At 47.9% G+C, this 57,671-nt stretch carries 44 protein-coding genes, 1 tRNA gene and 1 rRNA gene (2 of these 46 running past the window's edge); 26 read left to right on the top strand and 20 right to left on the bottom strand.

The window, feature by feature from the left end; all coding sequences use genetic code 11:
- From galT to EL633_RS06020, 3 genes are all read right to left on the bottom strand, one after another.
- A protein-coding gene (gene galT / locus EL633_RS06030) for a galactose-1-phosphate uridylyltransferase (protein ID WP_126626321.1) crosses the window boundary here: on the bottom strand, positions 1 to 1,030 show its 5' portion. 23 nt of this gene lie to the left of the window's left edge; only the first 1,030 of its 1,053 coding nucleotides appear in the window; the start codon lies at positions 1,028 to 1,030; its stop codon lies beyond the left edge, outside the window.
- Positions 1,030 to 2,019, bottom strand: a complete 990-nt coding sequence (galE, locus tag EL633_RS06025; protein ID WP_126626320.1) for a UDP-glucose 4-epimerase GalE — start codon at positions 2,017 to 2,019, stop codon at positions 1,030 to 1,032. Before galE ends, galT begins: the two co-directional genes overlap by 1 nt.
- A 255-nt stretch (positions 2,020 to 2,274) precedes the next feature.
- Complete coding sequence (locus EL633_RS06020) at positions 2,275 to 3,060, bottom strand: DeoR/GlpR family DNA-binding transcription regulator (protein WP_126626319.1); 786 nt, start codon at positions 3,058 to 3,060, stop codon at positions 2,275 to 2,277.
- Positions 3,061 to 3,801: 741 nt separating this feature from the next.
- Here EL633_RS06020 and EL633_RS06015 point away from each other — a divergent pair.
- The gene (locus EL633_RS06015) at positions 3,802 to 4,992 is read left to right on the top strand and encodes a ribonuclease D (RefSeq protein WP_126626318.1); all 1,191 of its coding nucleotides are present in this window, start codon (positions 3,802 to 3,804) and stop codon (positions 4,990 to 4,992) included.
- Between the two features lie 79 nt (positions 4,993 to 5,071).
- Here EL633_RS06015 and EL633_RS06010 read toward each other — a convergent pair whose 3' ends face one another.
- Positions 5,072 to 5,788, bottom strand: a complete 717-nt coding sequence (locus EL633_RS06010; RefSeq protein ID WP_126626317.1) for an SRPBCC family protein — start codon at positions 5,786 to 5,788, stop codon at positions 5,072 to 5,074.
- Between the two features lie 313 nt (positions 5,789 to 6,101).
- Here EL633_RS06010 and rplI point away from each other — a divergent pair, with 313 nt between their 5' ends.
- Positions 6,102 to 6,569 (top strand): 50S ribosomal protein L9, encoded by a 468-nt coding sequence (gene rplI, locus EL633_RS06005; RefSeq protein WP_126626316.1) that lies wholly within the window; start codon positions 6,102 to 6,104, stop codon positions 6,567 to 6,569.
- Positions 6,570 to 6,737: 168 nt separating this feature from the next.
- On the opposite strand, the gene EL633_RS06000 is transcribed toward rplI, so the two are convergent.
- The gene (locus EL633_RS06000) at positions 6,738 to 8,294 is read right to left on the bottom strand and encodes an NAD(P)H-hydrate dehydratase (protein WP_126626315.1); all 1,557 of its coding nucleotides are present in this window, start codon (positions 8,292 to 8,294) and stop codon (positions 6,738 to 6,740) included.
- Between the two features lie 147 nt (positions 8,295 to 8,441).
- On the opposite strand from EL633_RS06000, the gene EL633_RS05995 reads away from it, so the two are divergent.
- Both EL633_RS05995 and pgsA read left to right on the top strand, forming a co-directional pair.
- Positions 8,442 to 9,446, top strand: coding sequence for a TRM11 family SAM-dependent methyltransferase (locus EL633_RS05995; protein WP_126626314.1), 1,005 nt, complete (start codon positions 8,442 to 8,444; stop codon positions 9,444 to 9,446).
- Positions 9,447 to 9,557: 111 nt separating this feature from the next.
- Positions 9,558 to 10,175 (top strand): CDP-diacylglycerol--glycerol-3-phosphate 3-phosphatidyltransferase, encoded by a 618-nt coding sequence (gene pgsA, locus EL633_RS05990; protein WP_126626313.1) that lies wholly within the window; start codon positions 9,558 to 9,560, stop codon positions 10,173 to 10,175.
- A 44-nt stretch (positions 10,176 to 10,219) separates the two neighbouring features.
- Here the strand turns inward: pgsA and plsY are convergent, their stop codons facing one another.
- Entirely contained in the window at positions 10,220 to 10,903 is a 684-nt protein-coding gene (plsY, locus tag EL633_RS05985) for a glycerol-3-phosphate 1-O-acyltransferase PlsY (protein ID WP_161981982.1), read from the bottom strand.
- A 418-nt stretch (positions 10,904 to 11,321) separates the two neighbouring features.
- Between plsY and EL633_RS37445 the strand changes: the two genes are divergently transcribed.
- The 3 genes from EL633_RS37445 to EL633_RS05970 all read left to right on the top strand — a co-directional run bounded on the left by EL633_RS37445 (position 11,322) and on the right by EL633_RS05970 (position 14,272).
- Positions 11,322 to 11,897 carry a DUF5679 domain-containing protein gene (locus EL633_RS37445; protein WP_246039089.1) on the top strand — a complete coding sequence of 192 codons (576 nt, stop codon included), beginning with the start codon at positions 11,322 to 11,324 and terminating at the stop codon, positions 11,895 to 11,897.
- Between the two features lie 761 nt (positions 11,898 to 12,658).
- Positions 12,659 to 13,171, top strand: coding sequence for a transcription elongation factor GreA (gene greA, locus EL633_RS05975; protein ID WP_126626311.1), 513 nt, complete (start codon positions 12,659 to 12,661; stop codon positions 13,169 to 13,171).
- A gap of 366 nt (positions 13,172 to 13,537) precedes the next feature.
- A complete protein-coding gene (locus EL633_RS05970) occupies positions 13,538 to 14,272 on the top strand; it encodes a hypothetical protein (protein ID WP_126626310.1) in 735 nt (244 codons plus the stop codon).
- Positions 14,273 to 14,391: 119 nt separating this feature from the next.
- On the opposite strand, the gene EL633_RS05965 is transcribed toward EL633_RS05970, so the two are convergent.
- The 3 genes from EL633_RS05965 to EL633_RS05955 are packed head-to-tail and all read right to left on the bottom strand — an operon-like array spanning position 14,392 to position 18,080.
- Positions 14,392 to 15,696: a magnesium transporter gene (locus EL633_RS05965; protein WP_126626309.1), complete on the bottom strand. Its 1,305-nt coding sequence runs from the start codon at positions 15,694 to 15,696 to the stop codon at positions 14,392 to 14,394.
- A 3-nt stretch (positions 15,697 to 15,699) separates the two neighbouring features.
- Entirely contained in the window at positions 15,700 to 17,370 is a 1,671-nt protein-coding gene (gene pyrG, locus EL633_RS05960; protein WP_126626308.1) for a CTP synthase, read from the bottom strand.
- Positions 17,371 to 17,429: 59 nt separating this feature from the next.
- The gene (locus tag EL633_RS05955; protein WP_126626307.1) at positions 17,430 to 18,080 is read right to left on the bottom strand and encodes an MBL fold metallo-hydrolase; all 651 of its coding nucleotides are present in this window, start codon (positions 18,078 to 18,080) and stop codon (positions 17,430 to 17,432) included.
- Between the two features lie 274 nt (positions 18,081 to 18,354).
- On the opposite strand from EL633_RS05955, the gene EL633_RS05950 reads away from it, so the two are divergent.
- The 5 genes from EL633_RS05950 (at position 18,355) to EL633_RS05930 (ending at position 28,557) form a co-directional block, all read left to right on the top strand.
- Positions 18,355 to 19,110 carry a glycosyltransferase family 2 protein gene (locus EL633_RS05950; protein WP_126626306.1) on the top strand — a complete coding sequence of 252 codons (756 nt, stop codon included), beginning with the start codon at positions 18,355 to 18,357 and terminating at the stop codon, positions 19,108 to 19,110.
- Positions 19,111 to 19,429: 319 nt separating this feature from the next.
- Complete coding sequence (gene secG / locus EL633_RS05945; RefSeq protein WP_218027421.1) at positions 19,430 to 19,678, top strand: preprotein translocase subunit SecG; 249 nt, start codon at positions 19,430 to 19,432, stop codon at positions 19,676 to 19,678.
- Positions 19,679 to 19,774: 96 nt separating this feature from the next.
- Positions 19,775 to 20,563, top strand: coding sequence for an SGNH/GDSL hydrolase family protein (locus EL633_RS05940; RefSeq protein WP_126626305.1), 789 nt, complete (start codon positions 19,775 to 19,777; stop codon positions 20,561 to 20,563).
- Between the two features lie 3 nt (positions 20,564 to 20,566).
- Positions 20,567 to 23,830 (top strand): ABC transporter permease, encoded by a 3,264-nt coding sequence (locus EL633_RS05935; protein ID WP_126626304.1) that lies wholly within the window; start codon positions 20,567 to 20,569, stop codon positions 23,828 to 23,830.
- 509 nt (positions 23,831 to 24,339) lie between these two features.
- Positions 24,340 to 28,557 (top strand): MBL fold metallo-hydrolase, encoded by a 4,218-nt coding sequence (locus EL633_RS05930; protein WP_126626303.1) that lies wholly within the window; start codon positions 24,340 to 24,342, stop codon positions 28,555 to 28,557.
- A gap of 76 nt (positions 28,558 to 28,633) precedes the next feature.
- Here EL633_RS05930 and EL633_RS05925 read toward each other — a convergent pair whose 3' ends face one another.
- Positions 28,634 to 29,809 carry a glycosyltransferase family 4 protein gene (locus tag EL633_RS05925; RefSeq protein ID WP_126626302.1) on the bottom strand — a complete coding sequence of 392 codons (1,176 nt, stop codon included), beginning with the start codon at positions 29,807 to 29,809 and terminating at the stop codon, positions 28,634 to 28,636.
- Positions 29,810 to 30,109: 300 nt separating this feature from the next.
- Here EL633_RS05925 and EL633_RS05920 point away from each other — a divergent pair, with 300 nt between their 5' ends.
- Positions 30,110 to 30,958 (top strand): LLM class flavin-dependent oxidoreductase, encoded by an 849-nt coding sequence (locus EL633_RS05920; protein WP_126626301.1) that lies wholly within the window; start codon positions 30,110 to 30,112, stop codon positions 30,956 to 30,958.
- 478 nt (positions 30,959 to 31,436) lie between these two features.
- Here EL633_RS05920 and EL633_RS05915 read toward each other — a convergent pair whose 3' ends face one another.
- Complete coding sequence (locus EL633_RS05915) at positions 31,437 to 32,657, bottom strand: Gmad2 immunoglobulin-like domain-containing protein (RefSeq protein ID WP_161981981.1); 1,221 nt, start codon at positions 32,655 to 32,657, stop codon at positions 31,437 to 31,439.
- Between the two features lie 245 nt (positions 32,658 to 32,902).
- Here EL633_RS05915 and EL633_RS05910 point away from each other — a divergent pair.
- From EL633_RS05910 to EL633_RS05900, 3 genes are all read left to right on the top strand, one after another.
- Positions 32,903 to 32,973: transfer RNA gene (locus EL633_RS05910), tRNA-Gln, on the top strand.
- Between the two features lie 24 nt (positions 32,974 to 32,997).
- On the top strand, positions 32,998 to 33,969 hold the full coding sequence (locus EL633_RS05905; protein ID WP_126626299.1) for a DUF6585 family protein: 972 nt from the start codon (positions 32,998 to 33,000) through the stop codon (positions 33,967 to 33,969).
- Positions 33,970 to 34,236: 267 nt separating this feature from the next.
- On the top strand, positions 34,237 to 34,683 hold the full coding sequence (locus EL633_RS05900; RefSeq protein ID WP_126626298.1) for a hypothetical protein: 447 nt from the start codon (positions 34,237 to 34,239) through the stop codon (positions 34,681 to 34,683).
- A 62-nt stretch (positions 34,684 to 34,745) separates the two neighbouring features.
- Here EL633_RS05900 and EL633_RS05895 read toward each other — a convergent pair whose 3' ends face one another.
- Together EL633_RS05895 and EL633_RS05890 are read right to left on the bottom strand one after the other, a co-directional pair.
- Complete coding sequence (locus EL633_RS05895) at positions 34,746 to 35,813, bottom strand: M42 family metallopeptidase (RefSeq protein WP_126626297.1); 1,068 nt, start codon at positions 35,811 to 35,813, stop codon at positions 34,746 to 34,748.
- A 160-nt stretch (positions 35,814 to 35,973) separates the two neighbouring features.
- Complete coding sequence (locus EL633_RS05890) at positions 35,974 to 37,332, bottom strand: NYN domain-containing protein (protein ID WP_126626296.1); 1,359 nt, start codon at positions 37,330 to 37,332, stop codon at positions 35,974 to 35,976.
- 205 nt (positions 37,333 to 37,537) lie between these two features.
- Between EL633_RS05890 and EL633_RS05885 the strand changes: the two genes are divergently transcribed.
- Positions 37,538 to 37,873, top strand: coding sequence for a winged helix-turn-helix transcriptional regulator (locus tag EL633_RS05885; RefSeq protein ID WP_126626295.1), 336 nt, complete (start codon positions 37,538 to 37,540; stop codon positions 37,871 to 37,873).
- A gap of 114 nt (positions 37,874 to 37,987) precedes the next feature.
- Here the strand turns inward: EL633_RS05885 and EL633_RS05880 are convergent, their stop codons facing one another.
- Entirely contained in the window at positions 37,988 to 38,278 is a 291-nt protein-coding gene (locus EL633_RS05880; RefSeq protein WP_126626294.1) for a hypothetical protein, read from the bottom strand.
- A 579-nt stretch (positions 38,279 to 38,857) separates the two neighbouring features.
- Between EL633_RS05880 and EL633_RS05875 the strand changes: the two genes are divergently transcribed.
- Positions 38,858 to 41,818 (top strand): 23S ribosomal RNA (locus EL633_RS05875).
- Positions 41,819 to 42,053: 235 nt separating this feature from the next.
- Here the strand turns inward: EL633_RS05875 and EL633_RS05870 are convergent.
- From EL633_RS05870 to EL633_RS05855, 4 genes are read right to left on the bottom strand one after another with little or no spacing between them, the layout of a single operon-like run.
- On the bottom strand, positions 42,054 to 42,488 hold the full coding sequence (locus EL633_RS05870; protein WP_126626293.1) for a hypothetical protein: 435 nt from the start codon (positions 42,486 to 42,488) through the stop codon (positions 42,054 to 42,056).
- Positions 42,469 to 43,722 carry a tRNA epoxyqueuosine(34) reductase QueG gene (gene queG, locus EL633_RS05865; protein ID WP_126626292.1) on the bottom strand — a complete coding sequence of 418 codons (1,254 nt, stop codon included), beginning with the start codon at positions 43,720 to 43,722 and terminating at the stop codon, positions 42,469 to 42,471. The genes EL633_RS05870 and queG overlap by 20 nt, the downstream gene beginning before the upstream one ends.
- 30 nt (positions 43,723 to 43,752) lie before the next feature.
- On the bottom strand, positions 43,753 to 44,661 hold the full coding sequence (locus EL633_RS05860) for an ABC transporter permease (RefSeq protein ID WP_126626291.1): 909 nt from the start codon (positions 44,659 to 44,661) through the stop codon (positions 43,753 to 43,755).
- Positions 44,658 to 45,776 (bottom strand): ABC transporter ATP-binding protein, encoded by a 1,119-nt coding sequence (locus EL633_RS05855; RefSeq protein WP_246039088.1) that lies wholly within the window; start codon positions 45,774 to 45,776, stop codon positions 44,658 to 44,660. Before EL633_RS05855 ends, EL633_RS05860 begins: the two co-directional genes overlap by 4 nt.
- Before the next feature lie 663 nt (positions 45,777 to 46,439).
- Here EL633_RS05855 and EL633_RS05850 point away from each other — a divergent pair.
- The 5 genes from EL633_RS05850 to EL633_RS05830 all read left to right on the top strand — a co-directional run bounded on the left by EL633_RS05850 (position 46,440) and on the right by EL633_RS05830 (position 52,210).
- Positions 46,440 to 48,248 (top strand): FAD-dependent oxidoreductase, encoded by a 1,809-nt coding sequence (locus EL633_RS05850; RefSeq protein ID WP_126626290.1) that lies wholly within the window; start codon positions 46,440 to 46,442, stop codon positions 48,246 to 48,248.
- A gap of 115 nt (positions 48,249 to 48,363) precedes the next feature.
- Positions 48,364 to 48,915: an RNA 2'-phosphotransferase gene (locus tag EL633_RS05845; RefSeq protein WP_126626289.1), complete on the top strand. Its 552-nt coding sequence runs from the start codon at positions 48,364 to 48,366 to the stop codon at positions 48,913 to 48,915.
- A gap of 643 nt (positions 48,916 to 49,558) precedes the next feature.
- Positions 49,559 to 50,227, top strand: a complete 669-nt coding sequence (locus tag EL633_RS05840) for a sigma-70 family RNA polymerase sigma factor (RefSeq protein WP_126626288.1) — start codon at positions 49,559 to 49,561, stop codon at positions 50,225 to 50,227.
- Entirely contained in the window at positions 50,208 to 51,428 is a 1,221-nt protein-coding gene (locus tag EL633_RS05835) for a hypothetical protein (protein WP_136624403.1), read from the top strand. The genes EL633_RS05840 and EL633_RS05835 overlap by 20 nt, the downstream gene beginning before the upstream one ends.
- 557 nt (positions 51,429 to 51,985) lie before the next feature.
- Positions 51,986 to 52,210 carry a helix-turn-helix domain-containing protein gene (locus EL633_RS05830; protein WP_126626286.1) on the top strand — a complete coding sequence of 75 codons (225 nt, stop codon included), beginning with the start codon at positions 51,986 to 51,988 and terminating at the stop codon, positions 52,208 to 52,210.
- 112 nt (positions 52,211 to 52,322) lie between these two features.
- Here EL633_RS05830 and EL633_RS05825 read toward each other — a convergent pair whose 3' ends face one another.
- Positions 52,323 to 52,778, bottom strand: coding sequence for an SRPBCC family protein (locus tag EL633_RS05825; protein WP_126626285.1), 456 nt, complete (start codon positions 52,776 to 52,778; stop codon positions 52,323 to 52,325).
- Positions 52,779 to 53,060: 282 nt separating this feature from the next.
- Here EL633_RS05825 and EL633_RS05820 point away from each other — a divergent pair, with 282 nt between their 5' ends.
- The 3 genes from EL633_RS05820 (at position 53,061) to EL633_RS05810 (ending at position 56,980) form a co-directional block, all read left to right on the top strand.
- Entirely contained in the window at positions 53,061 to 54,164 is a 1,104-nt protein-coding gene (locus EL633_RS05820) for a Gfo/Idh/MocA family protein (protein ID WP_126626284.1), read from the top strand.
- A 33-nt stretch (positions 54,165 to 54,197) separates the two neighbouring features.
- On the top strand, positions 54,198 to 54,977 hold the full coding sequence (locus tag EL633_RS05815) for an SDR family oxidoreductase (RefSeq protein ID WP_126626283.1): 780 nt from the start codon (positions 54,198 to 54,200) through the stop codon (positions 54,975 to 54,977).
- Between the two features lie 482 nt (positions 54,978 to 55,459).
- A complete protein-coding gene (locus EL633_RS05810) occupies positions 55,460 to 56,980 on the top strand; it encodes a catalase (RefSeq protein WP_126626282.1) in 1,521 nt (506 codons plus the stop codon).
- 55 nt (positions 56,981 to 57,035) lie between these two features.
- Here the strand turns inward: EL633_RS05810 and EL633_RS05805 are convergent, their stop codons facing one another.
- On the bottom strand, positions 57,036 to 57,671 hold the 3' portion of the coding sequence (locus tag EL633_RS05805) for a hypothetical protein (protein WP_126626281.1). Its footprint extends 567 nt past the window's final position; the window shows 636 of its 1,203 coding nt (coding positions 568–1,203); its start codon lies off the right edge, out of view; the stop codon is at positions 57,036 to 57,038.

The following is a 57,671-nucleotide window of genomic DNA, read 5'->3' as shown; positions in this document are numbered from 1 at the left end:
CAGTAGCTTGTTTTAAGAGTTCAGCAGCTTTTTCTTCAGGAAGTGTATCACTAATAAAATTACCTCCGCCAATTTCAGGTCCCGCCAGATACTTGAGCCGACTGGGTTGACGGAGAGGAGGATGGAAGGCAATAAAGAAATGATAATCCGGGTATTCTGCGTCGGTAGGAGCCTGGTGCAAGGCCATCACATAGGGGAAAGACATCTGCCATAAATTATCAAAGCGCACCGTGACATTTTTAAGGGCACGCGCCAGTGAGCTCACCTCCTGCTCATTGAGATCCGCTACATACGAGACGCGGCGTTTAGGAGCAACATAAACCTCATAAGCATAGCGTGCAAAGTATGGTACAAAAGCGATGCAATACTCATCTTCATAAAGAATACGCCGCCCATCTTGCTGCTCCGCACGTATGATTGTACTAAAGAGCGGTTGTCCGGTTTCTTTATGGTGGCGTTGAGAAGCTAATAATTCGGTTTCAATCGTCTTGAACACGAAATTGGTGGCATAGATCTGGCCATGAGGATGGGGATTAGAGACACCAACGACCTCGCCATGATTTTCAAAGAAAAGCAGATGCTTGATGCCTGATAGTTGCCGCAGTTCGAAGGTCTGTGATTGCCAGGCAACGACCACCTCTTCGATCGTAGCTGGTGACATCTCAGCCAGCGTGAGATTGTGATAGGGACTATAGCAGATCACACGGGCCAGTCCCTGGGCGTTACGTGAGCGATACGGATAAGGTGGAGCTGGCACTTGCAGGGGGGCGTCCAATCCTACGCAAGGATGGTCATTATCGAAAACATAGACGCCTTTGTAATCAGGATTACTGGCACCCGAGACCCGACTATTACCCGGACATAGATAGCAATCAGCTTGATAGGGTGGTATCTCTTGATCCGCAATGGTGACCGTTTCACCGATCCACGGACGATCTTGACGATGGGCCGCAATGACCACCCACTCCTCGCGGAGTGGGTGCCAGCGCTCTTCCCATCTGATTGTTTGGGGAAAAGTTGTCTCGCTCATTACTGCTCCTCGGCATAGCCATTGGGATGAGTGCTATGCCATTTCCAGGCTGTACGCACAATATCCTCCAGGTTGTACTGGGTTTTCCAGTCTAGCTCGGTTTGCGCTTTGGTGCTATCCGCCCAGATTGCCACAGGATCTCCTGGGCGCCTTGGTTCCAGATCAACCCGGAAATCAACGCCACTGACGCGCTTGGCCGTATCGACAACTTCTTTGACGCTACTGCCAACGCCGGTGCCCAGATTGTAGGAAGTACTCTTGTTTGTCTTTACCAGCGACTCCACAGCTTTCACATGGGCTACCGCCAGATCGACCACATGGATATAGTCACGAATCGCGGTTCCATCAGGAGTAGGATAATCGCTACCAAAGACTTTGACAGACTCGGTTTTGCCAACCGCTGCCTTCATTACCAGCGGAATCAGATTCGCGGTAATGCGCCAGTCCTCGCCGATCTTATTGTCTAGTGAAGCACCTGAAGCATTAAAGTAGCGCAGACTGGTTGAACGCAGATTGGTCGTTTTATCGTACCAGCGCAACATCGTCTCCACCATCAACTTGGTCTCACCATAGACACTTTCAGGTCCAAAAGGAGCATCCTCGGTAACTGGAAGCGTCTTTGGGGTACCAAAGACTGAACAACTCGAAGAGAAAATAATATAGTGGCAATCGTGGCGTAGCATAGCTTCTAACAGAGTTAGCGTGCCACTCACATTATTGCGAAAGTATTTACCTGGATGGGTCATCGACTCGCTGGGAGCCTTATAAGCCGCGAAATGGATAACGGCGTCAGGCTTTTCTTCTGTAAAGACTTTGTCCAGGAATGCCGCATCGTCAATATTGCCTTGAACTAGCGGGGCTCCCAGCAGCGAAGCTTTATTGCCATTTTCCAGTGTATCTAACACAATGACTTCATGTTTACGGGCGAGTAGTTCTCTTACGGTATGTGAACCAATGTAACCAGCCCCACCGGGCACAAGTACTTTCACGTTACTGTCCTCCAGTAAATCTTTTTCTGTTCATTTATCATCTCTACATACAGTATACTGCGCAAAACGCGCATAGTCAATGCGCGTTCGTGCAAATTTTTAGCGCAAAGCGTGCCATAAAAAACATGCATGCGCCCCGCAGCATCATCCACAAAGTATGGATTATCTGGATAATATCACAGAAAAGCCCTTAAAGAAGAGAGCTCAATGGTAGGGGTTGCCGGTGAAATAGGAAGGAGGAGACGTTGATTGCCATTATGCTGTAATAATTTCAATACCGATATTGCCAAGTTCAGTCAGAATGCTGGTTGGGGCCTCGGTATCTGTTATCAATGTGTGAATAGTTGAAGCGGGGGCAATCGAGTGGAGAGCAACTTTGCCGATTTTGGTATGATCTGCCAGCACGATTATTTGTTGAGATCGTTCAATCGTCATGCGGTGGGTCAGAGCCTCAAGCTGGTTAGGTCCAGTTAAGCCATAAGTCGGACTCAAGCCGGTGATACCAAGAAAAGCCCTGGTCACATACATCTGACTCAGACTCTGTTCTGCCATTGGTCCAACCAGAGCAAAAAAATCTGACAGCAGAAAGCCACCTGTAAGGGTTAGGCTCAGGCCAGGTACCTGAGCCAGTTCCATCGCGATATTGACCGCGTTCGTCACCACAGTAAGATTAGCAATCTGGGCGCGCCGAATATGGCGTGCCAGGTGGGTTGTCGTTGTACCTGGTGAGAGGGCCAGAGTATCCCCAGGCTGAATATATTGTAGGGCGGCCAGCGCAATGCGATTCTTCTCATCTACCAGTTTTCCCATATTCTTCTGGAATGTAAGTTCATCGGCATATGTACTGTAAGAAAGAGGATCCAGTGGAACCGCCCCACCATGGACGCGTCGCAACAACTGCTGGCGTTCCAGTTTTTCAAGATCGCGCCGTATCGTAGAAGAATTAACCTGGAGGCGCTGGCTCAAGTCTTCGGCCAGGACTCGTCCATGTGTCATTAGTTCATGTAAGATGAAATCTGTACGTTTTGTTGTGTCTGGCATGTATTTTTCCCACTCTGGCGATGTGGCGCAATTATATAGGCTAGCTCAGGCTATGTCAAGCCGGAGTTGCATTCTCTGACACCTCGCGCCTGTGGCGCCCGCATTAATTATAAGTGTTGGGTGGCAGATGGGCGACCGCGGTCGCCCATCTGCCACCCAACACTTATAATTAAGAAACCCAGAAAGAAGGAGCAACAAAACGGGAGGTGCAGGAGGGCCATCGTAGTTGTGATCAAGCAGGTATGGCACTTGTTAGCCGAATGTGTAACAATGCGAGAGGTGCAGGAGGGCTGGCGAGGCCCTTCTGCCGGGGTTCGGGGTGTCCCCGAACGTCTCTCCTCTCTTTCCTCCTCTTTGTGTCAAGCGGGAGGTGCAGGAGGGCCGGCGAGGCCCTTCTGCCGGGGTTCGGGGGTGTCCCCGAACGTCTCTCCTCTTTCCTCCTCTCTGTGTCAAGCGGGAGGTGCAGGAGGGCTGGCGAGGCCCTTCTGCCGGGGTTCGGGGTGTCCCCGAACGTCTCTCCTCTCCCCTCTGTCCCGCCGGAGGCGGGGATAGATAAAAACCCACAAGAATGTATAAGAGCAAATAAAAATAAATTTTTAACTATATATGAATTATTTAAGATGATTTATTGCTACTTCAGTGTAATTGGCGCGTGGTAGCTGGACTAACGGTGTAAAATATGGTATAGTGTAGAGTACACACCATGTCTATCAAGCTTTTAGAAGTCAGAATGGCAATTCATTGAGTGATAATTCACCATTAACAGATTTAGAGAACCTGGAAAATTTACATGGATATCTGGGACCTACCCCACCACAGGGTAGGTTACCGCAGCGCGGAGAGCGCTTTTGGGTTGATCGACCAGCGCAACTGGTTAACGCAGTCAACTTATTGAAGCAGTCTGGTGTGGTAGCGGTGGATGCTGAATTTACCCAGGTACGGGCTCGAACACAGAGCGAGGTTGTATCAAATATCCCTCGCCTGGCCCTCTTGCAACTCGCTATTGAGAATCATTGCTTTGTTGTTGATGCTCTACGTGTGCAAGATCTTTCACCATTAATAGAGGTCCTGGGCAATCCCGCCATCGCTGTCCTTTTGCATGGCGCGGGCGCGGACATGCGCGTGATGGCCGAACGTGGATTACAGGTGGCCCACTATTATGATTTAGAGGCGACCTGCCGTTCTATTTTTGGTCAACATGAATCTTCATTGGCTGCAATGCTTCAGAGGGCCTTTGGCTATCATCTAGATAAAAGTCTCCAACGCACTGATTGGACACGGCGTCCTCTTCCTCCTGCGATGGTTGCTTATGCTGCCCGGGACGCGGAAGTTACGCTGGCCCTCTACCATTGGTTGGATACGAATTATCATGCGATTCTGCAACTGCACGAGGCGAACGGTAAGTCTGATGCGGTTGCGTCCTGGATTGAGCCGTTTCTTCGTGGTAATTCCACCCTCTCACCTGAAATGGCGGTGACCGAAGCGAAAGCGCAAGGATTGATCCATAATCGCTCCCAGGTTACGGCTGATTGTCGTGCCGCCCTGGCGGTGGTACAACATCCGATGCGGCGTAATCGCTTATTACGCCTGATCGCGGACCTCTCATTGACCCAATTGGCCAGTGATCTCATAAGGCTCTTGCAGGCGCCCACCTCTGATGAACGTGCCGCAAGTGCTCGTGCGCTTGGGCGTATGTCTGTGCAAGCAGCAATCGAGCCAATTACCGAACTACTCACTGATCCAGTGTTAGATGTGCGCAAGGCAGCCCAGACCGCCTTACGCAATTTGCTGGCCAAAGAGCCGCGTCAATCCCGTGCAGTATCCGAGCGTGCCATGGATGGAACTCGCAGCTGGGTGGTTGAAGATAAGCAACCCTCAAATGATGACGATAGCGGCTGGAAGTCCCGTTTGCGCTCAATTATTGATGCCTGATAGGTATACTATGGGCCTACAACCGAGAATTCCATTCACCACTAGCCATAAAGATAGCCGCCGCGCTCACATAGCATAGCTATTCAGTTACTCGTCGCCGAGGAATACGCGTCCCTACCCAGATTAAAATAAGAAATCCTGTAATCGTACTGGTGCGACGAATGCGTTGCTCCCAACGTAGTTGTTCTTCTCGATCTTTCTTACCCAGACGAAATAGTTTGACAATTTTCGCGGCCAGCGTGTCGGGCAATGCATCCTGCTCCTGCTTGTCAGAGCGGGTTGAGAGAACAATCTCGTGAGAAGTGGAGAGCGTGCCGGTGGTCTCGCCATGCATGGATATACTTGCCGGTGAGCTATGGCCGTGAGTACGTAGATATTGGGCCAGGCCTTGAAAATACTGCTGGATAAAAAGCTTAACAGCTCCCTTAACTAAGGCTGAAGACAGACGTCCACTGACCTTATTGGTTGTCATCGTACCTTTATACGCCACAACCGTTTGATTACCCTGTTCGTGGAGATGGATACTACCGACCCCACTTAAATTGCTCTCACCATCGCTCGTAAAAGTCAGGCGATAATGATAAGGATGCTGTTGTTCTGACAATGTCATGACGCCATGGTGTGAGCCTGTGAAAGGTCTCGTATTCATTGTCAGTGTCACATCGTATATATTTTCATCTACAGCTGTGATATATTGTAAACCAGGTATCGTGGCTTGAAGTATCTCCAGGCCAGTCAGACAGCGCCAGACTTCCTGCGCTGAAGCCTGTAAGGTGTAAGTCCCCTCGATGTTCATAGGATAAATCCTTTGTGATAGATGAGTTCTCGTCGTTGACTAATAATAGTTACCGATAGCTGTCATTATAGGTGAGAAGTTTAGAGGCTGCAATACATCGCTGATTTTATGTTTATTTGTCCTAGAGTGTGGCTAAAATTTAAAACTGGTTTTTGCTACAAATAAGCCGGGAATCCAGGGCCAGGAATCGGTATTGAAGAGCTACCCCTATACAGGGATACTTGCTTTCGTTTAACTCAGGGTGTATACTACCACGCGTATAATTGCGTGAGGAGGAAGTCGGGTTTTTGCCCCCCTCTATGAGGAGCTGTTAATGAAAATCATTTTGTTACAAGACGTTGAAGGTTTGGGAAAAGCTGGTGACCTGAAAGAGGTTGCCAATGGTTATGCCCGTAACTACCTCTTGCCGCGCCAGTTGGCTGCAGGAGCTACTCCGGGTTTGATCGCCACTCGCACCCAACGCATTGCTGCCGAACAGCGCAAGCTGGATAAGCAGAACGAATCCAATCGGCAGTTGGCTGAGCGACTGGGTCAGGTTTCACTGACCTTCAAGGCAAAAGTTGGTAGTCAGGGTCGTCTCTATGGTTCAATCACGAGCCAGGACATTGCGACTGCATTACGTGATGCCGAGAATGTTACTGTAGATCGCCGTGTTATCGATCTACCAGATCCAATTCGTTCGCTGGGTACATTTAATGTTCCAGTGAAAATTGCATCTCAGTTAGAGCCAAAGATCACAGTAAATGTGGTTGATGCGGCGGAAAAGGCTGTTGCCCAATAAGCTTTTCCTTTTAAACTGCGCGTAGCCGGTCAGTGAACACGCTGGTGTTTGTGTCTGCTGTGCGTGGTTTGTTATCTAGAAGGCAAATTGACCGTCATTGCTGACCCTATAAGGGATAAGCAATTTATGACGGTCATTTTTTGTGTGTTTTAACTGCTTGATCAACGATTACAATTCTGAGAATTCTGTATTGACCAGTGTCATAGGAATATAGGGGAGCAGATCTGATGCCAGGAGTCCTGCACGCTCAATATTCATATATTCATTGACCAGATCCGCGGCTGCTGTATGCAGATAGACTGCGGCAGTGGCGGCATCAAAGGATGGCATCCCTTGAGCCAGGAAGCCACTGATCATACCAGCCAGAACATCGCCCGTGCCAGCTGTTGCCAGGGCTGGATTTCCCCACCAGTTGATGCGAATCTTACCCTCGGGATTGGCCAGAATTGTGCAGGAACCTTTCAGGACCAGGTTGACCTGCCATTCTCGTGCTTTGGTACGTGCCAGTTCCAGGCGTTCGATATTGCCACCAGAGACTTTAATGCCAGCGCTAAGCCGTCCCATTTCACCGGGATGGGGCGTAATCACCGTATCCTTTGGTAACAGGGTCCACCAGCGTTCGAGCGCGGAAAGGTTATTTAAGCCATCGGCATCTATCACCAGACGTGGGCGTTCCTTGTCGGGGAGTGAGCGCAGATGTTCGAGTACCTGGAGAATTACCTCACGTGTATTGGCTGATTGTCCAAGACCGGGTCCCACCAGTAAGGCTTTGTAGCCCGCCAGTTTTTCAATTAGTGCATTGGCACGATCAAAGCTTTCTGCATCCTCTTCTGGCAAGATTGCAAATGTTGCTTCATGGAATGAACTGGCATAAAATGGCAACATCTTTTCGGTAACAGCCAGTGTTACCAATCCGGCACCGACTCGTGCCGCGGAACTACCGGCCAGAAAAGCTGAGCCAGGATAAGGTAGTGAACCGCAGAGAAGCATTACCTTGCCAAATGTCCCCTTATTGCTATTGAGAGGCCGCTCAGGCAAGAGCTTATGTACTTGCTGACCAGTAATCATCTCAGTTTTTGACGAGGGCTGTAGGTCATCTGGTAGGCCTATATCCCCTACGGCCAGATCGCCGATATAGTCTCGTCCTGGAAAAAAGAAGAAGCCAAGTTTAGGATAAGCCAGCGTAATGGTGGTGTTGGCCGCGATACTACCAGGATCTACCTCTCCTGTATCGGCGTTGAGGCCACTGGGCAGGTCAATCGCTACTACGTTCAGATCATCTCTCTGTTCTCGCTCTGTTTTGACCAGAGCCAGCAAGTCACGCATATCCTCTGGCATGGGCCGAGAACGTCCTGTTCCCAGTAAGGCATCAATCACGTAATCGGCATTGTGAATCTGCGTCTTTAAAGCCTCATGTATATCCGGGCCTTGCTGCTGTTCGCCTGCTACAACAAGTTTTTTATCTTTCCAATAATAAAGACTGATCAGGACACCAGCATGCTCCAGATGCTCAGCCATCACCAGACCATCGCCTCCATTATTGCCAGGGCCGATAAGAAAAAGAACTTTCAAACCCTTCAAGCTGTAGGTTGGAAGCAGGTGTGCTTCAAAAAGATCGGCCGCGCTTTTCCCTGCATTCTGCATAAGTATGGGTGAAGTCAAGCCATAGCGGCTCTCGGCTTGAGCTTCCAATTCTCTCATTTCCGAAATGGTGACGATATGCATACAACATCCTCCATGCTGCTCTATGAAATTGAGTGCGTCTTTCTGTATTGTACAAACCTGGCTGGCAATAGGGAAGGGCCTTAACCCCTGTTACTGTGTACGTTTGAGTGCTAGGAACTGGCTCAGTGCTATGTTATACTGCTAGCTATGAAAATAGCGCTCAAAATTACACCACAGCGTAATACACAGTACGCGGATATGACTACTATCCTGGCCTCGCCCGAATTGCTGGCCAGTCCTTTAGGTACGTTGATTCAAGATGTACAGGCCACAACATTGGCGGGCCAAAACTATTTGTTGGCCACCATCGATGAAACCGCTGACCAGAGCCAGAGGCTCCTGTCCTCATTAATACCACGATTTGGGGCTCTGAGTGAGGGATATGAATATTTTGACCAGCTTGGAGAGTTAGCAGGCCCTTTCCTACGTCCTATTGAACCACATTTTACTCCTTTTGTTCCCTGGGAGATGTCAGAAGCGCGCCGCTATCGTGGCAAGACCAATGAGACATTTACACGTGTCTTGCTCAATGCCGCGCTCTTCGCCGGTCGTTTTGAAGAGGACCGTTTGAGAATTTTGGATCCTTTATGTGGTGGTGGTACAACGCTTTTTCTGGCTCTGGCATTGGGCTATGATGCATTTGGTATTGAACTTAATCGACAAGATGTGGATACCACAGCAGTATTTGTGCGTCAGTATCTGGAGAGCGAGCATATCCATAGCAAGGAGACCGATGAGCGTGGTCGCCGTAGTGGACGTCGCTATCAATTTGAAATCGGGCGCAAAGGGAATACACGACACCTGGTTCTGGCCAATGGGGATACCCGCGATGCGGCCCTGCATATGCGTGAGGTAGTTGGTGGCCCTCATATGCATGCTGTTGTGGGCGATCTACCCTATGGGATACAACATTTTGCTGAAATCTCAGCCCTACTAACTAAAGCCTTGCCGGTCTGGGAAAATATGCTTTTGTCTGGAGGAACGCTGGCCCTGGCCTGGAATGCCACACGGGTCGAACGTACTGATATGCTGGCTTTAGTACAAGCGCATACACAGCTTCAAGTATTGGATGAGCTTCCCTACAACCAGTTTGCCCATCCCGTCGATAGGGTAATCAAGAAGCGTGATGTGCTGGTCGCAGTCAAAGCTTAACAACCCGTTAACCGCTATACAATCTTAGCCTGATTCGCATATAATGTGATTAATTATCACCACACAAAGGCTATCCGTTGAAGACGGTTGGCTGCACAATAAGGGGTATGTATGCGTAATCTCCCAAATATACTGAGTATTAGTCGCTTAATCGCCACGCTGGTGGTATTTATATTGGTATTGGTCAACCAACCATGGGCATTCCTGCTGGCAACGCTCATTTTTTTCCTGGGATCAGTGACCGATTACCTGGATGGATACCTGGCACGGCGTTTTAAAGTTGTCTCTTCGCTCGGTGTTTTTTTGGATCTGACGGCGGACAAAGTTTTTGTCGCTGCTGTATTGATCGCTCTGGTCCAACTAAATCTGGTACCTGCATGGGTCACATTTATCATTCTGACCCGTGAACTGATGGTATCGGGCTTGCGCTCGATTGCGGCGGCTAAAGGAAAAGTGATTCCTGCTGGTATCTGGGGCAAGCAGAAAACCTTCATCACGTTGGTTGCATTGGGAGCTTTGCTACTGGCTAAAGGTCTGGGAGCACATATGCTCTCACTTTTTCCACCCATGCTTACCTTTAACAGCCAGACGGTCAATTTTGCTGAGATCTTATTGCTGGTCGCGGATGGCTTAGTTATCATTGCAACGCTCTGGACCATCATGTCCGGTATCGAGTACTTAATTGGGGGCTGGCCGCTCTTGCGTTCCAACGAAGAAACCACGAAATGAGCAGACCTTCCTGAAAATAAGCGAGAAGAGTCTGCTCTTCTCGCTTATTTTGTTGGACTAACTGTTGGGTCAGGCACCTTTTGCCCTAGTTTACGCTCTTTCCCCGCTAGTAAGCGACCTATATTGTCGCGATGGAAAATAATGATGAGGGATGGAGCGATAAGCATGTAGAGGAATTGCGGCAGGCTCACCGCGGCGAAGAAGCCGGGTTGGGTTACACCCAGTACATAAAAAATAATGCCACAAATAATAGCAGTAGCGCCACCGACAATCGAGCCGAGCGAAACATATTTCCAAATACTGATAGTACTAATTGTCGTGATGGCCGCAATGAGGAACGTAAGTGGTGAACAGACTAGAAGTACTCCAGCTCCAGTAAGAACGCCGCGTCCACCTTTAAAGCCGATAAAGATGGGATAACAATGTCCCAGTAATGCCGCCAGGCCAGCCACCAGAATGCCCCAGCCCCCCCCATGAAAGAATGGAACAAGCGTAGCCAGCAGTGCCGGACCAACACCTTTTGAAAGATCTATGATCAGTACAATCAGTGCCGGACCCGTTCCAAGCGTACGCTGTACATTGGTCGCCCCTATTTTGCGACTGCCATGATCCCGGATATCATAATCCTTGCCGCGTAGTAACTTTCCCATCCAGTAACCGGCGGGAATTGAACCCCAAAGGTAAGAGATAAGCGCTGTAACGATAAGCGAACCGATGATATTGGGCATCAATTGCTCCTTTTTTTGATCTACATCGAGTGCCAGGCACATTATAAACTGCTTCTCTTAAATTGACTAGGGGACCCTCACCTAGGGGAAAGTTTTTCAATGGTTATATTGTGCTACCTATTATTAAAAAATCTTCTATCGTTGATAGAGACGCTATAATTTGAATTGAAGCAGTCCTTACGTATAGCTGATATGTTCCGATGTCTCTCTCTAACACCGTGTACAAAATTTTTTTGACACTTTGCACTTGTGGTGCTCGTTAATTGTAGTGTGTAGGGCAAATCAGCACGGTCGCGATCGTGCTGATTTGCCCTACACACTACAATTAGTACTGGAAAAGTTGCACACCGTGTTCTTTAAATAAGTGGAACAAGTTATCTGTAAAATACATTGCTTATAGTTTTGAAGGAGATTGTGCATGCGCCGTGTTGGAAGGTATAGCCGCGCCAGAGTTAAAATATGTGTCGTTATTTTGCTCGGAGCCTTATTCATGATCATCAAGTATGTTCTAAAAACTTCGCCCACTCTTAAGCGAGTGCTGTCTGGGGGAGAACATCCTTATACTGAGAAACATGGCGAGGTTTTGTTCAAAGATGTGTCAGCTGTAATTCCTGAAGAGGTTGTGCTAGAAGAAGTCATGCTGGAGCCTGTCACCGAAGAAGTCATAAGAGTAACAACGGCTGATCCTATCACTGATGAGCAACCATTGATGCAGCAAGAACAGGCGCTAGACTCCCCCCTCGTTCCTAGAGAAGATGTTGAAACCACAACGGAAGTGCCAGACACATTGGAAAAGATGGATACTCAGATAAGTGAGCCACAAGTAGAAACACCCCCTTCCGAAGTAGCCACCGAGGCTTACTGTGTAAAGTGTCGTGTCAAACGTGGAATGCAGAATGAGAAAAGAATTGTTACAAAGAATGGACGCAGTGCTATCGAAGGCACTTGTCCTGTTTGTGGTACTCGACTATTTCGTTTTGTCTCATCAAAATAGTGTGGGCATCCGATTTAGCAGTTGTAACAAATAACTGATAGTATGTGTGCAGTTTTTTTGATGTCTCGCGCCTGGAGCGCTTGCTTATTTATAGATGGGGTGATCGAGGAGCGGTTGCAACCGCTCCTCGATCACCCCATCTATAAAAAGAGTTACTCCTAAAAAGGTCGCATATGAGCGTTAATAATTGAAAGTTGTGCATAGTATTCATTGGTAATCTGGATTGTTACACATAAGGTGGATAATACAGAAGTAATGTCAACTGCAATCATTGCATAATCTGCCTGGCGAGCTGATTGGTTTTATGGTTTTAACAAGGTGTTATCGGCTCTGAAAGCTTCATTGTAAAGAAATGAAAAAACAGGGCAAATCACTTGACGTTCCTTCATTCTCAACGTATAATCTCCCTCATGTGTGTTGAGCATCTACGTTTCACGTTAAACTGAGGCGTAGCATAATGTCGCCTCGATGGACAAGAAGAGATGGCAGGAAATAAGTAAACGTGTAAATGTTGTATTTGCTGCTAGCACCTGATCCTCTTTGACGAAAAAACTTGTAATGATTCGCACGCCATGGATTGCAATTTCAAGATCGAGATATTTGATCGCGAAACGTAAGTACAGGCGCAGGAATAGTGGCAAGGATAATACGTCGGTGCTAAAGAGAGTAAGGCTTGTAGTTAGAGCTAGACAAGTAAGAGGCGGATATCGGGAACGGACCCGTTGGGGTCGACAGCCTCACTACCAGGAGGAGTTTAAACAATGAGTATTGGTGGACAGAGTGATGCATCTGATCGCAAAGTCTATCGCTTGACGCCAGAGGGCTATTCACGAATGAAAGAGCGGCTGGATTACCTGCGCGATGTGAAGCGCCGTGAGGTTGCCGACTACATTCATGAAGCCAAGGAAGCAGGCGATATCAGCGAGAGTAGCGCATACGAAGAAGCTAAAAATGATCAGGCCATGCTTGAAGGCGAAATCGCAGAATTAGAAAAAAGGCTGAATTTATCCGAGGTCATGACGCCAGATATGCACGCTGGCGCAGATGGCATAGTGCGCATTGGTATGCAGGTAGAGGTGGAGACTGATAGAGGCACCAAGCGTATGTTTAAGATTGTTGAAACGTTTGAAGCTGATCCAAAAGCTGGCTTGATCTCTGATCAGGCCCCTGTTGGTAAAGCTTTGATGGGCCATCGCGAGGGCGATGAAGTAAGTGTTTCAACTCCTGGCGGTGTAACCACGTACTATATCCTCTCCATCCGTCCCATGCTATAACTGCAAATTGACCTTACAGGGCACCAATAGTTAGCCGGTGCCCTGTTTTTTTTATGATGGGGTGTCAGACTCTGTATTTATAATAATGGCCCTCATATTTGACACTCACCAAACTCATCGGTAATATAAGAGTAATATTCCTGTTGGGATTATTTGGAGATTGCACCAATGGTGCGTTTAATTTTTTATACTGTGTGGCAAAAATATGCTTATGATATGCACTTTTTAAAAGTGGTATATACAAAGCTCAGACCTCCCGCCTGCGGTGGGAGTGGGGGAGTAAATGATGTGGGGATATCTCCACACCCCGGCATGAAGGGCTCGCCAGCCCACCTGCACCTCCCCGGCTTATAAAGGAGCTTGTAATTGTTAACATTTGAAGACGCGACCGGATTATTCATTAAAGCGGCCCGCAACATCGGTCTCGTCACCCATCCTGAGTCCTGGTTGAATACACGTTCTTTGGAGCGTGAGTTCAACTGTACCTGTCATACAGGTAGCTGTGATATTGAGCAACCAAGTTCATGTGTTGTCTCATTTTCATGGGGCGTGCTAGATACTGCTCTATCGACGGATGGGACTACCGGCGTATGCGAATTTTTTCATGAGTTGGAGGATGATTGTGATCATCTCCATACCAGTTCTATTCCGCCGTTGGTGCTGGATCTCTCCTATTCTCTGGCCTTACATGGAACGGCCTTATCTGAAGAGACGCTGCTCTCACTATCCCAATTAGTCAAATTGCAGGCCAGTGAACAGAGCCGTAGGACCACTGAGACCCGTCCAGGAATTACGATGATCTTGCGTGATAATCGGCTGTATCCTGAAGTTTTAAATCTGCAACAGCGGGTAGAGATTCCTATCTGGCATCCTTTAGGCATGCGCGGTTTGCATGAAGAGCAGCCTGTTCCCAGTGAAAGTGTGCTGATACAAGTGAATGATGGTGAGGTCGAGAACCTCGTCTTGCCAGATGAGCCACATCCGGAAGAGTGGCTTCCCCAGGTGCTGGTTGAAGTATGCCAGGATATTGTCCAGGTGTTAGCCGCACTTGAAGCCAGTATCGTATCCAATACTTCAGATCCTCAAAACCATATAGCATAGCTAAAATTGCCTGAAATCTTCCCAAAAGAAGAGATATAAGGGAAGAGCCTGCCCGTTTACGCCAGCGCGCAAAAATTATGGGCAGGCCCGTTTTTGTTGAGATAAATCAGGCCCGGTTACTAATACATCCGGGTTGGACGTCGGCGACGATCTGGTGGAAGTAGAACATCGAGCGCGTCATCGACGGTAACAATACCCTCTAATACACCATCTTCATTGATAACGGGTACTGCCAGCAAATTATATTTTGCTAGTGTCTCAGCCACTGTGCGAGGATCTGTATCTGGCCGTACCATAATCAATTGCGTTTCCATAATTTCTTGTAAAAGTTGGGTTGGCTGAGCAACCAGCAGATCCCAGATCGAGACCACGCCCAGGGGACGATCCTCATCCTCATCTTCTTTTGCGACACAATAGATATAAGCGATACGTACATCATTTTCGACAATATCTTTACGAATCGCGGCCAACGCCTCTTCAATCGTGCGCGTCTGACTTAAGGCAATGTAGTCAGTTGTCATCAAGCCACCAGCCGTATTGGCTTCATACGCCAATAATTCCTGAACCTCTTCCGAGTCTTCAGGATGTAGCTGGCGGAGCAATTCCTGCTTACGTTCCTCAGGAAGTTGCCCTAGTAGATCGGCGACCTCATCAGGACCCATCTCATGCAAGATAGCGGCTGCCCGTTCTGGTGGTAGATTCTCTAAGATCTGGCGTTGACGTTCGGTATCGATCTCTTCCATCGTATCGGCCGCAGTCTCATTATCCAGACGTTCGATCAGCCGTGCCCCCTGTTCAACGGTCACCTGATGGACAATGTTGGCGATATCGGCGGGATGTAATTCTGAAAGATGGCCACTCAGAGAACGCGATGCAGGAGAACCCAGTGGGGAAGATGGCTTTCTCTCAATCTCATCATCATCATGAGATGTAGAGCTCATCAACTCAACATCCTCCCATGGGATAAGGGTGGAGTAGGTTGGCTGATTAATGGCATTGGCCAGCCAGGATGGTGCCAGACGGCGTACCAGGCCCAGGGAACTTTTATCGATGCCTAGAATACGCCAATCATTATCAAAGCAAAGATCATTGACACGCACAGTTTTTTTATGCTTAAGATCAATGATCTGCTTATCCAGCACCTCCTGGGCCAGGTGAACTTCATCCTCACCTGGATTTTCGGATTGCAGAGCGAACCGCTCGATGGGATAACGCAGATGCCAGGTGTTCTCGCTGCGCTCTAATGCATTGAGTGGCACCTGTCTCTGTTGATCGTCTTCAACCTCTACCAGCAGAGCGCTTGGATAGGCCGGCTCACCCTGGCCTACCTGATTGGCTTGCGCTAGTAAATCGATGATTTTGCCCACACGCACATTCTGCTGGTCTAGAATTGGAGCGTTGAGCAGTTGGCTCAAGTATAACATGAATTACATCTCTATCCGTGCATCGGATAACACCTTATCTGATGCAACCTCATGATTATGATCCTGGTTTTGGCTAAGCTTGAGACTTGTGCCCACAAAATCTCTGAATAGTGGATGTGGACGTGTTGGACGGCTCTTAAATTCAGGATGGAACTGTGAGGCAACAAACCAGGGGTGATCTTTGAGTTCAATAACTTCTACCAGGCTATTGTCGGCTGAACGGCCACTAACAACCAGACCATGGGATTCCATACGTTTGCGATATTCATTATTGAATTCATAGCGATGGCGATGGCGCTCAAAGACAATTGCTTCACCATATGCCTGATACGCCTTTGTCTCTGGCATCAAGCAGCAGACCCAGTTGCCCAGACGCATGGTGCCGCCTTTATCGGAGACATTGCGTTGTGTATGCATCAGATCAATGACAGGATTTGCATTTTGTGGATCGAACTCGGAACTATTGGCGCTGGTCAGTCCCAGGACATTGCGGGCGAACTCGATAACAGCAACCTGCATACCCAGGCAGAGACCCAGATATGGAATATTGTTGCGACGTGCATAACTGGCGGCTTTGATCTTACCTTCGATACCGCGATGGCCAAAGCCCCCGGGAACCACAATACCGGCCACATCTTCGAGTGCCTCTTCATAATTATCGCCCATCTGTTCCAGGGCCTCAGAATTAATCCATTTAATACGGATATCGACATCGTGGAACCAGCCGGCGTGATGAAGGGACTCGGCGACGGACATATACGCGTCATGGAGTTCAACATATTTTCCGACCAGACCGATGGTTAATTCTGCGCGTGGACGTTTGATCCGGTCAACCAGATTCTTCCATTCCTGCATCTGGGGCTCATGCTTGGGCAGGTTGAGTTCTTGTACCAGGAACTCACCCAGGCCCGCATTCTCAAGATGGAGTGGAACCTCATAGATGGTCTCTGCATTGGTCATGCCAATGACAGCTTTCTCCTCGATATTGCAGAAAAGTGCGATTTTTTCGCGTAGATCATCGGGTACAGCATAATCTGAGCGGCACAAAATAACGTCTGGCTGAATACCTACACGTAATAATTCTTTCACACTGTGCTGGGTTGGTTTGGTTTTTAACTCTTTGGCGGCACCCAGATAGGGGAGGAGGGTGACATGAATGTAGAGTACATCGCGTCGTCCGACATCTTTGCGCATCTGGCGGATGGCCTCTAAATACGGTTCACCTTCGATATCTCCAACGGTGCCTCCAACCTCAACAATTACCACATCAGCATCGGAGCGGCGGGCGACCGCGTGAATGCGATCCTTAATCTCATTGGTAATATGTGGGATGACTTGAATCGTGCCTCCCAGATATTCACCACGGCGCTCTTTACCAATGACCGAAGCATAAACCTGCCCTGTTGTAACATTGTTTGCCTGGTAAGATGGTTCATCCGTAAAACGTTCATAGTGACCAAGATCCAGATCGGTTTCAGCGCCATCATCGGTAACAAAGACTTCACCATGCTGATATGGTGACATTGTTCCCGGATCCACATTAATGTAGGGATCCAATTTCATGAGTGAGACGGAGACTCCGCGATTTTTGAGGAGACGCCCGAGTGAGGCTACACTGATACCTTTTCCTACTGATGATGCCACACCGCCTGTGACAAAGATAAATTTTGACATAGCTTCGCTTTCTCCTTATACGCGGAGTCTTGCCTTAAGCAATAACATATTCACGGTATTTACCGTGGTGAAAGTAACACAATCTGCATCGCGACCGGCAGAGAACTTTTTGTAACTGTGAACTTAGGCTGTGGCTGAATGCCTTCAACACCCATCTCACGGCAGAATTTATTTAATTGTGCCGGAATGCTTTCTGGTTGCTCTGGGTGATAGTGCATGGGAATGACCACGCGTGGTTCTATCTGACTAATAATTTCCGCAGCCTGCGTTGCATTAATCGAATTTCCACCGCCGATCGGAAGGAGAAGTACGTCAGCGTCGGCAACTTCTTCTAGCAGTTCCTCTGGTAAAACATGACCCAGATCACCTAGATGACAGATAACCAGATCATCCATATGTATAATGTAAATAGTGTTGCGTCCCAGTTTTTTACCACGTTCGTCATCATGATAGGAAGCAACACCGGTAATTAGTACATCGCTAATTTCATATTCACCCGGTCCACGTACAACTCGTGGATTTCCACCCACACCCTGGACGTAGTTATGGCCTGGATGATTATGGCTAACTGTAATAATAGACGCGTTCACCTTACTCAGGGGAGAGGCTTCTGAGCCATCATTCTGCTGAGGGGTCGCGGGATCAGTAATTAAGGTGACGTTTTTGCCACGAAGCTGGAAGCAAGAGTGGCCAAGCCAGGTTATTTCCATAACTGTTATACTCTCTCACATAAGTTCGGGCGGGGACCCAATGTCCTCGCCCGGATTGTATTGTATCATAAGGGATAAGTGTTCTACAAGTGAGGGGAATTTTCTTTAGATGAGGATATTGATAGCCTTTATGTCGATCTATAGATCCTATCTGTAGGTACTGTCTGTTGCCATATGTTAATTCATTCGTTTACTCGATATGGGTCCACTTTTTTAGGTTATTATTTATAAGAGTAAGTGCTTTCATTTTGTTGATGAAGAGAGGCTTTATATTATGCGGGTTTCAGTTGTTGTCCCTGTCTATAACGAAGAGAAGACTGTTGCAAAAATTCTAGAAATGCTCTCCCAGGTCGCATTAGATCTAGAAGTGATTGTGGTTGATGATGCTTCAACCGATCGTACCTGGGAAATTTTACAGCAAATTCGCCAGAATGCGCCCTTTGATTCCTACCAATATGTACGCCATGAGCAGAATCAGGGTAAAGGTGCAGGTTTGCGTACAGGCTTCCGTCTGGCCACTGGTGATATGGTAACCGTACAAGATGCGGATATGGAGTACGATCCTCAAGATATTCCAGCCCTGGTACGTAAATGGGAAGAGGTTACCAGGAATGGCAATAACCGCGTAGCCATTTACGGCTATCGAGATCTTTCGGGTCAGAAGTTTACCACTCGTTGGGGTAACCGTTTCTTAACCACAATGACTAATATCTTATTTGGCAGCCGTATCCATGATATGGAAACATGCTATAAATTGATGCCTGGAGTGGTTGCGCATGCCCTGCCGATGACCGGCCGCCGTTTTGAAATTGAGCCTGAGATCACTACCTGTATTCTCAAAGCTGGCTACTCCATCTTTGAAGTACCTATTAGCTACTATCCTCGTGAAGAGAAAAAACTTTCACCCTGGAAAGATGGCTGGCCTGCTCTGGCGATGCTTCTACAGCAGCGTTTTGGTAAACCATTTCGTATCAATGAAGTTGCGTCAGTCGGTGCGATTGAGCCCGAACATGCTCATAGCAACAAATAATACGGCTAGAAAGATCTTTCAAGGATTGATAAAATAAGCTTATCTTTGAAAGATCTTTAATGCTTCGTCCTATAAAATGTATCTACCTGTGTCACTTTCTGGATGATGGTAGCGAGTCTTCTGTTTGATCGCGTTGGAAGAATTTTTCATTCTTTTCTCTGCCACACAAATAAAAAATTACGCAAGGGTAAGCGCGTTTCAATAGTATATTGCTATATGCCTGTATACTATCTCGACGTTGTCCATATCCTATGGTATAATCTGTCAGAAATTGATTCACTTGTGGTTTATATGGGTTAGCACGAAAGAGAGGACACTCTTGCTGCAACAGTGGCTTCCGGCTATTCGCATTGTTCAAATTATTTTGAGCGTAGCCGTAGTAGTTTTTATTTTGTTACAGGCACGTGGAGCTGGTCTGGGTAGTGCCTTTGGCGGAAGTAGCGCCGGATCTGTGTTTAAGACACGTCGTGGCGTTGAGCGCTTGATTTTCAATACAACAATTGTCTTTGTTGTACTGTTTGCACTGGTCTCAATCTTAAGCGCTGCAATCGCAGCACGCGGGCTATAAGCCGTCTTAAAATTGTCTCCTTTGTGCTCTCCGTTCCGTGTAGTCGTTTATAAAGCGAACTTCGTAAATGCAGGTCGCACTGAATTTTAAGGGGATATGCAGGTACATCGTGCACGGATGGTACACCCGATATGGACGAAAAGGCTGTTGAAGTGGCCCGGCTCTGGTAGTGAGCGAGCCGCATATATACTCAACAGTCTTTTCTGCTGTCTGCTGATCAGCTTTCTAGTGACCGGTTGTATGTCTGCTCCGGCCAACCAATCTTCCTCATCTCAACTTCATCTGCAATCAACACCTGAAGCGCGCTTGACCTATGTGGCAATTGGAGCTTCAGACACTTTTGGAACAGGAACCAACGATCCTGCTACGCAGTGCTGGCCTGCGTCCCTCACCAACCATCTAGGAGCCAGTGCACGCCTGATCAATCTGGGTATTCCCGGTATTAATGCGCATGATGCCCTGAATATTGAACTACCAGTAGCCCTAGATGTTCATGCCAACCTGATTACCGTCTGGTTAGCTGTCAATGATCTGGTTGATAATGTTCCATTGGCCAGTTACCAGCGGGACCTGAGCAGCGTGCTGCAACGTTTACGAGCCGCGAATACTCAGGCGCGCATTGTGGTTGCCAATGTGCCAGACTTAACCCAGCTCCCCCGCTTTGCGGATAGTGATAAGCAGGCGCTCACAGCCAAAATTAACGCTTATAATGCGGTCATTGCCACCGTGGTTGAGAGCCAGCATGTTCAATTAGTCGATTTATATCAGAGCTGGCGGACCTTAGCTGATCATCCAGAATATATTAGCCGGGATGGTTTTCATCCTAATGCCACTGGTTATGCAGTGTTGGCTGAGATCTTCTATGCTGCCTTAAAGAAAACATGACTTATGACACAATTCTTTGGTATTTCAATTGATACATTGACACCAATTTTGTTGATTATAACGGGCATTATTGTGGGCGGTACACTCCTGCTGGCGCTGGCAAACAGGATCTTTTTTAAGATTGGTGTACGTAACGTCTCGCGGCGGCGCACCCAGATGGTTATCATCGTCTTTGCTTTGATGCTATCAACAACCCTCCTGTCGGGAGTCCTGGCGACTGGCGATGTGATGACATCCGCTGTACAAAGTGTAGCAGTCTATAACTGGGGCAACATTGATGAGCTGATTGAGGGTGGCAATGGCGCACTTGGTACGTATCCACAGAGTGTCTATGAGCGGGTAAAGAGACGGACCAATAACAATCCTGATATTGCTGCTGTGGGTGCTGTTTTGCATGAAACAGGCTTATTACTTGCGGATCAAACATCGCGCCAGGTTCGTTCAAACGTGGGAGTGGTGGCGGTATTGCCTGATAGCGAACTGGGGTTTGGTGGTTTAACGGATGTAACCTCCAAGCAACCACGAACAATAAGGGCTCTGCCAGATAAGTCTATTTATCTTAATCAAACATGCGCTACTTTAATCAATGCCAAACCAAATGATAACATCTATCTCTATTCTTCACGCTGGCCGGGTCGTCGCTATGCTTTTAAAGTTGTTGCGATTGTTAATAACTCCAGCATCGTGGGTGATCAGCCTGTAGTGATTAGTAATCTGGCCACGTTCCAAAATATTGAAAAAGAACAAGGTAAGATTAATCAGATCATGATCGCCAATCAAGGTGGTGGCGGGGTCAAAGGCGTTAACCTATCGGAACAAGTTGAAGATCAACTGGAACGCTGGATTCCACGAAGTGTGCATGTGATTCAGGTGAAGAAGCAGGGAGTCCAGAACTCGCAGCAAGCCGAGGAAATATTTTCACGTATCTTCTCATTGTTTGCGCTGTTTGCCCTTTCTATTGGTCTGTTGTTGATCTTTCTGATTTTTGTCTTGCTGGCGGCGGAGCGGCGGATGGAGATGGGGATAGCGCGCGCGATTGGGGTGCAGCGGCGGCACCTGATATTGATGTACCTGTTTGAAGGATTCGTCTACGATCTTTTTTCTTCCTTGATTGGCATTCTGGCGGGCTTTGGATTAGGTGCATTGTTGATCTATCTGCTCGGTCCCCTATTAGCCCGCTTCAATTTTCCTTTGAAATTTACATTTCAGCCGCATAGCCTTTTGATAGCCTATTGTCTGGGAGTAATCTTCACCTTTCTCTCCGTCGCTTTTTCTTCCTGGCTAGTAAGCCGTTTGACTGTGATTGATGCTATTCGTGATCTGCCAGAGTCGACCCCTGTGCGTCTATCACTACGTGAGCAGGGACAGCGCAGCCTGCAACTTTTCACACAACTGCGAACCTCTTTTGGTCCGGCCACGTACAATTTGCATCGTAGCCGCAGGATCCTTTTTGAGCATATTCCCGAACTCCTGTTTAACTTTGTGTTGACCTTGCTGACAACTGGCATCATCCCACTATTAGCAGGTTTCTGGTTAATGCAATCAGGTTTAAGCAATGAGGAGATTATCCCTTTCTCGCTAGGCTTCTCGCTCTCTGTCTTTGGTTTAGTTTTACTGCTAAAAGCGTTATTGTTACAGAGCCTGAGCGTTTTCCTACGCATTCGTCAGCGTTCCTGGAATGGTGATTTGCGGCGCTGGTCGTCATCGGTGGACGGGATTGTGGCGGCCTTAATTGGTCTGGTGTGGATGGCGTATTGGGCGCTGCCTTTTGATATTTTGATAAATTTGGGTCTGCCGCGTTTTAAAGGTGGCATTGAGGTATTTTTTATCGCTGGCGTGATGATGGTATTGGGAACCGTCTGGGCAGCGGTCGCGAATGCCAGGTTACTGATGGCACCATTTTTAGCTTTGTGTGCACGCATCCCAGGCCTTTTTGTCCTGGCCAAACTTGCTCTGGCTTATCCATTGCAACGGCGCTTACGTACAGGTCTGAGTGTGATCATGTTTAGTCTGGTTGTGTTTGCCATGACGGTTATGGCGATTATTACCAACGCCATGCAAAATTCGTATGTCGACATCAATACCCAGACAGGCGGCTATGATATCCAGGCTACCGCCTATTTCCGATCCTTGCCGGATCTACAAACTTCACTGGCCCGCCAGGGTATTGACCCCAAAAGCTTTGCGAGTATTGGTGTTCGCAGCACAACCACGCTAGGCGTACTACAATTAGGTGCGCCCAATCCCCGCTGGAGTATTTATCCAACTCAGATTGTGAGTGGAGGTTTTCTACAGGGATATGGTGCCCATCTGGTGGCTCGAGCCCAGGGTTTTAATAGCGATGCTGATGTCTGGAAAGCCCTGCAGAAGCATTCTGACTATGCATTGATTGATAGCAGTGCTTTACCATATAATGGCTCTCACACGGCTGTCTATGATCCTACGGCTGGCAATCCCAATAGTGCCAATGTACCCGCTACCCCACCAGGCCTTGATCCAGTTTTCACCTTTGCGATAAGCGGAGTGAGCCAGGGAGATACCTCATTTTCAGCGGTCCCACTATGGACTATTGGCTTGCAAGGGAAAACCGCCACGAAAGTCACAGTGATTGGGGTGGTGGATAACAGTGATGCGGCACACTTTGGTCTATATGTGCCGCGTGCTGCCTATAATGCCAATCAGAGCGGAATTATATCTGACAACCAGAATACCCCCGAGTCTCAGAGCTACTATTTTAAAGTGGCGCCCGGACAGGATCCCAAGGCTCTGTCACTGGCACTTGGTTCGGCCTATCTGGATTATGGTTTAGAGACAACCGTGTTACAAGATGCCATCTGGCAAGTTCGTGGGCCGCGTATTTTGCTGAGTAACGTGTTATTAGCTATCGTTGGATTGATCTTGCTGCTGGGTGTTGCCGCACTAGCGCTAACGGGCACACGAGCAGTGATTGAACGACGGCAGCAGATTGGTATGTTGCGCGCTATGGGCAGTCCACGTCCCTTGATTCAGGGTGCCTTTTTACTGGAATCCTTTCTTGTAGGTGCGTCCGGCAGTTTCTTTGGCATAGTACTAGGACTAATTCTTTCGCGCAATATCTTTGCCGCCAATTTTTTTGAGCAATATCAAACAGGCCTCACCTTTAGTATTCCCTGGCAACAGCTCATGTTAGTTGTCGCTATATCTCTTTTTGCTTCATTTGTCGGAGCCATTTTACCTGCCTGGCAGGCTGGTCGGGTTGCTCCTGCAGAGGCATTACGCTATATTTAAGCTCAGCAGTATACATAAATTTCTTTTGCTGCTCTAGGCTATGCATATCTATAAATTTGTGGGTCCGGTAAAGAGAGGATCTGGAAATAATAGCAGTATAAGAATTTATAGTATCCGCATACAAATGAAAAAGATTGTAAAAGTATCAATCTATGAGTTAAAATAACAGAATAGATGTCGTTTGCTGTGCCATTTTACTTCACATTGTTGTGGTAAAGAAAGGTGATCGATTGTAAAACGTGATCTTGCTAAAAGAATCTTATCCTTTCTTATCTGTGACCCTATACCAAAAATATTGTTACTCCGTTGTAGCAATAAGCATGGGCCATGGCAACGTTTGCCATAAGACAGAATGCTACATTCTACAATGAGCCGCGATGTGCTCCCAAGAGCTTCTGCCTGAGCGTCACTCTTGCAGGCAGCTTATTTGAGGATTGTACATAGAAGGATACTTAGGTTGGTGGTGTACTTAATTTGTTACATCATCATCATACGACGAAGGACTGTCTATGCATGTACTTTTTATTGGTGGCACCAGCGAAGTTGGCGCCAGTTGTCTTGCTGTTCAGATTGCCGGCCAATGGATTGTGATCGATGCCGGTGTGCGTATTGATCGAAGCGCGGATCCTCTGCCAGATTTTGCTTTGCTTGAGAACAAAGATGTCCGAGCGATTTTTGTCACCCATGCGCATGCAGATCATATTGGGGCGCTACCATTGTTACATCAAGCATATCCCAATACTCCTATTTTTGCGTCGCGCGCGACAGGATTATTGATGGAGGTTATGCTGGCGGATGCACAAAGGATTATGCAGCGGCGAGCCGTCGAAGAGATGGAGCTTCCCCTTTATCCCAGTGATCTGGTTGAACGTATGCTTAATCAAGTGCGGCCATTACCTGTAGGTGAAGCGATAACGATACCAGAACTGGTAGACGTGACGGTGATAACCAGTCCTGCTGGTCATATTGCTGGTGCAATCAGCCTGGGTTTTGTTGCCGCCGATGGATCGCTCGTAGTATCTGGTGATATCAGTGTGACCGATCAGCGTACGGTTGCGGGTGCTCAGCCACCTCCGATTGAGAGGCCCGATCTACTTATTTTAGAGGCAACTTATGGTTCTCGCCTCCATGCCAATCGGCAAGCTGAAGAGCAACGCCTGGCGCAATCTGTAGCGGAAGGTATTGCGCGTGGTGGACCCGTTCTCATTCCTTGTTTTGGCCTTGGGAGAGGACAGGAGGTACTCCTGTTGCTTGTCGATGCGCAGCAGAAGGGGTTAATTCCTGAATTTCCTATTTATGTAGATGGATTGGTGCGCCGTGTTTGTTCTACCTATCATCTACTGCCAGAGGCGTTGACACCACGCTTGACGCGCCAGATTCGCAAAGGCTACTATCCTTTTGCTGGACGGCGCATTACGTATGTGAAAGATGAGCATGATCGTGAGCGGATTCTGGCAGGTGAGCCAGCCTGTATTATTTCTAGCTCGGGAATGCTGACCGGCGGACCAAGCGTCTGGTATGCTTCGCGTATGGCTGCAAATCCACTGGCGTCTATTTTGATTACCAGCTATCAAGATGAAGAATCGCCTGGTAGGCGTCTCCTGGATGTCGCTGAACACAAACTGGAGTGCCTGGATCTGGATGGAGTGGCGACTCAGGTTCATTGTCATGTGGCCAAGTATAGTTTGTCCGCCCATGCCGACGCTGGCGAACTGGCCAGCTATGCCGCTTTGCTGCAGCCACTACATGTGGCCCTGGTACATGGCGATGATGAGTCCCGCGCTTCTCTGAGCGCTCGTCTGACCGACACCGATGTTTTGCTGCCCCATAATGCCACAGAACTCTCCATTAATGGTGGACACCTTGTTCATTCCATGATGCGTCAGAGTGTTACAGCTCTATCGCAGCTAGCTATTGGCATTGGGAAAGGCAAAAAATTTGAGCCAGAACACGTTGACCAGCTCTGGCAGGCGGTAGCACAGATTCCTACCTTGCGCATTGTTACCGTGCGTGAACTGGCTCTGATCTGGGAGGGACAAGCCCATGAACGTACCATGGCCTCGATCCAAGAGGTGCTCAAGCAGGATCCTCGCTATCGCTACTTTATGCCACACCGTGCCCTGGAAGAAGCCTATTATGTACGCGGTCGCAGCACATCTTCAGAACTTTTTAGTGATTTAATTGGTCAGGTTCTTTTTGTGCAGGTTGCCTTTGGTGGGAGTCCTATGCCGGCACTCTGTCGTGGACTGCTCCCGACTGCTTCTGTACGCGTACAATTTGCGCCCGGTGTCTCTGATCGCATTCGCTATGCCTATTCCACCATCCTGGATGTATTGGGAGCCTTGCCAGAGCAGATAGAGGAGCGCCATGTCTCATCCTATCTCACGGAACTGAGCCGTCAGGCTAGAGTAATCCGGCGTTCACTTTCAATCCAAAAGTTAGCGCTTGCCTGTCAGGAGCATGCAAGTTACACTTTGACGGACCTTTGTGAACTGTCTGGCGTCTCTTCAGAAGATCTGGCGGAACGTCTGGCCGTGGCCGATCTTGTACAGCGCTCCTCATCGCTCTTCTATGTGCAACAGATGCCTCAGTTTGAAGAGGGTCAAACAGTGTATACATTGGCCCCTGGTTGGCGAGAGGCATTGAAAAAGGATGAAAGTGAAAACTCCACCACACAAATTGATCGTCGCGTCGTGCTACAAATCCTGGAACAGCATATTGGCAATCCTCCGGACCTCTATCGCCGGCGTTTTGATCCCGATACGGGTGATGTGACGCTCTCATTCCATTTTCCTGATATCGCTAAAAAGCGCTATCAGCAACTATTGAGCGAGGCCGCTGAAGAGGCGGATGTAGACATTACAATTTCCCCGTATGCCCATCAAGATGCTCTAAATGAAGTAGCTCAGCAGGTATTGCCTGAAGGATTAGTGATACAAAGCCATCCTTCCGTTTATCAAGAGACTAAACATATTCATTTTGAAGTGATGGGGCAGACCACACCACGTGCCCTTAAAGAGGCTCAGGCGCGTTATCGCGACTTAACTGGATGGCACCTAACGTTTACCGGCGCGATTATTGGGACGACCGCGATCTCATATTCCTTGCCTGAAATGGTGGCTGAACCTGGAGCGGTAAGCATACTTTCCTGTGAAGAAGCTGTTAATCTGGCTGACCAACGCTTACAACTGCTGCCGGGATTTGTGCAGATCGAGCCTGATGAAGCCGACCAGAGTCTGATCATCTCTTTTCTGTTTCCAGACGTTGCTCGGGTCCGTTACACAGCATTGTGGCAAGAAATTGCGGATCTGACCGGCTGGCAGGTGAAGATCATTCCAGTTACTTCGCGCGAAGCATTGATAGAGGTCGCTAAACGATCGTTGCCTGAAGGATTGGTCTGCCTGGGAATTCCAGAAGTGGTGTTGACCCAAAAGCTCGTGCGCCTCGTTTACGATGGCTATGACTCACATGAAGATATCAATGATGCACGCACCGAATTTCAAGTTACTACTGGCTGGACCCTGTCATTGCTGCATACTTCATCGATCGTTGCTTCCTCGGTCACCAATCATTCTCACAATCGGGCTATGCCTGTACGTACTCCTGACAAGCCGTATCGGATGGAAGATGCCCTGCATTATGCACAGGACCTTTTGAAGCCATTGCCTGGTTATTTGCGGGTCAAAGTAGAGATGGATACGCGCACACTGGTGCCGCGCTTCACTTTTCCAGATATCGCGAAGGAGCGCTATGCCGACCAATTGCGCACCATTGGCGAGATGACCGGTTGGAATGTCCGACCCCATCTGATTATTTATCCACCCGCGCTTAAAGATGTACTGGCTCGCATTTTACCCGAAGGTATTTCTTGCGTAGATACACCATCAATCTACCAGGACAAGCATAAAGTTGGTATTGTGTGTGTGGGTCAGGTTTCGCCGGGAGCAGTGGTCGAGACTCAGAAACGTTTCGTTGAAGAAACGGGCTGGGAACTGGAGTTGCGTAGCTCATCAGTTGATGAAGTAGCTGATGAAAAGATCGCCGCTAATACTACTGCTATGCCCAGGAATCTGGCTATGATGCGTGTCATTGAAGCATTTGGGACCATTCCAGATTTTTATCAACTGGGTGTAGATGATCGACGTTTAACGCTCTGGCTGCACTTTTATTTCCCCGAACTGGCTCGTTCCCGCTATGCAACAGCACTTGAAGACCTGTCTCATGAGACAGGTTGGCGTATCGATGTAGATAAAGATGTGCATCAAAAAGCCCTGGTCGAGGCAGTCTTGCATCTGTTGCCTGACCATATCACGATCATTGGTAAAAAATCTATTTTACATGAGCAAATGACTCTGCGTCTCACCTGTACTGGTACCTTAGAGCCTCAGCTATTGCAGGATATCCAGCAACGGTTTATGGCAGAAACTGGTTGGAACTTGCTATTAGATTTTTCTGGCAAGCAGGCTTTTTATATTGCACCTGACGGTAGCGAGACAGACACTAATGGACAGGATATCGACAAAGTACCTATGCATGAGCGAGATGCTCAGTCCCTGGTACAAGAAAAACTTGGCATGTATGGAACCGTTCAGCGCCTGCTGGTGGATGCGATTCGTCATATCCTACTGGTTCACTTTCAACTTGCGCATGGACAAAAGCATATTGATGTAAATGTATTAGCTGAACTGGAAAGAGAGACTGGTTGGCGAATTCAACTGGTCGAGTAGAAAGCGGTTAAAAAAAGCCTCGCAAGAGGAGAGTCTTGCGAGGCTTAAAATATATATCTACCGTAAAGCGCCGTTGCTATACGGAGAGCATATTCTCGGTTTTAACCTGTACCAGGGGTTGGGTATTCTTTATACTCGTTTCTGTTGCCTTTGTCAGTTGGGATGCTATGACGCGTGTATAAACGTCCAGATATTTTGTGGCCATAACCCGGGCCGCAAAATATTGTGCTGTATGTGCACGCACTATCTGGCGATCAATGCTATCAAGCTGACTGATATAATGCGTCATTTCACCAACATCGTTAGCGAGAAAGCCAGTTTGACCATGCCAGATGATTTCTGGTGCGGCCCCGCGTGCAAATGAAATGACAGGACAACCAGTTGCCATAGCCTCGATCATTTCGACGCCAAAGGGTTCATCCCATTCAATTGGATTGAGTAGGGCCCTGGCTTGCTGTAGCAGCGCAATTTTATGTTGGGTGGTAATCGGACCCAGATAACGAATGCGTTCTCCATCAATATAGGGCTCAACCAGATGTCGATAATACTCCATGGCATCACGACTTTGCTGTTCTTTGATGCCAGCTAAGATTAATGGTACCCCGGCTTTTAGCGCGGCCTCAATCGCCAGATGCGCCCCCTTCTCATAAGTGAAGCGTCCCAGCCAGACTAGTGCCTCACCGCTCTGGATATTATCTGGTTTATAGTGCTGCATCTGAATTCCATGATGAATAGTTCCGGCGAACGTAACCGATGGGGCAAGATGCAACACATGCTTGCGAGCAGATTCGCTAATTGCAATCAGCGGGACATCACGTGCCCATTCCATAAAGTAATTATCCGCATCCCCTGTCCAATTATCTAGTGTGCGATCAAAAGGGAAGTACCCATGCAGTGTGGTCATATGCGGGGTTGGTAGTGTGGCGGTCAAAGGAAAAATATACATGTCGCTGCTCGAAGAAAGATGGGTATGGATAATGTCAAAATCATGCTCAGCAATATATTCTAGCGATTTATGTAAATGGTAATACGCCTTAAGGTTGGCTTGCCAGGGGACGCCCTCAGTGATCAATGATCTGGGAATAAATGAAACCTGTTTAGCGGACGTACGCGCATCAGCAGGGGCAAACAAGGTGACCTCATGTCCAAGGGCAACGAGTTCCTCGACTAAATGATAAATAGCGTTTTCTGTACTACCGTAACTTTGTGGTGGGATCGCAATCCAGGGTGGTGCTACCTGTGCAATCTTCATACGCCGGTACTCCTTTGGTTGACCGCTGTGTCCTTCGCTTTTACGTTTAAGTGGGATGGCAAGACGTTTACCTCTCGAGATGTTGGATCACCACAATTCTATACGTCACTATTGCCATGTGTTCCTGGAATAATAAATTTCTTTATCTCTATGTATATATATAGACTGCGAATTTTCAGCACTATTAATAATAGTCTAGCCAGAAATATAGCCCAAGAAAAATTGATAACCCGATATAACCGGTGGGAGGTCTTGACGATGACGTATAATTGAAGAGCATATTTGAGTAAGGAGGTAAAGATGAAATTTGGTATTGCTATTCCTAATTGTCATGGTGACTATGCGGATATCCACCTGACTACGGAAGTGGCTCATGAGGCTGAAGAAGCCGGTTGGGATGGTTTTTTTGTTTGGGATCATATTGGTGATAAATGGGGCGATGAAGTCCTTGATCCCTGGGTGATGTTGACCGCTATGGCTATGCGTACACAACGTGTGAAGCTAGGAACCATGGTCACACCCGTTACACGGCGCCGACCGTGGAAATTAGCTCGTGAAGTAGCTACCTTAGATCAACTCTCTAATGGCCGCGTGATTCTTGGTGTCGGTAGCGGTGGTGGTATTGAATATATCAATTATCACGAACCAGGGGATGTCAAGACCTATGGCGAGCGCATGGATGAGGCCCTGGAATTACTTTCGCTTCTCTGGAGTGGTGAACGTATCTCTTATCAGGGAGAATACTATCAACTCGAAAATGTACGCCACTTACCCCGTCCGGTCCAGCAGCCACGTGTGCCGATCTGGGTTGGCGGTGTTTGGCCTAATCATAAGCCTATGCGCCGAGCTGCGCGCTGGGATGGTGTGTGTCCCATTGGTAAAAATGTCAATATGACGGGTCAGATGACTCCCGAACAGGCACAGGCTTGCTTTGAATATGTGGCTTCACAGCAGACTGCTGATCAGGCTGACCAGCCCTTTGCAAAAGTGCAATGGGGAAGACTGGATGGTAAGGATCGTGGATATGACACAGCCCTGGTCTCGAATTATGCGGAGGTAGGTGTTAATTGGTGGATCGAAAATCTCTCATGGGAGCGGGGTACATTACAGGAATTACGCTCGTTCATTCGTCAGGGGCCACCCCGCTAAAACAGCATCTATGGCTGCTTGATACGTGACAGTTTTAGCCCGGTTTTTTTTCGAGTACGTATGTTTGTTTCGGCTTATAATCGACCGCATTAAAAAAAGATAAAAAATATACGGAAATAGCCATAAAAGTGCACTCTTCTGTACATTCTTGTGTTATAAAGAGATTAAGAAAATAAAACATTGGGATCTTCCCAATGGCCAACCATGATGCTTAGCTCGCTCAGGTGGTGACATCTTCTTTTTTAGATGATGTGAGGAGATAGAGGGTCTGCGCCCTCTATCTCTTCCTTTTTTTGTGGCATGGGTGGTTTATTGCGCACGCCTCGCACCTGCGGCGCTCGCTTATTTTTTGAGAGGAAGATGGATGGGGCGGTCGCGACCACCCCATCCATCTTCCTCTCAAAAAAGAGTGTGGAAAACTTGTATATATCGTTGGATGGGTATGCTGATTTCCTCCTTGAGAACAGGGATGTCTTTGTCAACTTAGAAGTTGTTTGACGATGGCGATGCCGGTTACGCTGCCGTCGGCGTTGCTATAGGAGAAGAGGACGAGTGTGCCATCTTCGCTACCTGTTTTGAAGGTTGGTGTATAGGTGATGTTGGTGGAAAAGGAGGCGTTGCCGTTGCCTTGTTTACCCTGGACATCAGCGGTTCCTAGCATATTATAATGGCTATCAAAGACCATTATTTTGCCTATGACGCCTTCAAAGGCTGCGCCTGTACCTGTGGCTGTCACCGGACTTTTCAGGAGGCTTTGTGGCTCTGGTGAATCGATGTTTAATCCGTCGCAGCTGGCTTTTGTGACGATCCAGATGCCGCCATTAGCATTATTTTCCAGACGGGTCATAGTAATGGTGGCTGTTTTCTTATCTGCCGGTGCGCTGTTCTCGACTTTGACGACTGCTTCGACATCTTTCTCACCACCTCCACTTATAATTGTTGCTTTGGTGCCGTTGTGCCAGCCGAGTAGTTGTGGGCTGGCTACAAATGTTGTTGCCATTTTGGTTGCGCTTAACTTCCAGGCTTCTCGTCCCTGATTAACTTCTTGTTGATCATCCTCAGCCTGGTAGCGGGTAGTGCTCGGGAAGAGACCAGGAAAGGTGACTGGAACCAGTGTTTGTTTGCCGTCTGACCATTTAAACTCGCGTTGTAGATCATTGACCATGGTTGTGGCTGTGAGCTTCTGGTTTTGGGGTGAATTTTTATTCACTTCACTTGTCAGTACAGTATTATAGACGCTCACCCTGGTCTCGCCTTTATAAAGTCCGGTCAGTTGAAAAATCTCTTTAGGATTTGGATCGGTAATGTTGTCATAGAGATGAAGATCTAAAACATGGGTACTATCTTTATGACGGACAGAGATAAGCGCTTGTAGCGTGGTTCTTCCCATTAAGTTGGCACAAATAATATTTTCTACCTGACTGGTAGCCGCCTGTGTGGGTATCTTAGGCTCCCAATAGGATGCGTTACTTACTGCTTTAGGACAGGTTTGTTTGCCTAATTGTATGGATGGGGTAGCAGTCGCGGTGGCCTGCGCTGTTGGCGTTATTGAAGATGCTTTACTGGTTGGGTTCGCAGTAGTGGTGTTATTTCCTATACCAAAGGTACAGGCTGTAAGCATAAATGAAAGCATGAATATAAGTGCCATGTGTTTAAGCAGGCGATGTAGTGAATATGGACCGTTTTCACAATTATCCATAGAATTCCTCCCGGGCACAGTTTGACCCGATGACCTTTCAGCTAGCATGATATGAATATAGTATAATGGTAGTGCGTTACTTACGTGAACGAGTTCTTTGCAACATTACTATTATCTACTCTATAAACTCAGGAGTTTTCCATTCTTCCCATATGGCTTTTTATTCGTAAAAAAATCTCAAAACTGCTGGGTATGCGTATTGACAACCAGCAAAGAAAGAGCTATTATAGTGGAGGTGAGCATATTGGAGTGTCGTCCAACGGTAGGACATCTGACTTTGGATCAGGTAATCGGGGTTCGAATCCCTGCACTCCAGCCTTAATCTAAAGGAACATTGCTCGTGGCAAATCAAATTGTGCATCAAGATCACCTGCTCGCCAAAAAATATAACTTAGGCGTTCCCACCAGAAAATTCAATTTTAATTCCCGCCGATATTCACTACCCCGTATGGTCCTTCTTTTTGCTGAGCTCCTCCTGATCGCTTTATCCGGCCTATTCTGTATTGCTAGTGGTTGTATCTTGCTTATTTCCACTACATTTACTTATAATCTTTTTACTACCTGGTTATGGCTGTCACTTGTCAGTGCTGTTCCTATCGCCTTTGGTTGGATAATGTATCGGCAAGGCAATAGGCGTCTCTTTATGTTGAATATTATGAGTTGCATCCTTAGTTTGCTTCTGGTTACCGCAGTAGATTACTGGTTCAATACTCATCCGGCCCATCTTGATCCTATTGCTTATCTCTTTGGTGGCCTCTGCTTAATTGTAACTGGTTCCCTGATGAGTTTCCTCTCTCTTTACTTCTTACCACTTTTACGTTCTGTATTGATATGTACCGATGGTTGTCTCTTTATGCAAACTTTGCAGCCACACAAAGTTGTGCGTTGGGAGCAAATCGCCTCATTTCGGTTAGGGAAAGGGTTTGCCCGCATTATTTGTAGTGATGGTACCAGCATGAAGTTGCGGCGGACCTGGGCGCATAGTTCAACGGTGCAACATCTTATTTATGGTAAAGCTTTTCGCCATCTTTTCGCGCGTGCACGTTCCTCGTATAATTCTGGCGAGTCCGTAGGCTTTGGGCGTTTTACTGTGACCTGGCAAGGCATTCATAATGGCCGGCAACTCTTTCCGTGGGATCAGTTGCGTTCATGTGTCTATGTGGATTCTGGCGTGGCCTTGATCAGTGTTGAGGATACTTGTCTGGATCTGGCGTATCTTTCGCAGCTACCCGATGCTACGATTTTTGTTGAGCTGATCAAATACGTGCTTGGCACGCGTAGGACAGGAAGCCAGCATTCTGTCATCAGATGATGGTACATGAAACTCTGATCTCTTTCTTTCGTATACGTTATATCGTTTGATTTTGCATACCTGTTTTCGTTGATATGGTTATAGAGAATAAAGAGAAGTAAGCAAATCGCTATTCAACTGGTATGCAAGGGAAAATACGGTTTCTCTTGACACTGTGATTACTAGATGTTATATTTTTAGAGATTGAATATAACATTTAGTAATATGAAGGCGTTACTTAGTAGTAATAAAGATAAGTTCACCTATAATGGTGAAAAGGAACAGATCATGTTTTGGTTTAATGGTGGACCGGGATATCCGAGACGAAATCGAATGCGCAGAGGTTGGTACGGTTTTCCATGGCTCATTTTTGCTTTTATCTGGATTATTCCAGGGCATTGGTGGGGAATGTTTCTGTTTATTGGGCTTATTATTGCTCTCGTCGCGTTTCTTCGCTATATGAGTAGACAATCTAGCACAATGAATCAGCAACCCTATTACACTCCACCCTATGGTCAACAGGCGCCATATCAGCAACCTTATTACCAACCAACAGAGCAGCAGCCACATAGCCAGGAAGAGGTTCAGAGCTATGAGCAGGGATATCAATATCAGCCTGCAAGGGATCTGCGCTCCCATGATCCAGAGACGCCTTATCAGGCCGCTCCCGAACAACTTCAGGATGATCCATATCAGCCAAAAGCTGAATATCCTCAGCAGATGCCCCCAATGTAAAGGGGCATCCTACTGAGGATACTTGGTCAGGAAGCGAACAGGCTGATCCTGTGCATTTTATTTTAGGGTATGACGTTGGTATTTTTATCTAATGCTAGCACAAAGTGTGTCAAAAGTTCGGCTACCTCATCAATATCCTTAAGCGAGGCAATCTCCGAACCAGTATGGAGATAACGGCATGGAATACTGATAAGTGCCGTTGCCACACCACCACGGACCACTTGAATAACATCCGTATCGGTTGAAGTCCTGGCTGCCTGCGGATCGATCTGCCAGCTGATACCAGCCTCATCGGCCGCCTTGACCAACAACTGATAGACACGTGGATTAATATGACCACCAATGGAGAGAACTGGTCCGCCATTGAGCCTCACATCCCCCAGATCCTTCTTAGAGGTACCAGGATGGTCTGATGTGAAAGTAACATCTACAGCCACAGCAATCAACGGATCGACACTAAAAGCTGCTGTCTGAGCTCCTCTGGAGCCTACTTCTTCCTGTACTGCCGATACGAAAAAGACACCAGCCTTTAATGCCTCACGTTTCTCGTGTAAGCGCCGCATTGTTTCTATCAGGGCAAACAGACTAGACTTATCATCCAGTGCGCGTGACACGATGACGTCCTTCTGCATGCGCTCCAGTTCAGCGGCACGTGTGGCCACGCTACCCAGTGGTACCAGCTTTTTGGCTTCTTCCTGACTGGAAACGCCGATATCAATCCATAGATCAGCCAGTTTAGGACCCTTACCACGCTCCTCAGGACTGAGCGTATGAACTGGTGGTCGGCCGATCACACCCAGAATAGGGCCATTCGGCGTATGAACATTGACACGGTTACCAGGAAGTGTTGATGGATCATATCCTCCGATGGGGGCGAAGTAAAGGAATCCCTGCTCATCAATATAACGAATCAGGAAACCCAGTTCATCGCCATGCGCGGTCAACATAACCCGTGGATCTCCACCGGGATTGAGTGCAGCGATCACATTACCATGTACATCGGTGCGCACCTCATCAGTATAATTTTGAATCTCATCCCTTACAACTTGTTGTACTGGCTGCTCAAAGCCAGAAGGGCTGGGACTACTAATCATCTTCGCTAGAAACGCGACACGTGATTCATCGATCATTCTAACCTCCACAAAAACCCATTACACAGGCATAATTCATTATAAAGTAAAGAGCCCGGGGAATACTTAACCCTAACTTAGGTTTTCAGCATTCCCCGGGACCCACGTTCTTCCTTAGGATATTACAGAAGTAAAAGCATAGTCAAAATTTACGCAATTATTAACGTACAAATTGTTTTAGTACTTCATCAACACCAGGATGTGTACGATTTAAACGGAGATCTTCAGCTCCAGTCGCATCTGTTTGAACAAGTAAGATATTCTGCTGAATACAGCTATTAAGCAACTCACGTGCAGAGTCTCGTGTTAAACGTCCGCGGAAACGATTCTTTGGATTGACAGGATCACCAATAAAATTGGACACACCAATAATTGTACGCCATGACCAGTTGCGGTCAATATAGTCAAGGAACTGTAAAAATTGTGGATCGAGTACATCCATTGGAGGACTACCATAAGGGGGTTGCTGATACTGAGACCCACTATTATTAAAGTTTACCGCGGGCATAGAACCAGTACTGGTACTGAGTGCACTGCTGGGTGACATCTGGACAATTGGCAGCTGTCCAGTATTACTACTCACACCACCTGGTACAAGAGGCACAAATTGATTAGCACTACTTATTAAATCTCGGCTGACGGTTCCTGGAATACCGACAACAATAACAGTTTTGTTCAAACGTAACTTTAGACGGGCACTTATACGAGTAAAATCTTTATCGCCTGTCATCAAAACAAAGGTAGAGATGGTAGGACGATCAAAAACAGTTTCGATAATATCCATCAACATATTCAGATCGACGGTGCTTTGCACAACCGTACTCTGCACAATAGTGCTATTCGCAGGATTAACGGCCGGCATGTGACCAGAATTTCCAGTATGCTGGGTGTTATTAGAATATCCTAAAGGACCAGTATTACTTTGCCCAAGAGGGCCGGTAGGGCTGGATTGACCATAGGAATTTCCATAAGGTAATTGGCGATAGGACTCGCGCTGCTGATCGTCTGGCATGGAATATTGTTCTTCAGAAGGTTGATCTTCCTCCTCGGTAAGAAGACTTTCTTCCAGGTCAGTATGGAGGGAAAGTGACGATTCCGCTTCAGTTGGCCAACCACTGTTTAGCATTCCTGGCTGAATCGCGGGGAGAGAGCCAGAATTACTCGTAACATTCGAGGGCCACTGCCGGGGATAAGCGCCAGTTCCTTGCTCAGCAACATAGTTTGAGGAGCCAAGAGAGCCGGTTGGAGTATTACCAGATGGATAATGAATCGTGCCCATACGGATACGATCCCTTTGTTTGGCAGGACAATCAACACGGTCTATCATTGCTGCTGTCAAACTTCCCTTAAACGGCTCAGGCTGCCGAGACCAATCCGCATAAGCGCGGGCGACCATAACAGTACCATAACGGCGAGCGACAGCAATAAGCTCCTGTGGGTCTGGCTCCCGCCGTTGTATATTCAGCATACTGTAACGTATGTTCTCAAAATCGATGAATAAAGCAATATCTTCGGGCACAACCTTCTCCTCTCATGGGGAGAAACCGCGCAGGCCAAGATTTATGATTGTTCAGGTGCTCGGATTACCTAGCAGTGTATCCTCTTAGCTATGAGCATATCATACTTTATGGTTAAAGTCGAGAGGTCTGCGCTTTACTTTGCGTACCTACTATGGTATATTCTGTAGTTGAGAAAGAACAAGAGAGACAAAAGAGTGACAAGTGATGGAGCTAACACAATCTGATCAAGTAGAGAAAATAATATGTCCTGTTGCCCGCACCGTTCAATTGATTGGTGGGAAATGGACCATCCTAATTATTCGCGATTTGACCTCTGGTGTCAAGCGATTTCATCAGCTAGAACGCTCCCTTCAGGGTATCAGCCCTAAAACACTTTCAGAACGATTACGAACTCTTGAAGAAGAGGGGATCATCGTCCGCCAGACTTTTGCCGAGGTGCCTCCTCGGGTTGAATATTCTCTCACCGCGAAGGGGTGTGACCTGGTGTCGGTGATCAATAGCATGCGTGACTACGGCGAACAGTGGTTATGTAATAAGTAGAATCGCATGTGTCTGGATCAAATGCTGTAGTCAACTCCCCTGCCCACATAATGTACCTAAGCTAGAAGAACCGGAGGTACGCCCCCGGTTCTTTCTCATATACCCTAAAACGTGTTACAGTGATACCCCAACTAATTCGCGGTGGTGTTCAGAGAGGAAACGGCTTAACACACCAGTAGTTTGCGTGGTGGTGGGCTCTTCCGTCTGATTATCTGCTCTGCTCACTAGTTCATACAGGCTGGCGATATCATAGCGTATCTGTACCTGAAGCTGGCCTTCACTATCAAAACCTTCTACGAAGAGACCATCCTCTTCTTCTTGAATTGCGATACTCTTCACACCAATCTCATCAAAGACTTGACCGACGGCATGTAAGATGTTCGCATAACTAAACGTGGCCGGCATTTCTCCCTCCCTAAATAATTGGAAGAAAAATTCTCAATTGATTACTTAATAGTTCCTCTTCACGACGACTCTGTCACACTGCAATGTACCCGATTTTAGCAGGTAGATTGTCAGGCTCCATACTACACTCCGACAATTTTAGCATAACAATCTTTAAACGTCAAGTTACCGTTTCGCTGACGTTCCATGGGCTAAGACACTTGTTGTAGCCCATGCGCTACGAACTGGCGTATTTGCTTGTTCTGTGCCTTTATCCCTAGCATTGGGAAGCTTCAAGTATCTTTGGCGAGTGATAGCGAGCCTCGTGTCGTCCCGCTTGGTGTGATTTTTTGTGGCTCTCTCGAAATTAGCTGAAAAAAGTGTTGACAAAGCCAGCGATCTATGGCATATTATCTGAGCGCCGCACGAAAGCGATGTGGCCAACAAAAAAAGCACACTAACAACTAAAGATATATCATTTCTTCAATTTTGCTGAGCCATGATAGGTCAGCCAGAGTTGAAGCAGAGGATCGCTGTTCTTTCTCGCAAGAGAGAGAACGGTAAACAAGCATTCACAGATCAAACATGATGAAGAGAAGAGAACAAGCTACACAGAGTACGAGGTGGATGCCTTGGCGCTAAAGACCGAAGAAGGACGCGGAGACCGGCGAAACGTTTGGGGGGAGCTGCATACAAGCCATGAACCCCAAGATTCCGAATGAGGCAACTCCTCCAGAGTGATGTCTGGAGACCGCCTGCTGAACACATAGGCAGTGACGGGGGGCAGCGGGTGAACTGAAACATCTCAGTAACTCGACGAAAAGAAATCAACCGAGATTCCCGTAGTAGTGGCGAGCGAACCGGGAGGAGCCCAAACCAATCATCTTTCGAGATGGTCGGGGTTGTAGGACCGATAACAAACAATTTTTGCTTACTTGAATATGTTGGAAAGCATAACCAGAGCGGGTGAGAGTCCCGTAGAGGACGAGCGAGAAACGTGGATCGGTATCCTGAGTACCACGAGGCACGTGAAACCTTGTGGGAAGCTGGGGGGACCACCCTCCAAGGCTACACATCTTTAGCGACCGATAGCGAACAAGTACCGTGAGGGAAAGGTGAAAAGCACCCCGAGAGGGGGATGAAACAGACCCTGAAACCACGTACTCACCAGCAGTCAGAGGCCACTGTTCCGTTGCGGAACCAAGGGCTGATGGCGTGCCTTTTGTAGAATGATCCGGCGAGTGCATCGTCGTAGCGTGGTTAACCAGCGCTAAAGCTGGGGAGCCCCAGGGCAACCGAGTCTGAATAAGGCGGATGTTGCGGCGATGCGACCCGAAACCGTGTGAGCTATCCATGAGCAGAGTGAAGCGGATGTGACAGTCCGTCGAGGCTCGAACCCACCAGTGTTGCAAAACTGGGGGATGACTTGTGGATAGGGGAGAAATTCCAATCGAACACGGAGATAGCTGGTTCTCCCCGAAATGTATTGAGGTACAGCTGTATGAAACACTATCCTGGAGGTAGAGCACTGAATGAGCTAGGGGCCAAGTGCTGGTTACCAAACTCAACCAAACTCCGAATGCCAGGACAGCATGCATGCAAGTGAGACGGCGGGGGCTAAGCTTCGTCGTCAAAAGGGAAACAGCCCAGACCATCGGCTAAGGTCTCAAAATCCTTTCTCAGTGTCAAAGGGGGTCACAACGCCCAAACAGCCAGGATGTTGGCTTAGAAGCAGCCACCATTTAAAGAGTGCGTAATAGCTCACTGGTCGAGTGTCGTGGCACCGACAACGTATCGAGGCTTAAGAGAGGTACCGAAGCCATGGAATCCATCCTAGATGGATTGGTAGGGGAGCGTTCTGGAGCAGAGAAGCCAGACCGTGAGGACTGGTGGAGCGATCAGAAGTGAGAATGCCGGAATGAGTAGCGTCATGTCTGTGATAACCAGACACACCGAATGCCTGAGGGTTCCTGGGCACCGTCAATCGTCCCAGGGTGAGTCGGGTCCTAAGCCGAGGACGTCATAGTCGTAGGCGATGGCAAGCAGGTTGGACATTCCTGCACCGGAGAAATTTGTGATGAGCAATGGGGGGACGCGGTAAGGAAGGTGAGCCCATCGATTGGACAGGATGGGTCTGTACGGCGAAGTGCGAAACCGAGGAAAATCCCGGTTTCCTGTGCATGACACGTGCAGCGAGCGGACGCAAGTCTGCGGAAGTCATTGGCCCCTACGCCGCCGAGAAAAGCCTCTCGCCAGAATCTTCTCCGCCCGTACCGCAAACCGACACTGGTAGGCAGGGGGAAATCTCCCCAGGTGATCGAGCGACCCTCTGTTAAGGAACTCGGCAAATTGACCCCGTACCTTCGGAAGAAGGGGTGCCCTAGTAGCGATATCCTTCGGGATGGCGTGAGGGGGTTGCAAGAAATTGGCTCAACCGACTGTTTACCAAAAACACAGGTCTCTGCGAACGCGAAAGCGGAAGTATAGGGGCTGACTCCTGCCCAGTGCCGGAAGGTTACGAGGAGCGGTGTACGTAGCTGCGAATCTAAGCCCCGGTGAACGGCGGCCGTAACTATAACGGTCCTAAGGTAGCGAAATTCCTTGTCGGGTAAGTTCCGACCCGCACGAAAGGAGTAACGAGTTGAGCGCTGTCTCGACAGAGGACTCGGCGAAATTGAAGTACCCGTGAAGATACGGGTTACCCACGACAGGACAAAAAGACCCCGTGGAGCTTTACTACACCTTGACCTGGAAACGAGTTGAAGCGTGCGTAGCATAGGTGGGAGTCGGAGAACCTTTCCCTTTGGGGGAGGGGGAGACAACAGTGAAATACCACTCTCGTTGCGGTTTGTTTCTCATACGTCACCGTGAGCCGGGACGTAGACAAGATCAGGCGGGTAGTTTGACTGGGGCGGTCGCCTCCCAAAGAGTAACGGAGGCGCCCAAAGGTTCCCTCAGGGTGGATGGACATCACCCGCAAGAGTGCAAAGGCAGAAGGGAGCTTGACTGCAAGACGGACAGGTCGAGCAGGGACGAAAGTCGGGCTTAGTGATCCCACATTCCCGAGTGGAAGGAGTGTGGCTCAACGGATAAAAGCTACCCCGGGGATAACAGGCTTATCTTGCCCAAGAGTTCACATCGACGGCAAGGTTTGGCACCTCGATGTCGGCTCGTCGCATCCTGGGGCTGGAGTAGGTCCCAAGGGTTGGGCTGTTCGCCCATGAAAGCGGCACGCGAGCTGGGTTCAGAACGTCGCGAGACAGTTCGGTCTCTATCCGTCGTGGGCGTAGGAAAATTGAGGGGCGTCATCTCCAGTACGAGAGGACCGAGATGGCTCGACCGCTGGTGCGCCAGTTGGCCCGCCCGGGCCAGAGCTGGATAGCTATGTCGAGAAGGGATAAGCGCTGAAAGCATCTAAGCGCGAAGCCGCACCCAAGACGAGTTTTCCCACTTTCTTCGGAAAGTCAAGATCCCAGGAAGACGACCTGGTAGATAGACGACACGTGGACACCTGGTAACAGGCGCAGCGAAGTCGCCCTAATGATCGTACGGCTTGTTTCAGTAAGTATCTTCATCGTGGACCTCGCGTGAGTGCTTCTCAGCTTCAATCATGGCTGACCAGTGACTCGGCAAAATTGAGGAAATGATTTATCATTTTAGTTGCAAAGTGTCCCACCAGAGAGATTTATCTTGCTGGTGGTTTTTTGCGTTATGCTCCATTATTTGAAGATAGTGTTTGCTTTCCACTCTCCGCCAGGAACATATCACCAGCCGCACGCGGGCGCTAAAGCGCCCATCATTTTTTTCTTACTTGCTGCATCAAAAGTGCGCTGTGCGCACTTTTGATGCAGCAAGTAAGAAAATGGTTTGATGCAGCAAGTAAGAAAATGGTTTGATGCAGCAAGTAAGAAAATGGTTTGATGCAGCAAGTAAGAAAATGGTTTGATGCAGCAAGTAAGAAAATGGTTTGATGCAGCAAGTAAGAAAATGGTTTGATGCAGCAAGTAAGAAAATGGTTTGTGCAGCAAGTAAGAAAATGGTTTGATGCAGCAAGTAAGAAAATGGTTTGTGCAGCAATGGCGCATTCGCGCCATTGCTGCACAAACCAATAAAACATAAATGGGGGCGCCTGCGCTCCCCAGGCTGGCGTGAGAATCACCACTCCAGTGGTGTAGAAAGTCATACACACTAGCTCAAGAAGGGGGCTAGCACTAGCGCATGGCCAGCGCACAGCGAATCTCCTTCTGTACCTCTTCATCATTCTCATTTACCAATGCTGCCTGTAACGCGGTAACAGCATCTGTCCCACCAATACTTCCTAATGCCCAGGCGGCATGGCTACGAATGAGCGCTTCATTATCATGCAAAGCATTCGTGAGGGCAGGAATAGCCTTTGAATCTTTACTATTGCCGAGCGCCACACAGACATTGCGTAAGAAGCCGCGTCTCTTGGTGCGCTTGATTGGACTATGCCGGAAGCGTTCACGAAAATCTTCTTCTGTAAGGGCCAATAAAGGAATTAATTCTGGTGTACTACCTACTTGAGGACGCATATGAAACTCTGGTTGCGGCTGGAATGCCTTTTCGGCTCTTTGTCCACTGCTAACAGTGGTGACCTCGCGTTTCTTGATAGTATTCAAGGCAATCACTGGCTTCCCTTGTGCATCCCGCAATCCCAGGCGTTTCTCGGCCACCTTATTAACGGGGCACACCTCCTGACAAATATCACAGCCGAATATCAGGTTTCCCATCAGAGGACGCATCTCTAAGGGAATACTGCCGCGTAGTTCAATGGTGAGAAACGAAATACATTTAGTGCTATCTAATTCATATGGATTGGGCAGGGCCCCAGTTGGACATGCATGCAGGCATATCTCACAGCTTCCGCAGTTTGCTTTTAATTCAGCATCGGGAGTAAGTGGAAGGTTGGTCACGATCTCTGCCAGAAAGACCCAGGAGCCCCAGCCTTTGGTTAAGATGTTGGTGTTTTTGCCATACCAGCCTAAACCAGCTCGTTGCGCGACCGCACGATCAACCATACGTCCTGTATCTACAAACAAGCGCGTCTCGACCTCTGCATTTCCTATATCCTTTGCGTAGTCCTTTAACCATGCCGCAAACTGTTGTAGTTTAGGTTTGATAAGATCGTGATAATCATCGCCCCAGGAATAGCGGGAAATACGTCCATGTGGGACCGCTGTATCAGGTTCTTCAGGTTGCTCTGTTAGATAGCAGAGTGCCAGTGTAATAATTGATTGTGCCTCTGGTAAAAGGGCATCTGGATGGCATGAGATTTCGGCTCTCTCGGCTGTAAACCAGGGGAGTCCATCCATCAGACCACGCCCAATGCGCTCCTGAATAATCTGTTTGGTTTCAGGAAATGGGGCGGCACTGGTGATTCTTGCTGAATCAAAGCCTAATGAATAGGCATACTCTTTAATTGTCTGTGTATCTAATGTCGTCATTTCTATCGCTTCGGCTGTTGTTAATAGATATCAACTGGTAATATCACGTGTCTGCAAGAACCACCAGGTAAGGCCACCAAATATTATCAGGTAGAAAAGAATAACGATACCTGCGTGCAGATCAGTGATGGTTCCTGCGTGGTCTCCAAACAGATAGCTTTGCTGATTACTACGCAATGCATTCAAATTATTTCCAATGAAGTAGTCTGGTATGCTCACCAAAAATGTACCCAGCGCATTCTGCATGCGCGATCCTAAAAGCGTGAACAAGCCGCCAATTGCATTTTCTAGAAACCACCAGATTAAAACTCCTGTGACTCCAGCAGCCGTAGCTTTTCCCCAACAAGAAAGGCAGATGGCGAGTACACTGTAAGTGAACAGGCTGAGTATGGTGGCCAGGATGAGCAAAGATGTATGCAAGAGCCAGTTTCCCGTTAGAAAACTGAAGTCTACTCTATGGCCATCAGGCACATTCAACACCAGCCAGGTTATTATACCAATTACTATCAATGAGACAAGCATAATGCAGACACAGATCAGCATGGCGCCAATTTTTGCCAGGAGGAATTGGATGCGTGTAGGTCCACGTGTCAGCATGAGACGTATACTACCAACAGAATATTCTCCACCTACAATGGTGCCGGCTAAAATAATAAACAGGATTGAGCCGATAAAATTTGAGAAGGAGATGATGTTGTAGATGGCGTTTGGTAGCAATTGGGAGGCAGTTGTGTTGGTTAAGAGCAAAGCCAGTACGACTGTAGCTATGGCAATCGTACTTAGGATCTTCGACATGGCGCGACGACGAATTTTGTAGAGCTCACCCGCGATTGAGCGCCACAAGACGCTGACAAAGCTCTGACTACCCATAATGACATTCTGGCTGCGTTCTGGCATGGGTAGTGGTTGTTCTGTCATTGATTGTGAAACTTCATTCATCGTATCGCTCCTTTATTACTATCGTCTGCGGCATTTAGCATCGTGTGGTTATCAGTTGATGCTATTTCAGAAAACTGATTGGGCACGGATGTCGCTTGTAGATAGACTGCTTCCAGACTGCCTTCACGTGGATGGAGTTCGGCCGCGAACAGGTCATGACGTGCCAGCAGCATATTGATATCAGCCGAGCGTGTAGATGGTGCATCGATGAGTATGATTGGTTGTCGTAGCGCATTTTGTTCCAGTGCAATGTGGCTGATCCAACTGGCTTCTTGCTCTTTCACACGTCTTAAGACTTCCAGTGCCGTCTGTGCCTCCTCTGCCAGCCTCATGCGTACTTCAATCTGTTCTTTTTCGCGTAGCAGTTCTTTGACATCTCCTTGTTTGACGAGATTGCCCTTACGCAGAATGGCCACGCGATTACAGACCTGTTGTACTTCTGGCAGAATATGACTGGATAGAAAAATAGTCTTCCCCAGAGCCGCCAGCCTTTGAATCAGCTTACGGATTTCAATCACGCCAGCGGGATCCAGACCATTGGTTGGTTCATCAAGCATCACCAGTTCAGGATCCGCCAGGAGTGCTGCCGCTATTCCCAGGCGTTGCTTCATGCCAAGTGAGTAATTGCGGTAAGCGAGCCGCTGATATTGTTTGAGCTCAACAATATCTAGAACTTCCTCATAACGTGGTTTATTGACGCTTCCCAATTTCATGCCAGAATTCGCGGCAATGACACGTAAATTATCGATGCCTGAAAGATATGGATAAAAGGTCGGCGTCTCCACAATGGCACCAATGCGTTGTAAAATAGCTGGAAGTTGATATGCATTGTCCATCCCAAAAAGTACTGCTCGTCCGGCTGTTGGATGAATCAAACCTAATAACATACGAATAGTTGTTGTCTTGCCTGAACCATTTGGTCCCAGGAAGCCAAACACATCTCCGCGCATCACTTGTAGATTGAGATCATTTACTGCCACAAGATTCCCAAAGGCCTTGGTTAATCTCTGCGTACTGATTACGGGTGTGCCGTCATACAGTGTGGTATGTGTCTCGCGCACTGACGACTCCTTTGAATTAAGCATTTCGCCACTGAATGCGACGTTACTTTTCATGTTTTATGCCACCTCGATGCAAAACCATCAAAATGACAGCTGTTTTCTGAATCTCCCATAAGCCATGGAAAGATCTGTATCTCATCCAAATAGTATACGTGAGTAGACAATGTACAGCCAAATCACTTTTTATAGAATGGATGTCCTATTATTGTACCTTATGGTATCTGTGCCTGACGTTGTGCTAGCTGATTTTTGTTGCTAATTGTAACATCTTTGCCGGCTTTCCTGACGATGTGCCTTGCTCGTATCTCAGGGTTTTTTCATGTTCCTTTTTGGAGCCTGCGGTGCCGGGTCGGGGTGTGGTGTGTGATGCGCGGCTGCAGCCGCGCATCACACACCACACCTGAAATAATGTACCTCTGATCACTTGCTCGTATCTGCTCTCTTCTTGTTCCGGGGACTGGCCTTATGCTATAATCTGACAAGGAAAATTAGTCCATTGATTATATTCGTATATCAATGTCAGGCGTGCTAGCCGCGCAAAAAAACGTAATTATGTTTCCCACGAGTATTGGTCTAAGATTATTTGAACATTATAAGGGAAATGGGCCGTACTATGGACGGTGGCATATACCGTCTGCGCTGTCTCCCCTGTTCCGGGTGCTAGCGTATCTCCCTACCCGGTAGAGAGTGCCGGTACCCAGGAAAGGACTTTTTAAGATGATTGATCCCGATAGCGAATTGGAAGCTCGATATCGTTCGGTTACAGTGACCCCGGACTGGTATCAAACGAATATTCCTTGTCAGGTGGGATGTCCCGCCCATACAGATGTATCCACCTACATCGGTTTAATTTCACAGGCGCGATTTGATGAGGCGTACTTATTGAATCGTAAAGCGAATGTTGTGCCTGGTGTGCTGGGCCGTACATGTGCCAAACCCTGTGAACCTGTCTGCCGCCGTAATAAAATTGATGGTAAGCCGATCTCCATTTGTTGGTTGAAACGTGCGGCTTCGGACCATCGTGAATATCGACATCATGCGGAATGCCCTCCCGTAACCAAAGATAAAAAGGTTGCAGTTGTGGGCGCTGGCTCTGCTGGTATGGCGTGTGCCCGTGATCTTCGTGATATGGGTTACCCGGTTACCATTTATGAGCAGTATCCAACCGCCGGTGGCGTAATGGTAAATGGTATTCCTGTCTGGCGTCTGCCCCGCTATGTTACCACTGAAGAGTGTGATGAGTATATGGCGGATATTGGCGTGGAGATTAAATATAATACCCGCGTTGGCCGTGATATCCAGATTTCTGATCTTTTGAAAGAGTATGATTCTGTTTATCTGGCGGCTGGTTGTTATATCCCAAATGCCTTGACTGGTCCCGATAACAAGGTAATTAAAGGGGCTGACCTGGAAGGCGTCCTTGACGGTATTCGCTTACTGGAAAAGACGAACTATGGTGAGCCAGCCTTTATTGGTAAAAGGGTTGCGGTACTCGGTTCTGGTTTTACTGCTATGGACTGTAGCCGTACGGCGGTCCGCTTTGGCGCTGAAAAAGTCTATATCATGTACCGTCGTTCCAAAGAGGAAGCCGGTTCAGACGAGTATGAAGTTGATGAGGCCATGTTCGAGACGGTTGAGTTCAACTATCTCGTAACACAGCTGGAAGTGACCAGTAAAGATGGCATTCATGCCAGTGGTATGCGCTTTATTCGCAACAAACTGGGCGATCCTGATGCCAGCGGCCGTCGCCGTCCTGTACCTATTCCTGGCACTGAATTCGAGATTGAGGTCGATACAGTTGTTCCAGCCTTTGGTCAGTATAGTGATGCCTCCTGGTTACAGACTGAAGAGTTAGGATTGGAAGTCAATAAATGGGGCGTACCCCTGCTGGATATTGATACCTGGATGACGAACCATCCTGGTCTCTTTGCTGGTGGTGACTTTACCCAGGGCTCTCGTAACTTGATCTCTGCCATCGGTGATGGTCGTGATGCTGCGGCTGCTATCAATCGCTATCTAGGTGGTGTTGATAAGCCAGCTGAACCCGCTGAAGAGATCGAACTGCCGGATTATCGCCGTGGTATGGTCGATGATTATGAGTCGATTCCTCATCAGATGTTGCCTTCGTTGCCCTTAAAAGATCGCTATAGCTATACACGTGAGGCAGAGACAGGTTACACACCTGAGCAGGCCGTTATTCAGGCCCGACGCTGCTTACAGTGTCAGTTGAATATTATGATTGATCCGTCAATCTGTATTCTCTGTTCTGGCTGTGTGGATATCTGCCCTTACGACTGTATTAGTATGGAAGGCTTGTCCCGCGTGGTGAAAGCTGATCCTCTGCATGAGGATGCTGAGTCATGGGCTGGTGGAGCCGACATGATTATTGACGAAGAGAAGTGCATTCGTTGTGGCCTGTGTATTGTACGCTGTCCCACCGATGCCATCTCGATGGTACAATTTGAAGTTGCCAGCCCCAATTCACGCTGGACGGTTTCAAAAATTCCAGTCATTAACGTCAATTAAACTGTTATCAAGCTTGAATACAGGGATGGTTATGGTCATCCCTGTATTTTAGTATGGTGATAGACGCCAGCAACAGTGTAGTTGCACTGATTGAGCATATACAAGGATTGTATACATGGAAATAGATCTGGTACAGCTTAGCCGTACCATGGCTTATGCTTTACGTCATCAACCGGCTCGTTTTGGTCTAACATTAGATGCCGAGGGTTGGGTTGAGGTCGAGGACCTCGTTGAGGCGTTGCGTAAACATCACCACAACTGGCAGCAGATGAATGTGGTGGATATTGAGGCTGTTCTGGCCCTCCCTGGTAAGCAACGCTATGAATTGCGTGCAGGCCGTATTCGTGCGTACTATGGCCATTCCGTCCAGCAGCGTATGACGCGTGAGAAGGCGACGCCACCGGTTCACCTTTTTCACGGCACAACTCCAGCAGCCTATGAGCAAATTCGTCAGACTGGTTTGCGCCCAATGGGACGTCAGTATGTCCATCTTTCAGAGGATGTAGAGACTGCGCTTGACGTCGCTCGTCGGCGTACCTCCCAACCAGTAATCCTGCTTGTCTCAGCGCTAGACGCCCATCAGCATAACATCGCTTTTTATCTGGGCAATGATAGTGTCTGGCTTGCTGATAGTATCCCAACAACTTTTCTCACAAAGCAAACATAATTTGATAGTGAATAGTTATAATGTTCTATGTATAAAACCTCTACAATTTTGTGTCCACCTCCAGGCGGCTGTAGCGGAATTGATGGCATATCTTCTGGCGATTTTCTATCTGGCCCTTTAAAACAATATCTTTTAGGAAGTGCTACCACACCATATTTAAAAGAAGCAAGGGCGCTAAAGCGCTCGCGTGCAGTCAGCCGCACGCTTGCTGATGAAAGCAGAGATCAAGCACCAACTAAAAAAGCATAGGCATTTTAGACACACTCTTATTAAGAAAGAGCCAGAGCTAGTAAGAAAAGCAAGAAGAGGAAAATAGTTCATGGCAGAACTTTTTTCAGAAGCACTTCCTATTTCATTTGCCTACTTAATTGTCCAATGTATAGGTGATTTACCTACATCATTCTAGTAGTACATAGGAATAGGTACTTGACAATTTCCGCCATATTACGCAAAATTGTAAAAAAGCCAAGTTTGTGAGAGATATGCATATCTACGAGACGTATATCTAACATAGATTAGGCGAGTGTACCACCGATCATGGTATATTCTTTTCCCCCGTTTGAGTCACCTTGCTATTGATAACCGATCGCAGGTGCCGGTGGCTCACTATTCTGAAAGGATATACGCAGGTCTGCAAGGAGCAATGATGGTGCGACATGAATGGTCCGATGAGGATCTAGCCCAAAAGCTGCATGAGCGAGACCCCGAGGCACTGGAAACTCTCATATCCCGGTATTCTCGTGAAGTTTTTTATTTTATCCGTCTGGTACTTGATAGTGTTGGGGTAACACAAGATGCAGAAGAGTGCGTCAATGATTTGTTTGTTGCGGTGTGGCAAGAAATAGATAGTTTTGACACTACGCGCGGGACCTTGCGTACCTGGCTGACGATGCGTGCGAAATATATTGCACTGGATCGTCGACGCCAGCTGTGTCGCCGTCAGACACATAACGTTCAATCCGCCGATGAAATCCGTCAGTGGAATTCATCTGATACTGCTGGAAATGGTAGGGCTTCTGGCTGGGGATATGAGCACGATGCTCGTGCTACATTGCCTCCACATCCTGAAGCGAGTATGGAGCATTTGCTGGAGCAGAGTGAAAGGCGTGAGGAATTACGTCAGGCCTTGGCGACGTTGCCCGAACTTGACCGTTTTCTTATTTATCATCGCTACTTTAAATATGCTAGTACCGAAGAATTAGCGACCAAGACGGGTTTGACCCGCCACGCAGTTGACACAAGACTCTGGCGAGCGCGCAAAAGCTTACGCGAAGCGCTCAAGGAGCATACCCATGAGTATGAGCGAATTTGAGGAACGTCCACTTGATATCGATGCTGGAACGTTTTGTCTTCCCAATATGGAAGGCTTATTTCCTGATGATTTTTCAATGGATGAGGTTGATTTTGCGTGTGAGTTAGACGCTCTATTTTCGCCCGAGCAAGAGGAGCTTCCTCCTTTGTTTGTACAGACACTGGTTGAGTCTGAAGATGTACGTTACCAGTCTCTTGAGCAAGGATTTGAATTGAAGACGCGGGCCGCTGTAATGCGGCGCCTGCGTTTGAACCACCGTATCGCTCCTCTTTTTCCTCGACCGTCTCTGACGACGGTGCTGGTTGGTGGGCTGACCTCTGTGTCGCGTCCTCTGCTGGCTTTTTGTGCGTCGTGTATACTCATCATGATGTTATCTATCGTTGTTACCGCCCCCGTTTTTGCTTCTGGCCTCAATTATCTGTTAGCGGGTACTCATAGTGGCGTATTAATGGTGAATACACCACCACAGATTTCCCCATCAAAGGTGCCGACTGCTAAACGTCTACCAGCTACGACCAAAACTAAGAGTCAGATGATTAGTCTGGCTCAGGCGCAGCAACGTCTCCACTTTCCACTTTCTATGCCATCATACGTGCCAACCCGGTACAAGCAGAGTGATTTATATATGTACGAAGGTGACAGTACGTGGGTGGATGGCCCTATTATGGTCGTTGAGTATACGTACTCTCTGCCAGGTGTGGCTCCCAAACATATTACTATTTGCGAGTTCAAGCCTCAACGTAGCGTCTTCCTGGTTGTAAAACATGGAGCGGCCAAGAAGATACTGGTCACTCATAATGGCAATAGTAACCCAGCCATCTTTGTTGAGGGCCATTGGGCCCAAGTTGGAGAAGCCGCCTCTACCTGGGTATCTAATGATCGTAGCGAAATCATCGATGAAAATAATGGCGTCGTCTTTTGGATCGTTGGTGATCCCAGTGATGGTATTAATAACGCGGAACTGACCTCGGTTGCGAGTTCCCTGCATGATTTTGACTTGCATGCCAGAAATCATATCGGTGGCCGTCTGGAACGGGTAATTCAGAGTGATGAAGACACGCCTCGCTTGTTTGCGAATGATGTCATTTCTCTAGAGAATCCTGATAATACTGATGTACCCTCCTTCAGGATTGTTGGAGCCAACACTGACCAACCACAACCCCGTAACGGGTTCAATAGCCAGTTTCCCCTCACCAACTGACCTCTCAATAGAGTTGGCGAGTTTGTGCCAGCCTGGGGAGCGTAAGTGCCCCAGGCATATTTTATAGTATGTGGCGAAAAATGTGCACAGCACATTTTTCGCCACATACTATAAAATATGCAAGTTCCCGTCAGGGAACGAGTGTGCAGAGCCCAATATATGCATGCTAGAGATAGAATCAGAAAACACCCCGCCTATTTTGAAGCACTCCACCAACTTCATCCGTATATTAAACGGAGATTTTATTGCTAGATTATTACAATCTAAAAATATCATCCCTTATACGACAAAAAAAACCTCATATGGGAGAAATTCAACGCGAGTTTTTAGCTATCCCATGCGTTTACTATAGAGGAATAAGCGTTGGACTATTTTAAACTACAGGGGTATCGTTTGACGTTGGAAGATTACTCTTATTATGTCACTAGACAACAACCTGTACCATCTGGTATGCTATCTGATGTAGATAGAAAAAGTGCATACAGGTTTTGCATTAGTCAATCTTCTCTTGCAACGTCGCCTGAGAAGCTAGTAATAGAACCTCGAAGGAGAGGCAAATGAAAGTAGCTACAAAAGTGAGAATGACACGATCTCATGGTATTCCTAATCTGCGTGTGCTTCGCCAACGTAAAGGATTGAGCCTGGGGCAACTCGCGGACCTCTCTGGTCTGCGCCGTGATACCATCACTCATTTTGAAACTGGACGCGAAGAGGCCCAACCATATCACTTGCGTATTTTAGCTCGTGTGCTGGGTGTTCCTACTCTGGATCTGGTATCCTGACATTACACATACGATTATTCAATGCCGGGGCATCTGAATGATGCCCTTCTCGTCATTCTCATCATTTATAAAAAAGATCCCCTTCAGCATCAGGCTGAAGGGGATCTTTATATCAGGCGGGTGCGGTGGTAATCAGCTTTTCAAGATTTTTAAAAAAGTGATCCAACGCTCCTTTAACGGCTGTTTTGATGATAAATTCAGGGGTGCTTGCGATCTTCCCTTCCAGTGTTGCATGGGTGTTATAGGCCACATTGGTTACAGCCCCTTCTTCGGCGAGATCGATGGTGCACATGGCTTTAATCGATCCGAGCGCGTTGCTGGGCGCTGTCTGTAACACCACATGGGATGGTGTTATGACCTCAACGGGATGAATGAGAATGGTATATGGTCCTTTTAAACCTGGAAAATTAGGCGAAATGAGGATTTTTATTTGTCGCCCATCTGGCGAGTCTACATATTCGGCCGCCTGGCAGCCTGGAAGGCATTGGCGTAGAATTTCAGGATTGAGAATGGCCTGGAATACACGTTGTTGCGAAGCTTTGATTTTTTGATTGCCTACTATATCCATGAATATGGTTCTCCACTTCTATCTCTCTACCTACCTCAACTTAATTGATCCTGGATACTATTGTTGCGCACTAAATCAGTTCTGCACTAGAAAAATACTTACACTTCTATAGTATAGCCAGTACCTTTTAGTGAGAGCAATCCTTGCATCACAAGGTACTAATTTTGTGTGTATGAAGGCAAACGCCGCTCCCTTGAAATCTCTACTATGTATGGTATGCTATTTATGGTTGGGTTGGGTTGGGTTGGTTTGGGTAAATTTTTAAAGGAGCTTTTTTCCACAATGGCAAGTGAGACACACAACGAAAAGATTCGTGTAGGTATTATCGGTCTGGGTTTTGGTGGTGAAAGTGCCCTGAAGGGCTTTCGCCTGTTACCAAATGTGGATGTAGTGGCGCTGGCAGGTTTGGAAGAGGATCGTCTGGCTTATTTAGGGGATACATATGATATCCCAACGTCGAGTCGCTACCGGGACTATAAAGATCTTCTGGCGAATGAGCAGTTGGATGCAGTGAGCGTTGGAGTTCCCAATGCTTTACATGCGCCGATCGCGATTGCCGCTCTTGAGCGTGGTTTGCATGTGTTATGTGAGAAGCCACTGGCCCGTAATAGCGAGGAAGCCGCCTCCATGGTTGAGTCCGCAACGAAAGCCAATCGTGTTTTGCAGGTGGTTTTTAATCATCGTGAGCGCAATGATGTACAGACGTTGAAGCGCTATATCGATGAGGGTAAACTTGGTAATATTTATTACGCCAAAGCATACTGGATGCGCCGCCGTGGTATTCCCGGGGCTGGCTCCTGGTTTGTAAATAAAAACATGGCCGGCGGTGGCCCCCTCATCGATCTGGGCGTCCATGTGCTGGATATGACCCTGTATTTGCTGCAAGAGCCCTCTGTGCTGACCGTCTCTGCTTCCACCTATAATGAACTGGGTAGCAATGGGGTTGGCTTTGATCCAAATGCTCGTAAGTCAGGTAGCGGTCATGGCTATGAAGTAGAAGACCTGGCCACCGCATTTTTGCGCCTATCGAATGGAGCAACAATGCTGCTGGAGACCAGCTGGGCCACCCATAGTAGTGCTCAAGATGACTATGGTATTGTGCTCTATGGTACAGAAGGCGGCGCTGATATTCGGGTAAAAAATTATAATACCGAGAATACCCTTACCATTTATACAGATATCGCTGGGGTTCCTTCAGAGATTACCCCACATGTGCGTGGTGGACAATTCCACAACGCGGTGACTAAAGAGTTTGCGGAGCGCATCGCTGGCGGCAACTGGTCTCTTTATAATGGATCAGATGGCTTGCGCCGTGCTCGCATTATTGATGCCTGCTATACTTCTGCCTTACAGGGCCGTGAAGTCCTGCTTGAGACAGAAGCCTAGTTGATCTGGCTTTTTATAGAGAAGGAGATTTTCATGGGAGAGACAACGCAGACAAAAACGGCTCTGGTTACGGGAGGATCCCGTGGTATTGGAGCTGCAACCGTTCTGGCATTGGCCGATCGTGGCTATGATGTGTCTTTTACCTATCGCAACAAGGCTGCACGTGCCAATGATATTGTCTCTCAGGCGACTCAGCGTGGGGTAAAAGCGCTAGCCCTTGGGTGTGATATTACCCGTCCAGAGGATCGAGTCCAACTCTTCCAGCAGGTTCAGCAATGGCAGCCTCAATTGGATACATTGGTCCTTAATGCTTCCGGTGGACTTGAAAAAGAGATGCTGGCACTTGATCCAGAGTATCCGATGCACATGAATCGGGATGCTCAGACGGCTCTGGTTGACCTGGCATTGCCACTATTGCGTCCGGGCGGGACGATCGTATTTATTACCAGCCACTGGGCACATCTCTATGGCCATGGTATCCAACATATTCCGGCCTACGAGCCCGTTGCGGCCTCCAAATATGCAGGTGAACAGGCATTACGAGCACGGCAACAAGAGTTCGCGCAACGTGGCATCCGTCTCATTGTCGTTACCGGCGATCTCATTGAAGGCACCATCACGCCAAAGCTGCTTGAGCGTGCCGCTCCTGGATTGGCCGCTAACCGCAGTATCCAGGTTGGAGCACTGCCAACTACCACAGAAATGGGCGAAGCCATCGCCATCGCCGCCACGGATCCTTCACTACCAGACGGCCACACCATCGTCATTGGAGGCTCCCTCGCATCCCTAATGACCGAAGAAAGCCTCCCATAAACTTTCTGGTAAATACCACCTATAGGTAACTATCATCCCAATCTATGTATAGCGAACCTGTAGGTGGCCACCATTCTAACCTCTGTATATGGCGCAACGCCCACAAACATCCCTTATAACTATGGTGTGTAGTGGGTTGGTGGAGTCGGCCGCGGCCGACTCCACCAACCCACTACACACCACCAATTCGCGAAGCAGGCGCGAGTTTGTGGGGAATGAAAACCAATACATCTCATTGATCTACCTTGACATCTTAAATTGTTATTCCATATAATGAAGTATTAGCGCATTCTAAATCGGAGCTTTTTTTGTGCGCCTCTCATAACGCTATAGCTCTATTAGATATACAAACATCACCTCGTGCACGAGTAAAGCTGTATCTATATCAGCATATAGTCTAGTCATGAGGACACTATAAAAAGTTATTTCGATGTCCTGTAGTGCGAGATCGTATTACTAGCGATGGAGACAAAAGGATTTCTATGAGTGATAAACATAATGAATCTACAAACGAGCAGCCAATCCTGACCACTCGTCAGGGCCACCCTGTTTATGATAACCAGAATCTGCGTACCGTTGGCGATCGTGGTCCCTCGACCCTTGAAAATTACCAGTTCCTGGAAAAAATATCTCACTTTGATCGCGAACGTGTGCCAGAGCGTGTTGTGCATGCCCGTGGTACCGGTGCTCATGGCTATTTCGAGGCTTATGGAAGCGTTGGCGATCAGCCAATCAGCAAATTTACCCGTGCCAAACTGTTCCAGGAGAAAGGCAAGCGCACGCCTGTCTTTATTCGCTTCTCGACCGTTATCCACGGCGGACATTCTCCTGAGACATTGCGCGATCCACGCGGTTTCGCGGTCAAGTTTTACACCGAGGATGGCAACTGGGACCTGGTCGGCAACAACCTGAAGGTATTCTTTATTCGCGATGCCATCAAATTCCCCGATTTTATCCATGCTTTTAAGCCTGATCCCGTAACCAATCGTCAGGATCCCAATCGCCAGTTTGATTTTGTCAGTCAGACGCCAGAGGCGATGCACACGATCACCTGGCTCTTTAGCCCATGGGGTATTCCTGCTGACTATCGTCACATGGAAGGTTCTGGTGTTAACACCTATAAATGGGTCAATGCACAGGGCGAGGCTGTACTGGTGAAGTATCACTGGGTGCCTGCACAGGGCGTGAAGAACCTGACCCAGGAGCAGGCTAACGCTATTCAGGGTAAAAATTTCAACCATGCGACTCAGGATCTTTATGATGCCATTGAGCGTGGCGAGTATCCTTCCTGGGAATTGCGTGTGCAGATTATGTCTGACGGTGAGCATCCTGAATTGGATTTTGATCCATTGGATGATACGAAACTCTGGCCTGAGGATCAGTTCCCGATGTTGCCAGTGGGTAAGATGACACTTGACAAGAATCCAGCCAATTTCTTTGCTGAAGTTGAGCAGGCTGCTTTCGGTACTGGCGTTCTGGTTGATGGTCTGGATTTCTCTGACGACAAGATGCTGCAGGGTCGTACCTTCTCATATTCAGATACACAGCGCCACCGCGTTGGCACAAACTATCTGCAGTTGCCAATCAACCATCCAAAAACGCATGTTGCGACCAATCAGCGTGATGGCAATATGGCTTATTATGTAGATGGTATTGATAGTGGTGAGAATCCACATGTCAACTATGAGCCAAGCTTGCAGAGTGGTCTGGTTGAGTCCCCACGCGCTGGTGTTGAGCATAGCCCAGAGGTATCCGGTAAATTGGTGCGTCAGGCCATCGATCGCAAGAATCCTTACAAGCAGGCTGGTGAGCGCTATCGCAGCTTTGAGGATTGGGAGCGTGATGAGTTGGTCAGTAATCTGGTCACCGCTCTGAAATCCTGCATTCCTGCTATCCAGGAGCGCATGGTATATCATCTGAGTCAGTGTGATGCTGATTATGGTCAGCGTGTTGCCAGTGGTATCGGCATCTCTGTCAAAACAGAGGCTGTTGCTGGCGACTAATAGCGCCTGGCTAATAACTGTGAAAGCAGAGGATCCTCGTTGGTCCTCTGCTTTTTTAGTTTTGGATTAATGGTTGCGTAAGAGATTGGAAGGCTGGATAATAAGGGGCTTCCTCAGTATCTGGCCAGAGCTGGCGCATCTTTTGGGCCAGGGCGTGGAGCGTTGCACCGATCGCTGGTAGATAGTTATGGGTTGCTGTTAGCCGGGCTGCGTTTTCAAAGAAGAGCAGGTAGCGCTGGCGATCGGTCAGGGCCATAATAAAGCGGTCCTGAGGTAGGATGATCTCTAATGGGACCAGGGAGTGAAAGCCCAGGACCCAGGAGATGCAGGCTTCGGTCAAGCCTTGATTGAAGAGTGCATCATCCAGCGCGGCTGGACATCCACGGCCAAGCTCCTGGCGATAACGTATCTCCATCTCCGCCGTGATGTCTTCAGGAATGCGATAGAGACAGCGGCAGGTTGGAAATGGAACTCGACCGTAAGCGCCTTCAAGCAGCGCGTGGGCATACATTCCCCCTTCGAAATCTACCATGCGCATTCCCGTCTGTGTTTGTAGTACGTTATCTGGACAGGCGTCGCTTTGTATAAAAACGAGAAATGGGCCTGGATTCGTTAAAGCTGTCTGTAGCATTGCTAGCTCATGTTCTAGTCCAACCGCCGGTGTGACATTGAGTGTGGTCAGGATCTTCTC

This window comes from Dictyobacter alpinus (assembly GCF_003967575.1).
GTDB classification, from domain to species: domain Bacteria; phylum Chloroflexota; class Ktedonobacteria; order Ktedonobacterales; family Ktedonobacteraceae; genus Dictyobacter; species Dictyobacter alpinus.
Note: the sequence above shows the minus strand (reverse complement) of the source record. Positions and strands in the feature narration are given on the sequence as shown.

Excerpts from the sequence above, each read along its gene's own strand:
- EL633_RS06020 (WP_126626319.1), bottom strand. The coding sequence starts at position 3,060 with ATGCCAGACACAACAAAACGTACAGATTTCATCTTACATGAACTAATG.
- EL633_RS06010 (WP_126626317.1), bottom strand. The coding sequence starts at position 5,788 with ATGAACATCGAGGGGACTTACACCTTACAGGCTTCAGCGCAGGAAGTC.
- rplI (WP_126626316.1), top strand. The coding sequence starts at position 6,102 with ATGAAAATCATTTTGTTACAAGACGTTGAAGGTTTGGGAAAAGCTGGT.
- EL633_RS06000 (WP_126626315.1), bottom strand. The coding sequence starts at position 8,294 with ATGCATATCGTCACCATTTCGGAAATGAGAGAATTGGAAGCTCAAGCC.
- EL633_RS05995 (WP_126626314.1), top strand. The coding sequence starts at position 8,442 with ATGAAAATAGCGCTCAAAATTACACCACAGCGTAATACACAGTACGCG.
- pgsA (WP_126626313.1), top strand. The coding sequence starts at position 9,558 with ATGCGTAATCTCCCAAATATACTGAGTATTAGTCGCTTAATCGCCACG.
- plsY (WP_161981982.1), bottom strand. The coding sequence starts at position 10,903 with ATGCCCAATATCATCGGTTCGCTTATCGTTACAGCGCTTATCTCTTAC.
- EL633_RS37445 (WP_246039089.1), top strand. The coding sequence starts at position 11,322 with ATGCGCCGTGTTGGAAGGTATAGCCGCGCCAGAGTTAAAATATGTGTC.
- greA (WP_126626311.1), top strand. The coding sequence starts at position 12,659 with ATGAGTATTGGTGGACAGAGTGATGCATCTGATCGCAAAGTCTATCGC.
- EL633_RS05965 (WP_126626309.1), bottom strand. The coding sequence starts at position 15,696 with ATGTTATACTTGAGCCAACTGCTCAACGCTCCAATTCTAGACCAGCAG.
- pyrG (WP_126626308.1), bottom strand. The coding sequence starts at position 17,370 with ATGTCAAAATTTATCTTTGTCACAGGCGGTGTGGCATCATCAGTAGGA.
- EL633_RS05955 (WP_126626307.1), bottom strand. The coding sequence starts at position 18,080 with ATGGAAATAACCTGGCTTGGCCACTCTTGCTTCCAGCTTCGTGGCAAA.
- EL633_RS05950 (WP_126626306.1), top strand. The coding sequence starts at position 18,355 with ATGCGGGTTTCAGTTGTTGTCCCTGTCTATAACGAAGAGAAGACTGTT.
- EL633_RS05940 (WP_126626305.1), top strand. The coding sequence starts at position 19,775 with ATGCAGGTACATCGTGCACGGATGGTACACCCGATATGGACGAAAAGG.
- EL633_RS05935 (WP_126626304.1), top strand. The coding sequence starts at position 20,567 with ATGACACAATTCTTTGGTATTTCAATTGATACATTGACACCAATTTTG.
- EL633_RS05930 (WP_126626303.1), top strand. The coding sequence starts at position 24,340 with ATGCATGTACTTTTTATTGGTGGCACCAGCGAAGTTGGCGCCAGTTGT.
- EL633_RS05925 (WP_126626302.1), bottom strand. The coding sequence starts at position 29,809 with ATGAAGATTGCACAGGTAGCACCACCCTGGATTGCGATCCCACCACAA.
- EL633_RS05920 (WP_126626301.1), top strand. The coding sequence starts at position 30,110 with ATGAAATTTGGTATTGCTATTCCTAATTGTCATGGTGACTATGCGGAT.
- EL633_RS05915 (WP_161981981.1), bottom strand. The coding sequence starts at position 32,657 with ATGGATAATTGTGAAAACGGTCCATATTCACTACATCGCCTGCTTAAA.
- EL633_RS05900 (WP_126626298.1), top strand. The coding sequence starts at position 34,237 with ATGTTTTGGTTTAATGGTGGACCGGGATATCCGAGACGAAATCGAATG.
- EL633_RS05895 (WP_126626297.1), bottom strand. The coding sequence starts at position 35,813 with ATGATCGATGAATCACGTGTCGCGTTTCTAGCGAAGATGATTAGTAGT.
- EL633_RS05885 (WP_126626295.1), top strand. The coding sequence starts at position 37,538 with ATGGAGCTAACACAATCTGATCAAGTAGAGAAAATAATATGTCCTGTT.
- EL633_RS05880 (WP_126626294.1), bottom strand. The coding sequence starts at position 38,278 with ATGCCGGCCACGTTTAGTTATGCGAACATCTTACATGCCGTCGGTCAA.
- queG (WP_126626292.1), bottom strand. The coding sequence starts at position 43,722 with ATGACGACATTAGATACACAGACAATTAAAGAGTATGCCTATTCATTA.
- EL633_RS05860 (WP_126626291.1), bottom strand. The coding sequence starts at position 44,661 with ATGAATGAAGTTTCACAATCAATGACAGAACAACCACTACCCATGCCA.
- EL633_RS05855 (WP_246039088.1), bottom strand. The coding sequence starts at position 45,776 with ATGAAAAGTAACGTCGCATTCAGTGGCGAAATGCTTAATTCAAAGGAG.
- EL633_RS05850 (WP_126626290.1), top strand. The coding sequence starts at position 46,440 with ATGATTGATCCCGATAGCGAATTGGAAGCTCGATATCGTTCGGTTACA.
- EL633_RS05845 (WP_126626289.1), top strand. The coding sequence starts at position 48,364 with ATGGAAATAGATCTGGTACAGCTTAGCCGTACCATGGCTTATGCTTTA.
- EL633_RS05840 (WP_126626288.1), top strand. The coding sequence starts at position 49,559 with ATGATGGTGCGACATGAATGGTCCGATGAGGATCTAGCCCAAAAGCTG.
- EL633_RS05835 (WP_136624403.1), top strand. The coding sequence starts at position 50,208 with ATGAGTATGAGCGAATTTGAGGAACGTCCACTTGATATCGATGCTGGA.
- EL633_RS05830 (WP_126626286.1), top strand. The coding sequence starts at position 51,986 with ATGAAAGTAGCTACAAAAGTGAGAATGACACGATCTCATGGTATTCCT.
- EL633_RS05825 (WP_126626285.1), bottom strand. The coding sequence starts at position 52,778 with ATGGATATAGTAGGCAATCAAAAAATCAAAGCTTCGCAACAACGTGTA.
- EL633_RS05820 (WP_126626284.1), top strand. The coding sequence starts at position 53,061 with ATGGCAAGTGAGACACACAACGAAAAGATTCGTGTAGGTATTATCGGT.
- EL633_RS05815 (WP_126626283.1), top strand. The coding sequence starts at position 54,198 with ATGGGAGAGACAACGCAGACAAAAACGGCTCTGGTTACGGGAGGATCC.
- EL633_RS05810 (WP_126626282.1), top strand. The coding sequence starts at position 55,460 with ATGAGTGATAAACATAATGAATCTACAAACGAGCAGCCAATCCTGACC.